Genomic DNA, 42,624 nt, shown 5'->3' with positions numbered 1-42,624 from the left:
CCCTTTGGGGGGGGGCCCCCGAGCACCCGCCGCCGGTCATCCACCGTTGGGCGCGGGGGTGGGGGGGCCCGGGGTCCCACTGGGGGCCCGGGGGGGGGGGGGCGCCCCGGCGCCGCCCCACCGCGGGATCACCGGAGCAGGAGCAACCCATGCGTAACCACCTCCGGCGCCCGGCCGCGGCGTCCCTGCTGCTGGCGGCGGTGCTGACCGTGGCCGGCTGTTCGTCGTCCGACGACGACACGGGCGCGAACGCCCCGTCCGCCCCGTCCGCCTCGGCCTCCACCTCGACGCTCTCGGCAGCCGATCGTCTCGCCGAGGAGCAGGACTCGGGGACGGACAGCAGTCCGGCGCCCTCGGAGTCCACCTCCTCCTCCGCGCCCGTGCGTCCCGACTCGGAGCTGAAGCCCGCCACCGGCTCGTTCACCAAGAAGGAGAAGGAGTACCTGAGCGGGCGGGTGCCCGAATCGGTCGAGCCCGCCGCCGTACTGGAGGTCGGCCACGAGTCGTGCCAGCGGATCGAGCGCACCGCCAAGCGCGACAAGGACGCGGCCGTGGGCGCCATCGTCTCCGGTGAGATCCGGGACGCCGCCGATGCCATCACCCACCTCTGCCCGAAGCAGCAGCCGGTACTGGACGCGGCCGAGGGCGGTTACCCGGACGGCACGCACGCCGACCCGGAGCCCGGCCGCTACCGAACCGTTTCGGCGGGCCCCGACTGCCTCTGGACGGTCACCGACGCCAAGGGCAGGGAGCTGGCTTCGGGGCCCGGGCCGGGCGGCGACGACGCCCCGCACGCCCTGGCTATCCCGTCCGGCGCGGCGGAGTTCGTCTCGTCCGGTTGCTACGCCTGGGTACGGGCCTGAGCCACGGCCCGGCCATAGACGGCCAGCAACTCCTCCACCACGGCGTCCATCGAGAAGGCGTCGGCGGCCAGCGCACGGGCGGCCGCCGACGCCTTCTTGGCAGCACCCGGCTCCAGCAGGTCGAGAACCGCGGGCGCGAGCCCTGCCGCGTCCTCCACGACCCGTCCCGCGCCCGCCTCCCGGACGGCGCCGGCGAGCCCGTTCGACATGGTCACCACGGCCGGTGTGCCGACGGACAGCGACTCCAGCACTGACATGGGGAAGGGCTCGTCCACCGACGGCAGGACATAGACGTGCGCGCGGCGCAGTTCGTCCAGCACCTCCGCCGGGCTCAGCGGCCCGACGCAGCTGAAGCGGTCCCGCAGCCCAAGGCTGTCGATCAGTTCCCGTACGGCGGGGAGTTCGCCCTCGTCGGGGCCCGCGACGACGAAGTGGGCGTCGGCGTGGTGCCGGAGGATCTCCGGGGCGGCCGCCACGAAGTCGCGGGGCCGCTTGCGCGCCTGCAGGCGGGCCGCGTACAGGATCCTCGGCGGTCCCGCGGGCACCGGGCGCTCCCCCTGCCGCGGCACACCGTTCACCAGCCGCACGGCGTTGTCCAGCGGAACCCCCAGCACGGCGTCGAGGCCGCGGCGTTCGTGCGCGGTCAGGTGCAGCACCGCCGAGGCGCCGCGCAGCAGCCGTCGCACGGCCAGCGCGTCGAGCACCTTGGCCAGGAGCCTGTCGCTGGGGTCGACCATGCCGTGGGTCTGCAGCACCAGCGGGACACCGGCCCGCAGCGCGGCCAGGGCGACGGGCAGGGTCACCAGGTCGCGGGCGAGGTGGACGTGGACCACGTCCGCGGTGCGCACCAGCCGGCCGGCCCCTGCCAGCAGCGCGGGTGACGTGATGCCGCTGAAGCCGAGCGGCAGCAGCCGCCGGGCGGGGAACAGCCGGGCGGGAATCCCTTCCACGTCCGTGGGCGGCGGAGAGCCGAACCCGTCGGCCAGGGCCAGCAGCCGGGGTGCGTGGCCGCGCTCCCGCAGCGCGTGCGAGAGGTTGAGTGCGACCCGGACCGGGCCGCCGAAGGCTCCGGTCGGGGAGTGCAGGGTGACGGCGTGCAGCACCCGCAGGCCTGGCGTGCTCACATCGGCTCCTTCACCGGGCGGCGCTCGCCGTCGGCGGTGTGCAGGGTCAGTTCGGACAGGTCGCGGTGGAGGACCGAACCGGCGCCGACGACGGCGTGACGCCCCACGCGGGTCCCGGCGAGCACCGTGGCACGGGCGGCGATCCACGCGCCGTCCTCCACCGTGATGGGGGCGTTGCGGTAGCGGAAGTCGGCCGCACGGTGGTCGTGGCTGCCGGCGCACAGCATCGCCTCCTGCGAGACGCACACATGGGCGCCGATGGTGATCGGCTCCAGGTTGAGCAGCCAGGCGCCCTCTCCTATCCAGGAGTTGTCGCCCACCGTCAGCTTCCACGGCCACAGCACCCGGACCCGGTGCCGGATCAGCACGTTCTCGCCGATGGTGGCACCGAACGCGCGCAGCAGCGCGACCCGCAGCCGGGCCGGACACCACCATGCGCCGAACACCAGGTTCTGCACGGCGAACCACAGCGCCTGGGTCAGCGTGCCGCGCCCCTTGTCGTACCCGGTCAGCGTGAATGCCGAGAGATCGCGCATGACGCCGGACTCCCCCCTGTGCCCGCGGCGTTTCCACCGGTCGAGACGCGCGATGCGGCCGCGCGACGGGGCCCAGGCTAACGCCTGTCACGCTGTCACCACATGCCCCCTCTCAGAGCCTGTGTCATATCCCCGGCCGGGCGCACGCCGCCTGGCACGCACGCTCGCCGCGTTGCCGAAACGCCCACGTGGCTCCGCCATGAGGGCGCTCCGGCGCCTTGCGATCGCACACACCAGACGACGTGCGCTGATCCGGGGATATGACACAGGCTCTCACGCTGCCGACACATACCACCCCCCTCCACGCTGTCGGCGCATGCCTCCGCACAGGACCCGCGCAGCGCCGGGCGCCGGGCTCGTTAGACTGCGCGGGACCGGGCGCCGACCGGAGACCGTCGGGCAACCGGGGCGAATGGGGGTACGGAGTGGGGGCCGACATCACGGCACCGAAAACGCACGGTTCCGCGGCGGGCACCACGCACAGCGCCGTTCCGCTGCCGCCCGTGTTCGCTCCCCGCACGCTGCTCTCCCGGGCACTGGCGGTGCCCCTGGTGCTGGGACTGGCGTGCTTCCTGCCGCTGGTAGTGGTGTCCCAGTCCGGTCAGGGCCCCCGGGACGCGGCTTTCTGGCTGCAGCTCGTCCTCACCGTGTACTGCGGCGTCCGGCTGTCGGCCATGGTCCTCGCCACCCGACGCAAGCTGCTTCAGGCGTCCTTCTGGATGTTCTGCTACATGGCGATGGGGGTGGCCCCCCTAGCCCAGGCGGTCCTCGGACGTGTGCCCACCCCGGTCGTCGGGCCCCGCGAGGATCTCGTCCAGGCCGTCGCCCTGGTGCTGCTCGGCTGCTTCGCCTTCGACGTGGGAGCGCTGCTCGCCCGGTACCGCCCGCCGTGGCGCCGCCGGGCGCGCGGGCAGGGCGGACAGGGCGGACAGGGCGGACAGGCAGGCAGGGATGCCACGGCGGCGGACGCCCGGCCCCTGCTGATCCACCGCAGGCGCCTGTTCCTGCTGACGCTGGCCGCGTTCGCCTGCGGCGCCCTCCTCATCGTCAAGCTCGGTGGCCTCGGCGTCTTCTTCAGCAGCCGCCAGGAGATCATCGCGAGCGTCGAGGAGTCGGGGCTCTCCGGCGACGGTTCCCAGGCGGGGCAGGCCCTGCTGCGGGGCTTCGGCACCGTGCCGCCGCTGATCGCCCTGCTCGTCTACGCCCGCTGGCTCGTCACGTCCCGGCGGGCCCGCAGGACCTGGTCGGTGGTCGCGACGTTCGGCGCGCTGGTCGTCCTCAACGTCATCGTCAACAACCCGATCTCCAACCCGCGCTACTGGTTCCTCACGGTGATGTTCGCGCTGCTGTTCACGGTGTTTCCGGTCAGCGCCGCGATGTACCGGATGTCACTGACCCTCGGCGTGGTGGTCGCGCTGCTGGTCTTCCCGTTCGCCGACCGGTTCCGGTACGACGACCAGAACACCCGGCGGGTCGAGACGACGTCGTTCCTGGAGCCACTCGCGCTCAAGGACTACGACCAGGTCGGGATGTTCGCCAACACGATCACCTATGCGGAGTCCGGACACGGACACTCCTACGGATACCAGCTGGCGGGCTCGCTGCTGTTCGCCGTCCCGCGCTCGGTCTGGGAGGACAAGCCGACCGACACGGGTGTGCTGGTGGGTGAGTGGATGGGCACGGTCAACACGAACCTGTCCTCGCCGGTCTGGGCGGAACTGTGGCTCGACTTCGGGCCGGTCGGCATGACCGGCGGACTGGCCGCCATCGGCTACGGCGCCGCCCGTGTCGACCGCCGGCTCGCCCGCCGTGCCGTCCGCCGCTCCCCTCCCGGCAGCCTCCTCCTGATCACCGCCCCACTCATCGCGGGCTACTCCTTCATCCTCATCCGCGGCCCACTCCTCCAGGCCACGGGCCGCGTCGCCATCGCCGCGATGTGCCTCGCCCTCATCGCCACGTACCGACGGGACTGGGGGGCGAGGCTCGGCTGAGGGCTCGGCACGGTCCATCACCGCGGCGCGGCCCATCAGGGCGGCAGGGAGCAGGCCAGGCGACCAGGCGACCAGGCGACCAGGCGACCAGGCGACCAGGCGACCAGGCGACCAGGCGACCAGGCGCGCGGAACGGCGCGGGGCGGGCACAGGACACGGCCGGACTGCGGCGTGGGAGGCCGAGGACGGCCACGCCGTCGCAGGCCGGCCCCGATCCCCCGGAACGGCTAAGGAGCCCCTGGAGGGAGCGGGGACGGCCCAGAAGAGACACAAACGGCGCGGGGCCGAGCCCAAGCGGCTCCAAACAGCGCAAGAGGCCGAGGACCACCGCCACTGTTTCTGGAACGCCGCCACACCACCGCAGGGCGGCCCCGGCAAGATCCGCAGACGGCCCCAGGCGACTCAGCACAGCCCCGCGAGGATCGGAGGCGGCCCAGACAGCCAGAAACCGCACGGAGCGGGCCCAGGCGGCGTGAGCCAGCACAGGAACCGAGGACGACCGCCGGTGAGCACCCCGGTGTCCAGCGCACGGTAGTGGTCCGAGAGGTCCCCGGGCGTGAAGCGGCTCGCCAGGTACTGCCTGGCGGTCCCGGAAGCCCCGGCTGGGCTGCGCGGGATTGGAGGCCTCGGCGGGACCAGGCGGCTCAGAACGCTCCCGCGCGGCTCAGCGGCTCGCCGGCTCGGCGGTCGGGCCGGGTGGCGGGGAGAAGGGGCCGCCGTCCGGGCCGGACGTCTCCCCCCGTCGGCGCACCCGCAGTACGCGCAACCACGCGGCCAGTGCCTTCACGGCGGAGCCGGAGGCCAGGCCCCAGGCCGCGCCCAACGCTCCGGCCCAGGCGAAGCCCGCGTACATCAGACCGACGGACAGCAGCGAGAAGACGACCTGGACGGGGAGGGTCTCGCGGGGGCTGAGCACCCGGAGGGTGAGCAGGGCGCTCACTCCGAAGCCCATCAGCGTGTACTGCGTGCCGGACGCCGACAGCAGTTCCGCGACCGCGGGCCAGGTGTCGCCGAGGACCTGGCGCCCCCAGTCGTCCGGGAGCAGCCACCACACCGCACCCCACGCCGCGCCGACGGCGGCCAGGGCACAGCCCAGCAGGGCGGTGGCCCGGACCACGGCTCGCCCCCCGCCGAGCCGGTTCAGCAGGGGCGGGCCGAACGCCTGGGCGGCGCCGAAGAACACGTTCAGCGGCCCGAAGAGCGCGGAGGCACCGCGTAGCGCCCCCACCGCCAGCGGGCTGCCCAGCGCCCCCAGCCCCAGCACCGCGAGCTGGCTGGAACCGTTGCCGACGGCGAACTCGACGGCGAAGCGCTGTCCCAGATGGCCGCGGACGACGTACTGACGCAGATCCGTGCCGGCCCCGGCCAGCGTGCGCCGCAGCAGCAGGGCGGCCACCGCGAGACTCGGGAGGGCGGCGAGCCCCCACACCAGCACGAGCCGGGCCGGGGATGCCCCGTCGGGCTGGAGGGCCAGCGTCGTCACGGTGGACGTGAGTCGCAGTCCGTCCGCCGCCAGCGCGTGATGGGGGCGGCCGAGCACCGAGAAGCAGTACCGGGCGGCGTCCTGGAGCAGCACGACCGGCAGGACCGCGCCGAGCGCGGCGAGCGCCCGCCCGGAAGGGGGAGCCGCCCCGCCGGCGGCGGCGAGTACCGCCGCGAGGGCGAACGCCGCCACCGCGGTGAACGCCAGCGCCGAGCGACAGGCCGCCGCGACCTGGTCGGCATCGCCCCTCACCAGGACGAGCGCCTGCCCCACATAGGCCATGAACAGGCCGAGGACCACGGTGAACACCAGGTACACCATGGAGAACTGCGCGAACCCGGTTGCCGTCGACAGCCGTGCGGCCAGGACGAGCACCAGGATGTTGGTCAGCCCGGCTGCGCCCTGGTCGAGCACCGACGCGATCACCGACGTACGCCCGCGCAGTGCGCCGGATCCTGCGCTCACGAGCGATCGGGCGGTACGACGGCCCGCAGCGCGATCGTGGTCGAGCCGTCGCCGAGATCGGCTTCCTCGGTGCCGGGGGCCCGGTCGTCGTGTCGGCGGTTCGCGGCGGGCCGGGACGGTTCCATGGCCTCGTTCGCGGCCACCGGCGGGCGGGCGGAGTCCTCGGCGGAGCCGCGCCGCTTCCCCCGCTTGTTCTTCTGCCCCTGCTCGGCCTTGCCCCGCTGCCCGCGGTGCATGACCGTGCCCAGCACGGTGCCTCCGGCGCCGGTGATGAGATCCCGCAGCCGGGCCAGCTGGGAGCGGTGCACCCCGCGCGGGTCGCACACCACCAGCACGCCGTCGACCCGGTCGACCAGCGCCAGCGCGTCGGCGTAGGCGAACACCGGCGGGGTCAGCACGATCACGGTCACCTGCGGGTCGTCCGCCTCCTCCACCAGCCGGGACATCTCCGGCGAGGTCAGCGCACGCGCCACATTGCGGACCCGGGCGCCCGGCACCAGGTCGAAGCTTCCCGACTCGCCCGCGTCCACGGTCAGCCTGCGCGGCCCCGGCCAGTCGTCGGACTCCGCGCTGTGTCCCCAGGACGGACGGCCGATCTCGCGGGCCTGCAACTGCCCCTCCAGGGACGGCCGGCGCAGCTCGGCCTCGACGATCAGCACGCGTTTGCCGGTCTCGGCGAACGACGCGGCCAGATTGACGGCCACGGCGGCCGCGGTACGGCTGGAGCCGCGCGGCGCGGCCACCAGGAGCCGTCGCCGGTCGGCGAAGCGCTGGTCGTAGGCGAGCCGGTAGGCGATCGACCGGTACTCCTCGGCCAGCGGGGAGTCCTGCCGGTCCTCGGTCAGCAGCGGATCGACGTCCCGGGTGCGCGGCAGCGAGCCGAGGACGGGGGCGCGCAGCGCGCGTGCCACGTCCCCCTCCGAACGCGCCGCCGGGTCGAACACCAGCCGTACCCACGCGATGAGCAGGCCGAGCGCGATACCGACGGCGCCGCCGAGCCCCAGCGACAGTGCCCACCCGGGGCCGTCGGAGGAGGCGGGAACCGTCGCGTCCTTGATCACCTTGCCGGGTGTCATGTCGAGCGACTTCAGCTTGTTGATCTGGTTGCCGAGTTCGGTGATGCGGTTGAGCAGGTTGGCCTTGACGGTGTAGTCGGCCTCGGTGCCGCCGCCGTTCTCCAGACTCGACGCGAGCTCGTCGTGCTGCTTGGAGACCGGGTTGAGCTGCTGCTGCAGCCCCTTGATCATGGTGTCCCGGGTGCGCTCGGTGTCCTGTTCGCGGTCGTCGAGATACGCCTGGACGAGGGCGTTGGCGCGTTGTGCCGACACCTGCGGGTCGGTGGAGGTGTAGCTGAAGCTCAGCACCTGCGACTGCGGCGGGTTGGTGACCTGGAGACCCTCCAGCAGTGTGTCCGCGTCTCCCGGGAAGCCGAGCGCGTCCACGGCGCCTTCGCCCACGCGTCTGCTGGTGGCGGCCTGCCGCTCCGTGTTCATGTCGAGGGTCTTGTCGGCCGCGACGGTCGGATTGAACGGGTCCTGGGTCGCGGCGCGCACCACCACGTCGCTGGTGGCCACGTACGTGTCGGACGTGCTGTAGCCGAGCCAGGCCCCGCCCAGGAGACCGAACAGCACACCGCCGGCTATCAGCCGGGGATACCGCAACAGTTGCCGGAACTGGTCCCGCAGCAGGTCCGGTTCGTCCTCCACCCCGGTCACCGGCGCCGTGTCCGTCATACCACCCTGTCCCTGTGTCATGTACCGACCCCCCTCATCGCCTCGCGCGTCCCTGACAGTACTTCGTCAAGGAGCGCGTCATAGCGGGCCAGTCCCGCTGCCCGGCTCAGATGGGCGGCCACATGGCGTGGCCCCGCGGCTCCCAGCCGCTCGGTCGTCTCCGGGTCGCCGGCCAGCGCCCGTACCGCTGTCAGCAGGGCGGCCGGGTCCTCCGGCGGCACCAGGACACCGGCCTCGGAGCGCCGTACCTCCAGGGCGGTGCCACCGCCGTCCGCCACGGACGCGACGACCGGCCGTCCGGCGGCGAAATACGAGGTCAGCTTGGACGGCACGCTCATGTCGAGCACCGAGGCCCGCTGGGTCACGGCCAGCACATCGGCGGCTGCCAGCACGTCGGGGAAGTCGTCCTCGGGGGCCGGTGGCAGGAACTCCAGGTTGGCGACGCCGTCCCCGAGCCGCTGCAGGGTCCGGCGCTGGTTGCCGTCCCCCATGAGCACCACGCGGACCCCGGGGTCGAGGCGCGCGGTCTCCACCAGCACCTCCAGGCCCTGCTTGAGCCCCATGTTCCCGGAGTGCAGGACGACGGTGTCCGTAGGAGCCCAGCCGAGTCGCCGCCGGGTCTCCTCCCGCGGCCGTGAGGGGGCGGCCACATGGGACCAGTTCGGCAGGGTGCGGATCTTCTCGGGGGGCACACCGAGGGCGGTGACCTTGGGAGTGAACGTGTCGTGTATCACGCCGACGAGGCTGGCCCGCCGCAGCACGTACGCCTCGACGCGTGCCGCCGCGGCCGACGCCCGGTCCCCGCCCTCGATGCCGCTCTGCGCGGCCGCCGCTCCCATCAGGTCCTGGACGACGGGTATGTACGGCACCCGCCAGCGGGCCGCGAGCCATGCCCCGGCCACGCCGCCCGCCAGGCTCGGCAGTTGGGCGACCACCGCGTCCGGCCGCGGCATCCGCGGCGGGGCGGCGAGCTTGTGCGCCAGCAACGAGCCCTCGAACAGCGCGCGTCGCACCGCGGTCTGCCGACGCGGGACGGTGTGCCGCCTGCGGTGCACGGTCACGCCCTCGCGGACCTCGGTGTGCCGCCACTTTCCCCGGTACGCCGGGTCCACCGACCACGAGGGGTAGTGCGGCATGCCGGCCAGCACATGGGTCTCATGGCCCCGCGCCGCCCAGTGCTCGGCGATCTGGGCGGCGTACGGCCCTATCCCGGTGTGCTCGGGCGCGTAGTTGGTCGACACGAGCAGCAGGCGTCTGTGCCGTCCGGTGCCGGTCTGCCCGGCCGGTCCTGATTCGCCCATCGTGTGCCCCCCTGGTGACGAAACGATTGCCCGTGCACCCTAATCGTTCACCTGTCCATCACTCACATGCACGGTCACGGTAGTGTCGACCGGGACACATGGGGAGGGACCGCATCAGGGGGGAATCCGTCGTGGCAGAACGCAAGACGTACCGGGTGGGATATGCCCCGGGCGCCTACGACCTCTTTCACATAGGGCACTTGAACATCCTGCGCCACGCCCGGGAGCGCTGCGACTACCTGGTGGCGGGCGTGGTGTCGGACGAGATGGCCGAACTCGCCAAGGGCCGCCGCCCGATGATCCCGCTCATCGAGCGCCTGGAGATCGTCCGCAACATCAAGTACGTGGACGCGGCCTTCGTCGAGACCGTTCCCGACAAACTGGACACCTGGCAGCAGGTCCGCTTCGACGTCCTGTTCAAGGGGGACGACTGGCGCGGCACCCCCAAGGGGGACAAGCTGGAGCGCGACTTCGCCGCGGTGGGCGTCGACATCGTCTACTTCCCGTACACCGTGCACACCTCCAGCACACAGCTGCGCCGGGCGCTCGACGCCCTGACGCAGCGGGCGGGGCACCCGGCGGATCACGCCGGTGCCCCGGAGACGGCTAGCCACCCGCACCGGCTGCAGCCGGGCGGCTGAGCTCCCGGAACCACTTGGCCAGGAACAGCGGCAGATAGAGCACCGCCGCGGCGCCCAGCAGCGCGTACCCCCACAGGAACAGCCGTCCCCCGCCCAGCAGCAGGAACACCAGGCAGAAGACCCCGTGGTCGACCGGGAGAAGCGCCACCGCGCGCACGGTCGACGGCGGTACGGGGGCACTGCCCGGGGCGGGCTTCGGCTTCAGCTGCTCGGTGAGCAGACCACCGAAGAACGTGACGATCGCGGCGAAGAGGAACACCAGGGGGAGCACCAGCCATGCGTCGGCGCCGGTGCCGAAGTGCCCCGGGTGACGGTAGAAGGTGATCAGTACGGCCGTGTGCAGGGCCGTGATCTTCGCGCAGTCCACCACGTGGTCCAGCCACTCCCCCGCCGGGCTTCCGCCGCCCCGCAGCCGCGCCAGCTGCCCGTCCGCGGAATCGAAGGCGAACCCGACGGCCAGCGCCAGCCACACCAGCACGCCCGTCCACCATGACGGCTCTGCGAACCCGAGCACCGCCACGCCGCCGAAGCTGAACGCGGCGCTGATCAGCGTCACCTGATTGGGAGTCAGCCCGACGACGTACGAGCCCGCGGCGAGGAACCGGCCCGTGGGCCGGTTGACGAACCTGGAGTACAGCGACACCCCGGCGGCCCGTTTCTGCGCCCCCTTCAGACGCCCCAGCGCCTGACCCAACGACATCCCCGCCCCGGCGGCTCTGTCGCTCACCTCCGTCATCAGCACCCCCTGTGGTTTCCATACGTACGTGTGTTCATGATGGCAGCACCCATATGCACCGCTCCGAGCGGTACGGCGAACCGGGCCGGGTCCGGGCACCGCGCGGACGCCGGTGGCCCTGGAGCGGCCGACCGGCTCCCAGTTCGATTCCTCGGCGCGGAAACCGTTCGTCAGGCAGGCCGGCGCTCTGATTGGCTCGCCCCATGAGTGATCTCCACATCCGCTGCGCCACCCTTTCGGACATCGACACCGTGCTGCGGTTCTGGCGCGACGCCGCGGAAGGAACGAGCATCAGCGACGACCACGACGGAGTGGCCCGCCTGATCACCAGAGACCCCGAAGCCCTGCTCCTCGCCGAGCGCGACGGCCTCCTTCTGGGGACCGTGATAGCCGGCTTCGACGGATGGCGATGCTCCGCCTACCGGCTGGCCGTACACCCCGGCCATCGCCGGCAAGGCATCGCCACCGCCCTGCTGGAAGCGGTGGAACAACGATTCATCGCCCTGGGCGGGCGACGGGTCGACGCCATGGTCCTGGAAGTCAACGAACGGGCACAGCACGCGTGGGCCGCGGCCGGTTACCACCGCGAGGACCATTGGCGGCGCTGGGTCAAGCCGCTGTAAGCACCGGCAGGACCCAGGCTACTTTGCCGACCCTTTAACATGGATGGACCATCCCCCTCTTTGAAAGGTGTGAGCGTCCGCCCATGGGCGAGCCTCCCAGTAGCCGGTCCCGCCGTCCCGACGGCCTCAGACATCGCGCGGTCCATCCGCCCCTGGCCGACCATGGGACGGAGGTGAACCGATGACCGAGGTGCTCCTCCTTCTGGTGGCGGTGCTGCTCTCGCTGGCCTGCGGTGCCTTCGTCGCGGCCGAGTTCTCGCTGACCACCGTCGAGCGCAGCGAGCTGGAACGGGCCGTGGAACGCGGCGAGCGGGGTGCCGCGGGCGCCCTCAAGGCCGTACGGAATCTGACGTTCCAGCTCTCCGGCGCACAGCTCGGCATCACCGTCACCAACCTGGTCGTCGGCATGCTCGCCGAGCCGGCCATCGGCAGCCTGATCTCGGGCCCGCTGGAGTCGGTGGGTGTGCCGCCCTCCGCGTCGGGTTCGATCGCGCTGGTCATCGGCACGGGTCTATCCACGGTCTTCCTGATGGTCGTCGGCGAGCTGGTGCCCAAGAACTGGGCGATCTCCATGCCGCTCGCCGTGGCGAAGAAGGTGGCGAATCCACAGCGCTGGTTCAGCGCCGCCTTCCGTCCCTTCATCGCCCACCTCAACAACACGGCCAACCGTCTCGTACGGCGCTTCGGCGTCGAGCCCGCCGAGGAGCTGGCCTCCGCGCGCGGGCCCCAGGAACTGGCCGCCCTGGCCCGCCACTCCGCCAAGACGGGCGCCCTGGAGGCCGACACCGCGGAGCTGTTCGTGCGCACGCTGAACCTGGCCGACCTGACCGCGGAGAACGTGATGACCCCGCGCGTCCAGGTCATCGCCCTCGACTCCCGGGCGACCTGCGAGGACGTGGCGAACGCGACCCGGGCGACCGGCCTGTCCCGCTTCCCCGTCTACCGCGGCAGCCTGGACTCGGTGATCGGCACCGCACACATCAAGGACATCCTCACCGTGCCCGCCGAGCGCCGCCCCCGCACCGCCGTCGCCGAGCTGCTGCGCGAACCACTGCTCGTCCCCGAGTCACTGACCGTCGACCGGGTCCTGGACCGGCTCTCGGGCAAGCGCACGATGGCCGTCGTCATCGACGAGTACGGCGGCACCGCGGGCGTCGTCACGCTGGAGGACATCGTCGAGGAGGTCGTCGGCGAGGTGCGCGACGAGCACGACCCGCTGGAGACCCCCGACCTGGCCCCCCTCGGCACGGACGAGGACGACCGCGCGCTGTACTCGGCCGACGGCTCGGCCCGCGCCGACCAGCTCGCACGCGTGGGTCTCAGGGTGCCGGACGGGCCGTACGAGACGCTCGCGGGGCTCGTGGCCGCCGAGTTGGGCCGGATTCCGGCCGTCGGTGACACCGTCGAGGTCGTCGGCTGGCGGCTCGACGTGATGGACGCCTCCGGGCGCCGGGCCGCGCGCGTGCTGATGCACGCGCCGCGCGCCGGGGACGGAGCGACCGAGAAGGAGAAGAGGGAGGAGGAGCGATGACCACCGTCCAACTGCTGATCGGTTTCGCGACACTGGTCCTCAACGCCTTCTTCGTGGGCGCCGAGTTCGCTCTGATCTCCGTACGCCGCAGCCAGATCGAGCCGCACGCCGACGAGGGGGACCGGCGGGCGAAGAGCGTGCTGTGGGGTCTGGAGCATGTGTCGGCGCTGATGGCGGCCGCGCAGCTCGGCATCACGCTGTGCACCCTGGTCCTCGGCGTGGTCGCCGAACCCGCGATCGAGCATCTGCTGGAGCCGGTGTTCCACGCGATCGGCATGCCGACGGGCGCGGGCCACGCGGTGTCGTTCGTGATCGCGCTGGCCCTGGCAACCTATCTGCACATGCTGCTCGGCGAGATGGTGCCGAAGAACATCGCGCTCGCCGAGCCGGTACGCAGCGCGCTGCTGCTCGGCCCGCCGCTGGTGGCGCTGTCCCGGGGACTGCGTCCGGTCATCTTCGCGATCAACGCCTTCGCGAACGGGCTGCTCAAGCTGATGCGGATCGCGACGAAGAACGAGGTCACCGCGACGTTCTCGGACACCGAACTCGCCCGCCTGGTCCAGGACTCCAGCGAGGCCGGCCTCATCGACGACCGTGCCCAGGAGCGACTGCACGACGCCCTGGAGCTGGGCCGCCGCCCCGTGCGCGACGTCGTGCTCCCGCTGGAACGCATCCTCTACGCGCGCGTGGGGGTCACTCCGGAGGAACTGGAACACTTGTCGGCCGAGTCCGGGTTCTCCCGCTTCCCCGTCGTGGACGAGGGGCGCCGGATCGTGGGCTATCTGCACGTGAAGGACGCCCTGGACGCGGCGCCGCGCGACGTTCCGTTCCCGGTACGGGACATGCGGCCGATCGCCCGCATCCGGGAGAGCACGCCGCTGGACGACGTACTCACCGCGATGCGGCGCAGTCGTACGCATCTGGCGGCGGTACTCGGCGCGGACGGGCGGCTCGCGGGGCTGGTGACCATGGAGGACGTCCTGCGGGAGCTGTTCGAACTGCCGACCGCTTAGCGGCTCCGAAGCGAGGAGGCGACCGACCGCCGGGTATGTGCACGGGTTAGCATCTCTGTCGCCATGGAGACGAACCCCACCTACACCAGCCTTGTCGCGGTCGGCGACTCCTTCACCGAGGGCATGTCGGATCTGCTGCCGGACGGTTCCTACCGGGGCTGGGCGGATCTCCTCGCGGGCCGGATGGCCACGCGGACGCCCGGCTTCCGGTACGCCAACCTCGCGGTGCGCGGCAAGCTCATCGGGCAGATCGTCGACGAGCAGGTCGACGTCGCCGCCGCCATGCGCGCGGACGTGATCACCCTGGTCGGCGGCCTGAATGACGCCCTGCGGCCCAAGTGCGACATGGGGCACGTACGCGGGCTCCTGGAGGAGGCCGTGGAACGCCTCGCCCCGTCGTGCAAGCAGCTGGTCCTGATGCGCAGTCCCGGACGTCAGGGCCCTGCCCTGAAGCGGTTCCGGCCCCGCATGGAGGAGCTGTTCGTCTGTGTCGAGGAGCTGGCGGCACGGCACGATGCGACCGTCGTCGACCTGTACGGTGCTCCTTCGCTGGCCGACCCGCGCATGTGGGACGTGGACCGACTGCACCTCACCCCTGAGGGGCACCGCCGGGTCGCGGAGGCGGTCTGGCAGACGCTCGGCTACCCGGCCGAGGACACCGAGTGGCGCACGCCGCTGCCCGCGACGGCGCCGCCCGCGTGGGCAGCGCGCCAGGTGGAGCATGTGCGCTTCGCCCGCCAGTACCTGATTCCATGGATCGGCCGCCGCCTCACCGGCCGCTCCTCCGGGGACGGCTTGCCCGCCAAGCGGCCCGAGTTGCTGCCGTACGAGGGACGACACATCACTCCGTAATGCATCTGGCACGCTCAGTACATCGTTGGGGGCGACAACCAAGTCCCCCAACAACCTGAGCGAGTCCCGTACTTGCTCCGGCGGCCGGAAGGGTCGTCGTCGGACAGGCATGACCTGTCAAACTTCCCGGAGCGATCCAGGGGAGAGTCTCCAGGATTCATCCGGGAGAGAACTTCAAAACCCGTTCCAGTACGACGACACCCCGACAAGAAGCGCGACGGGACGCGGGCCGAGGTGATGGCCAAGTGCCGCGACTACCTGATGACCCGCCCCGACGTGCCGGCCCTGGTCCCGGAGCTGCGCGGCAAGACCTTGTCCTGCTGGTGCGCGCCGGAACTGTGCCACGGGGACATCCTGGCGGAGCTGGCCGACAAGGATTGAGGGCGCCGTCGACTGTGACCGGGCTCTCGTACGTTCCTCCGAAGAGGCCCGCCGCGTTCACCTGCACGAATCGCCGGTAGAATCCCGACACGTGACTTCTGCGCCAGCCAAGCCCCGTATCCCGAACGTCCTCGCCGGACGCTACGCCTCCGCCGAGCTCGCCACGCTCTGGTCGCCCGAGCAGAAGGTGAGACTGGAGCGGCAGCTCTGGCTGGCCGTGCTGCGGGCCCAGAAGGACCTGGGGATCGAGGTGCCGGACGCGGCGATCGCCGATTACGAGCGCGTCCTCGGCACCGTGGACCTGGCCTCGATCGCCGAGCGCGAGAAGGTCACGCGGCACGACGTGAAGGCGCGGATCGAGGAGTTCAACGACCTCGCCGGGCATGAGCACGTGCACAAGGGCATGACCTCCCGCGACCTGACCGAGAACGTGGAGCAGTTGCAGGTCCGGCTCTCGCTGGAGCTGATGCGCGACCGTACGGTGGCCGTGCTGGCTCGGCTCGGCAAGCTGGCCGGTGAGTACGGCGAGCTGGTCATGGCCGGCCGTTCGCACAACGTGGCCGCGCAGGCCACCACCCTGGGCAAGCGCTTCGCGACCGCCGCCGACGAGCTGCTCGTGGCGTACGGGCGGGTCGAGGAGCTGCTCGGCCGCTACCCGCTGCGCGGCATCAAGGGCCCGGTGGGCACGGCGCAGGACATGCTCGACCTGCTGGGCGGGGATGCCGCGAAGCTCGCGGAGCTGGAGCAGCGGATCGCCCGGCACCTGGGCTTCTCGCAGGCGTTCACGTCGGTCGGCCAGGTCTATCCGCGGTCGCTGGACTACGAGGTCGTGACCGCGCTGGTGCAGCTGGCCGCCGCCCCGTCGTCGCTGGCGAAGACGATCCGGCTGATGGCCGGGCACGAGCTGGTGACCGAGGGCTTCAAGCCGGGCCAGGTCGGCTCGTCCGCCATGCCGCACAAGATGAACACGCGCTCCTGCGAGCGCGTCAACGGCCTGATGGTGATCCTGCGCGGCTACGCCTCGATGACCGGTGAACTCGCGGGCGACCAGTGGAACGAGGGCGACGTGTCCTGCTCGGTGGTGCGCCGGGTCGCACTGCCCGACGCGTTCTTCGCGCTGGACGGGCTGCTGGAGACGTTCCTGACCGTGCTCGACGAGTTCGGGGCATTCCCGGCGGTCGTCGCGCGCGAGCTGGACCGCTACCTGCCGTTCCTCGCCACGACCAAGGTCCTGATGGGCGCGGTGCGGGCCGGTGTCGGCCGTGAGGTCGCGCACGAGGCCATCAAGGAGAACGCCGTCGCCTCCGCGCTGGCCATGCGCGAGCAGGGCGCCGAGCGCAACGAGCTTCTCGGCAAGCTCGCCGCGGACGAGCGCATCCCGCTGGACCGCGCCCAGCTCGACGAGCTGATGGCCGACAAGCTGTCCTTCACGGGCGCGGCGGGTGACCAGGTCGCCATCGTCGTCGGCCGCGTCGAGGAGATCGTCAAGCAGCACCCGGAGGCGGCGGGCTACGCGCCGGGGGCGATCCTCTGACGCGGTTCACCCCCGCCGAGTTGGAGGCCGCCCGCGACCGGCTCGTGCCGGATGTCGTCGCGGACGGCCTCCGCGTTCTGTTCTGCGGCATCAACCCGGGCCTGATGACCGCCGCGACCGGCCACCACTTCGCCCGCCCCGGCAACCGCTTCTGGCCCGTACTCCACCTGTCCGGGTTCACACCTCGGCTGATGAAGCCGTCGGAGCAGGAGGAGTTGCTCTCCTACGGGCTCGGCATCACCAACGTGGTGGCCCGGGCGACGGCGCGTGCCGACGAACTGACCCCGGAGGAGTACCGCGAGGGTGGCCGGTTGCTGAGCCTGAAGGTCGCGCGTCTGCGTCCGCGGTGGCTGGCCGTGGTCGGGGTCACCGCCTACCGGGCGGCTTTCGACGACCGCAAGGCCCAGGTGGGGCCCCAGGCTCGGACGATCGAGGACGCGCGTGTGTGGGTGTTGCCCAATCCCAGTGGGCTGAACGCGCATTGGACGGCGGCGACGATGGCGGATGAGTTCGGGCGGTTGCGGGTGACTGCCGGAGAGTAGGCGGTCACCAGGGCCCTGGCGGCTGCGCCCCGTAAGGGGCGCGGGGAACTGCGCGACCAGCCACACACAACCCGCAGACATCCCACAACCCACACCACCCACCCCCAACCCCGAGCCGGGTTTGGGGCGCGGCACCAAGCGGGGTTGAAGGGGCGGCAGCCCCTGGGGATGGGACGGGTAGGGGCGGCGGGGGCGAGCAAGTCCCCACGCCGTCACGGCGGACCCGTCTCCGCCACCGCCGCGAGGAGCCGTATCTCATCCGCCTCGTCCCGGTCGGCGACACCGACGGCGACCCAGCGCCCAGTCCCGTCCACCTGCCAGACATGCAGCGCGTCCGTACGCAGGCTCAGCGTGGCCCAGGGCTCGGGTATCTTCTCCCCGCGTCCCATTCGGACTCTGAGGGTCAACTGACCCCAGAGCGGCTGCTCGGCCCAGCGGTCGTTGAGCCGCTGGGCGAGCCCCTCCCGGTACGCGTGGAAGTCCCGCGCCGTCTCCTCCCGCTGGGAGCCGTCGCCCGTCAGCAGGCCGTGGCTGGTCTCCAACTCCGCTATGAAGTACCCGGGTCCCGACGCGCCGATGTCCGTCCTGCCGTGCGCCGAGGGGAAGGCACGGGCGCACAGCAGGTCGATGGTGGCGAGGTACCGCGCGATGTCCATGAGACCCAGTAAACCCGGCCCCACTGACAGTTGGCGGCCCGTCAGGCGTCCCGTCGCCACACGCCCCACGCCCCCGCGAGCAGCGCGGCAGCCGTCCACACCACGGTGACCGCCAGCCCGCTCCAGGGCCCGAGGGCGGCGTCGGACGTCTGGTGGAGAACGACCTGTCAAGCCTTGTCGGGCAGGGAGTAGCCCGACGGCCAGAACACGTACGCCGAAGGCCACCGCCTTGGCCGCGAACCACCACCCCCGTTGGGGCACGGCGGCCAGCGAGACCCTCAGGGCGCCGCCGTGGACCTCGGACGGCATGGCTGTCGTACCGAGGCGACCGCCGCGATCTGCCCGAAGCTGACGCCGAAGAACGCCGAGAACAGCGGGTCGAAGTCCTCGCTGTCAGCGACTACGGAGTCGAGAGCGCTGCGTGCGCGAGCCGACGGGATTCTGCTGAAGCATGCGCGGCCCGCCGAGATCGTGCACGCCGTGCGGCTGGTCGCCGAGGGCGAGTCGCTGCTGTTCCCGGCCTCGGTGCGGCGGCTGGCGGCCGAGTACGGGGACGGCGGCGGGAACGCGGCGGCGCGGGCGGCCGTGGAGCGGGCCGCGCTGACCGGGCGCGAGGCGGAGGTGCTGCGGCTGATGGCCCGGGGGCTGTCGAACGCGGAGATCGCCGCCCGGTCGGTCGTGGGAACGGAGACGGTGAAGCCGCATGTCAGCGCCGTACTGGCGAAGTCGGGCGCGCGGGATCGTACGCAGGCGGTGATCGCCGCGTACGAGTCGGGGTTCGTGGCTCCGGGCTGATGCCAACCCGTTAGTAGCGCGTGGTCGCCGGGGTCCGCCGTGACGAGTACGATCCGGCCAACACGCGCACGAGCTGGGAGGACGGACGTTGGGGCGGCTGACCGGCGGGGATCCCTCTCTGCTTCGCAGGATCAACTCCGCGGTGGTGCTGCACGCGCTGCGCGCCACTGACGGCGCCACGCTCACCGAGATCACCCGGGTGACGGGGCTGTCCCGGCCCACCGTCGAGGGCGTGGTCGAGGGGCTGATCGAGGCCGGGCTCGTGGTGGAGAAGGCGGCCGACATCGGTGTCGTACGACGGCAGGGGCGGCCGGCGCGGCGGTTCCGGTTCCGGGCGGAGGCCGGTCATCTGCTGGGCCTGGACGTCGGCCCGCACCGGGTGACCGCGCTGCTCGCGGATCTGGACGGCCGGGTGCTGGGCACGTTGTCCAAGGATGTCGGCGAGACAGCGGCGGCGGACGAGCGGCTGGAGCGGCTGCGCACGGCGGTCGCCGAGCTGCTGCGCCGCGCGGGCGTGGCCCGCGGCTCCCTCCGCGCGGTCGGCGTGGGCACCCCGGGCATCGTCGAGGCCGACGGCACCGTACGCCTGTGCACGGCGCTCCCCGGCTGGACGGGACTGAGGCTGGGCGATCGGCTGAGCCGCTCCTTCAAGTGCCCGGTCCTGGTCGAGAACGACGCCAACGCGGCTGCGGTCGCCGAGCACTGGAAGGGCACCGCGACCGAGTCGGACGACGTGGTGTTCGTGCTGGCCGGGCTGAGCCCCGGCGCCGGTTCCCTGATCGGCGGGCGGCTGCACCGCGGGTACGGGGGCGCGGCCGGGGAGATCGGCGCGCTGCACCTGCTGGGCCGCGAGGTCACCCCGGAGAAGCTGCTGTCGACCACGGACGAGCCCCTGCACCCGCTGGACGAGCAGGCGGTCGCCGAGGTCTTCCGGCACGCGCGCGAGGGCGACGAGCGGGCCCGCGCGGCCGTCGACCGCTTCATCCAGCGCCTCGTCCACGACGTGGCCGCCCTCGTGCTGGCCCTCGACCCCGAACTCGTCGTGATCGGCGGCTGGGCGACCGGCCTCGACGACGTACTCGATCCGCTGCGGGACAAGTTGGCCCGCTACTGCCTGCGGCCGCCCAGGGTTACGCTCTCCCGCCTGGGCGAGGCGGCCGTGGCGACGGGGGCACTGCGGCTGGCGCTCGACCATGTGGAGGAGGAGCTGTTCGCGGTGGAGAGCACGGTGACGGCGCGGCGTTGACACGCACAGACACTCACACCGCGAGCCGTCTGAAAATCACGTCTGAGAAGTACGTCGCGCCCCGGAACCCCGGGGGGCGACGGGTGCGGCTTCGCCGGCGACTCGTACGGTTCAGGTCGTACGACTCGCCCGGTTCAGGAGGCCCGCTGCTCCGGGCCGTGGTGGATCTCGACGCCCCCGGAGTCGCCGAAGGTCAGCCGGCACGTGTCGGCGCGGTAGGTGGCCACGGAGACCGCCGCGGTGCGGCCCTCGGCGAAGAAGCGGGTCGTGACGACGAGGACGGGCGCGCCGGGCAGCCGGTCGAGTTCCTTGGCGTCCTCGGCGCTGGCGGAGCCCAGTTCCACGGCGCGGTCCTGCCCGTCCAGCTCCAGACGCTGGAGTTCGCGCAGCACGGCACGCGCGCGTGCCGTGCCCGACGGCGTGTCTATCGCGGACAGGGCCGGCACGGACGCGGCCGGGACGTAGAGCAGTTCGGCGGCGACGGGCTGGCCGTGGGAGACCCGGGAACGGCGCACCTTGTGCACCTGCTCGCCCCCGGCCGTCTCCAGGAGGCCGGCCACCGCGGTGGGCGGAACCGCCGCCGTGCAGTCGGCGGGCTGCCAGGCGTCGCCGGCCGCGCCCGGCCACACGTGCTGCTCGGTTCCGACGGCCACGCCCATGCGCGGCGGGGCGACGGTCGTGCCGACGCCACGGCGTCGCTGCAGCCTGCCCTCCAGTTCGAGCTGCTCCAGAGCCTGCCGGAGCGTCGCGCGGGCGACGCCGAAGCGGGCCGCCAGATCGCGCTCGTTGGGCAGGATCTCGCCCACCGAGAACTCGGAGTCCAATGCTTCAGTGAGCACGGTCTTGAGGTGCCAGTACTTCGGCTCCGGCACCGGTTCGAGCTGCGTGGTCCCCACCCTGATCCTCCGCTTTTCGCCGTGGCCCGGCGGCGTTTTAGCGCCTTGTTTATTAAAGGTTGTTGCACTTTCTCTGCGACCATAAGGCGGGCCTCACCCTTGGTCAAGACCAATCCTCATGACGACGAAGCCCCCGTGCACAACGACGGGGGCTTCGCGGTCGTACGGCGACTTCTGGCCGTCTTGGGGAAGGGGTTCTCCTCGTCGTGACCGTCGCCCTGGCCGGGCTCAGTCGACGGGCAGCGCGAGCAGCTTCTCCGGGTTGCGCAGGATGTAGACGCACTGGATACGGCCGTCCGCCACGTCGAGCTGGAACACGCTGTCGACCTTGTCGCCGGACAGGACGACCAGGGCGGCACCACCGTTGATCTCCATGATGCGGAACGACGCGTCCGGGACACCCTTCCGGGCGGCGCCGTGCAGGAAGCGCCCCACCTTGTCGGCGGACTCGATGACGCGCACCGGCGCCTGGGAGAGGCCGCCGCTGTCGCCGACCAGGCGGACATCGGGCGCCAGCAGCGCCATGAGCCCCTCCAGGTCGCCCTCGGCCGAGGCGGCGATGAACCGTTCGGTCAGATCGCGGCGTTCGGCCGGATCGACCTCGTAGCGCGGCCGCCGTTCCCCGACGTGCTTGCGGGCGCGCCCGGCGAGCCGGCGCACCGCGGGCTCCGTGCGGTCGAGGACGGCGGCGATCTCGGCGTACGGGTACCCGAAGGCCTCACGCAGGACGAACACCGCGCGTTCCAGGGGCGAGAGGGTCTCCAGGACGACGAGGACGGCGAGGGAGACGGAGTCGGCGAGCACGCCCCGGTCGGCGGTGTCCGGGATGGTGTACCCGAAGTCGGTGGCGTACGGCTCGGGCAGCCACGGGCCGACGTACGCCTCGTCGCGCGACTGGATGTGCCGGAGCCGGTCGACGGCGAGCCGGGTGGTGACGCGGACCAGGTAGGCGCGCGGTTCGCGGACGTCGGAGCGGTCGGCGCGGGACCAGCGCAGCCAGGCCTCCTGGACGACGTCCTCCGCGTCGGCGACGCGTCCGAGCATGCGGTAGGCGACGCCCATCAGGACGGGCCGGTGTTCTTCGAAGACGTCGGTCGCGGTGTCGGTCGTCACGGTTCCATCCCAGCCGACGGGTTCGGCCGTGTCCAGGCGAAATCGACGGCCCGGCCCAACGTCGGGATGCGCGGGGCGCGTTGGCGTCGCCCGCGGCCGGTGGAGAACGGGGGCTACCCACGGGTAGCCATTGCTGACAAGCTGTCTACGAAACGCGTACGTCAGCCAGTCCCCGACGAGGAGCTGCACATGTCCGACACGGTCTCCTTCAAGGTCCCCTCCGCGCACGGCCCGCAGACCGTGACCGTCGCCTACGCGCGCGTGGGCACCGGCGAACCGCTGCTCCTGCTGCACGGCATCGGCCACCACCGGCAGGCCTGGGACCCGGTGGTGGACATCCTGGCGACCGAGCGCGACGTCATCGCCCTGGACCTCCCCGGATTCGGCGAGTCCCCGGCCCTGCCCGAAGGCCTCCGGCACGATCTGCCGACCATGAACACCGCGCTCGGCGCGCTGTGCGAGGCCCTGGAGATCGAGCGGCCGCATGTCGCGGGCAACTCCCTGGGCGGGCTGCTCGCCCTGGAGCTGGGCCGCGAGAAGCTCGTACGGTCCGTCACCGCGCTCTCGCCCGCGGGCTTCTGGTCCGAGGCCGAGCGGCGGTACGCCTTCGGGGTGCTGCTGACGATGCGGTACCTCGCGCGGCGCATGCCGGTTCCGCTGGTCGAGCGGATGTCCCGTACGACGGCGGGGCGTACGGCGTTGACGAGCACCATCTACGCCCGGCCGGGACGCCGTTCACCCGAGGCCGTGGCCGCCGAGACGCTCGCCCTCGCGAACGCCACGGGGTTCGAGGAGACCCTCCGGGCCGGCGGCTCGGTCCAGTTCGTCGACGACGTGTCCGGGGTGCCGGTCACCGTGGCCTGGGGCGCCAGGGACCGGCTCCTGGTGCGCCGGCAGGGCGTCCGCGCCAAGCACGTCATACCCCGGGCCCGGCTGGTGCGACTGCCCGGTTGCGGGCACGTACCGATGAACGACGACCCGGCGCTGGTCGCGCGGGTGATCCTCGACGGGAGCCGCTGACCAGGTCGACGTGCCCGGCCCCGGGGCGACTCCGGCGCCGGTCGGGGCGCCGCCCACGGGCTCGTGGCACTCCGTACGCGTGGCGGGGCGCAGGCGACGACCACCGCCTGCCCCAGCGACGGGACCGCCTCGGTCGCGTTCCGGCACGCGCAGCCGCGCCGTGCCGCCCGCCGCGGCCCCGGTCACCGTCGGCCCGACGGCATCGATGCCGGAGGCGGTGGCCCTCCCACACCCGCGGTCCGAGCGCCCCGAGCGCGGGACGGCGAACACCGCGAAGCCGACGACGTCGAGCCGTACCGGACCTCCGGCGGAAACGTCTGTCGGAGACGCCCTACCACGCCGCCGCCGGCCTCATCCACCGGCGCGCCCGCGGAGAACCGGGTCCGCCTGCCAGCCCCTCGCCCCGGTATGCGACTCGGCCGGGCCGAGCAGGGAGACCGTCATGGACCTCGGCCCCCAAGTGCACGCCGTCAGTTGTTCACTTGTGGTTTCCGTGTGCGCTGCGGCGCACCAGTAATTGTGGCTGTGCACACTGGCCGGATCCGTTCCTGGAGGCGCACCCATGTCACACCGTCCGCCGAGTCGTCTGCCCGGCCGTCGCAGCGTGCTGCGCGGTTCTCTCGCCGCCTCGGCGGCCCTGGCCCTGCCCGCCTCGCTCGGTGCCGCGCCCGCGTTCGCGCTGTCGGGGCGGCCGAAGGCCGGGTGGGGTGTACAGACGGGGGATGTGACGGCCAGCTCCGGCCTGGTGTGGGTGCGTTCGGACCGCCCGGCGCGGATGATCGTGGAGACGTCGGCGACCGAGTCCTTCCGCAACCCCCGCAGATGGCACGGGCCGCTGCTCGGCGCCGAGACCGACTTCACCGGGACGACACGGCTGCGCGGGCTGCCGCCGGGTGAACAGATCCACTACCGTGTACTGCTCGCCGACCCGGACGACCCGCGCCGCACGGGCGAGCCGGTGCCCGGCACGTTCCGTACGACATCGGTCAGGCGGCGGGACGGCGTGCGCTTCGTGTGGTCCGGCGACCTGGCCGGGCAGGGCTGGGGCATCAACCCGGACTTCGGCGGCTACCGCATCTTCGACGCGATGGGGGCGCTGGACCCGGACTTCTTCCTGTTCAGCGGCGACACCGTGTACGCCGACGGGCCGATCGCGGCGACGGCGACGCTCCCCGACGGCAGCACCTGGCGGAACGTCACCACCGAGGAGAAGGCGAAGGTCGCCGAGACGCTGGCCGAGTTCCGCGGGAACTTCCGCTACAACCTGCTGGACGAGAACCTGAGGCGGTTCAACGCCCAGGTGCCGTCGGTCGTCCAGTGGGACGACCACGAGGTCACCAACAACTGGTATCCGGGTGAGGTCCTCACCGACACCCGGTACACCGAGCAGAGCGTCGACGTGCTGGCGGCACGGGCGCGGCGGGCGTTCAGCGAGTACTTCCCGATCTCCACCCTGCGGCCGGGCGCCCGGCAGGGCCGAGTGCACCGGGTGCTGCGCCACGGCCCGCTGCTCGACGTGTTCGTGCTCGACATGCGGACGTACCGCAACGCCAACTCCCCCGGCACCCAGACCACCGACCGTCAGGGCATCCTCGGCGCCGAGCAGCTGGAGTGGCTCAAGCGGGAGCTGTGCCGGTCGCGCGCAGTATGGAAGGTGCTGGCCTCCGACATGCCGCTCGGCCTGGTCGTGCCGGACACCACCGACGGCGAGCAGAACATCGAGGCCGTGGCACAGGGTGACCCGGGCGCGCCGCTCGGGCGGGAGCTGCAGATCGCCGAGCTGCTGCGGTTCATCAAGCACCGGAAGATCACCGGCACCGTGTGGCTGACCGCGGACGTGCACTACACCTCGGCGCAGCACTACCAGCCGTCGCGGGCCGCGTTCACCGACTTCGAGCCGTTCTGGGAGTTCGTGTCCGGTCCGCTCAACGCCGGCGCGTTCCCGGCCAACGCGCTGGACGACACCTTCGGTCCCGAGCGGGTCTTCGTGAAGGCGCCGACCACCGCGAACGTATCGCCCGCGGGCGGCTACCAGTTCTTCGGCGAGGTCGACATCGACGGCGACAGCGGTGAGCTGACGGTTCGACTGCGCGAGCAGGACGGGACGGTGCTGTTCACGCGGGTGCTCCAGCCAGGACGGGTCGGGCAGTAGTCCATATTCGGACAGTGATGCACAGAGGAAGCCATAAAAGGGATGAAGTGATACTTTACCGATCAGTCACAGTGCGTTCGTGATCACGCAACACCCTTCCTTCACAGTGGTTGCATGAGTCGAGGTATGTCTGATGTGACACGGGCGAAGCACGGCCGCCCAGTACACCACTGGCGGCGGGACGTGGTCGAACTCGCCGCGCTGTTCACGGCGGTGGCCGTGGCCGACGCCGTGGCGAACATGATCGGGCACGGACCCGACGGCCCGGCCCTGCTGGTGATCTCCGCTGCCGTCCTGGTCGCCACGGCCGGGTTCCACACATGGTGGGCACGCCGCCACGGTCACGCACCGCCGACGGACGATACCGATGCCCGGCCGCTCGCCGACGAGCAGCAGGCCGGGGCGGGCGCGACCGGAGCGGGCGCGACCGGAGCGGGCGCGACCGGAGCGGGCGTGCTGTGGCGGATGCGTACGACGGTGATGGATCGGCCCGGCTCACTCGCCGCGCTGTGCACGGCGCTGGCGGGGCTGCGGGTCGACGTCCTGAGCCTGCAGACGCATCCGCTGGCCGAGGGCACCGTGGACGAGTTCCTGCTGCGCTCCCCCGAGGAGTTGGCCGCGTCCGAGATCAACCGCGCGGTGTCGCAGGCGGGCGGGTCCGGGACCTGGATCGAACGGGCCGACGCCCACGACCTGGTGGACGCCCCGACCCGCGTCCTGGGCCTGGCCACACGTACGGCGCTGGACGCCGCCGAACTCCCGCTCGCCCTGCGCCAGTTGCTCGGCCGCTGCACCATCCGCTCGTTGCCCGCCGCCTCCCCCGGCTCCGGCCGGGCACAGGAAGCCGCCCCGGTGGAGGGGGCCTTGGAGGACACGGTGATGCGTCTGCGGGCGCCCGAGGGCGGGGTGATCATGGTGGAACGGCCGTACCTGCCGTTCACGCCGACGGAGTTCGCGCGGGCACGGGCTCTGGTGGAGCTGGACTCGCGGCTGGGTCCGCGGATCCCCCGCAGCCAGGACGTGCTGACGCTGCCGGAGGGCAACGACATCACCGTGCGGCGCGCCGACACGAGTGACCTCGCGGCGGCGAAGGCCATGCATGCGCGGTGCTCCGCGCGCACGCTCAGCAAGCGGTACCACGGGCCGGTCGGTGATGCCGACCGGTACCTCAACCATCTCCTCAGCCCCCGCTTCGGCCGGACCCTCGCCGTCGAGACCGCCTCGGGGCGCGTCGTCGGACTCGGGCATCTGCTCTGGGACGGGGACGAGACCGAGATCGCGCTCATCGTCGAGGACGAGTGGCAGCGGCGCGGGATCGGCAGCGAGCTGCTCGGGCGGCTGGTGGGTATGGCGGTTGAGGCCGGGTGCGAGAGTGTGTACGCGGTGACTCAGGCGTCCAATACGGGGATGGTTGCGGCGATGCGGGGGCTTGAGCTGCCGCTCGACTATCAGATCGAGGAGGGGACGTTGGTCATCACGGCTCGGCTGGACGCTACGCCGGTGGCGTCTCGGCTGCCGTATGACCAGGCTCGGGGGTAACGACAGAGTTCGGGGCCCAATGCCGTGGGGAGCTGCGGGCCCGATGTGGCTGGTCGCGCCCCGCGGCGGAGCCGCTGCTGTCACCGCCCCGCGCCCCTAGAGGGGCGCCTCCACCGCTGTCTCCTGAAGCAGCCCCCTCCCGCGCTCCGCCCCCAACGCCCCGTCCAAGTCCGCCCACAAATCCTCGACGTCCTCCAACCCCACCGACATCCGCAGCAATCGATCACTCACCCCCGCCCCGCGCCGGTCCGACTCCTCCACGATCCGGTGGCTGATGGACGCCGGGTGCTGGATGAGCGTGTCGACGCTGCCGAGGCTGACGGCGGGTGTGATGAGGCGGACGCCGGAGATGACGTCGTGCGGGTCGCCGTGGACCTCGAAAGCGATCATGGCGCCGCCGAGGCGCGGATAGTGGACGCGGGCCACGCGGGGGTCGGCGGCGAGGCGGCGGGCGAGTTCGGCGGCCGTCGCGGAGGCCGCCCGGACGCGTACCGGCAGGGTGGCCAGGCCACGCAGCAGCAGATACCCGGCGAGCGGATGCAGCACGCCGCCGGTGGCGAAGCGGATCTGGCGGAGGCGGCCCGCGAACTCCTCGTCGCAGGCGACCACGCCGCCCATGACGTCACCGTGGCCGCCCAGGTACTTGGTGGCGCTGTGCAGGACGAGACGCGCGCCCTGTTCCACCGGGCGTTGCAGGACCGGCGTGGCGAAGGTGTTGTCGGCGAGGAGCGGGACCGAGCCGCAGGCGTGGGCGAGGGAGCGCAGGTCGAGTTCGGCGAGTGTGGGGTTGGCCGGGGACTCGACGAGGACCAGGCCGGTGTCGGGGCGCAGGGCGTCCGTGATGCCGGCCGGGTCGACCCAGGTCACCTCGGAGCCAAGCAGTCCGGCGGTGAGCAGGTGGTCGCTGCACCCGTACAGAGGTCGTACGGCGACGACATGGCGCAGCCCCATCGAGGCGCGGGCCAGGAGGACGGCGCTCAGTGCTGCCATGCCGCTGGCGAACGCGACCGCGCTCCCGGTGCCTTCGAGGCGGGCGAGGGCGGTCTCGAAGCGCGCGACGGTCGGGTTGCCGAGCCGTCCGTAGACCGGCGTGCCCTCGGGCTCCGCGCCGTCGGTGGCGAAGGCGTCGATGCGGGCGGCCTCGCCTCGGCTGTCGTACGACGGGTAGGTCGTGGACAGGTCGATCGGCGGGGCGTGCAGCCCGAGGGCAGCGAGGTCGTCGCGCCCGGCGTGCACGGCTTCGGTGGCCAGGGCCCTGCGGGCCGGTCGGACACCGAGGGTGCCCTGGGCGTCGTACGCGTTCGCGTCAGTGATGCCGGAGTCCATGGAGAGCAGAATGAACATCGGTCGGGACTGTAGGGTCGTACGCCGTGTTACGTTCGGCTCATGGCCGAATCCGTCGTACTTGATCCGGTTGATCTCCATCTGCTGCGGCTGCTGCAGAACGACGCCCGGTCGACCTACCGTGATCTCGCGGCGCAGGTCGGGGTCGCGCCGTCGACCTGCCTGGACCGGGTCACACGGCTGCGGCGGGCGGGCGTGATCCTCGGCCATCAGCTGCGACTCGATCCGGCGAAGCTCGGCAGGGGCCTGGAGGCGCTGCTGTCCGTGCAGGTCAGGCCGCATCGGCGGGAGTTGGTGGGGCCGTTCGTGGAGCGGATCAGGGCCCTGCCGGAGTCGCGGACCGTGTTCCATCTGACCGGGCCCGACGACTATCTCGTCCATGTCGCCGTCGCGGACATGGCGGATCTGCAGCGGCTGGTCATCGACGAGTTCACCTCGCGGCGCGAGGTGGCGCGCGTGGAGACCCGGTTGATCTTCCAGCAGTGGGGCTGCGGACCGCTGCTCCCGCCGACGGCGACGCGCCCTGGGACAAGCGCTCCGGCCGACGGCGACACCCCCTGAACCGCCCCTCCCCTTCGCAATCCGGGTGACGCGGGCGACCTCCTCGTACGAGGATTGTCCGCATGTCAGACACGAAGATCCCGCTGCCCCGCGAGGTCGCCGACGCGTACGTCGACGAACTCATCGCCCTCGACCCGGTGACCGGTACATACCTCGGCGTGAAGGAGAGTTCGAACAAACTGCCGGACACCTCGCCCGCGGGCCAGGAGGCCCTCGCCGAGCTGATGCGGGCGACGCTCGCGCGACTCGACAAGGCGGAGCGGCAGCCGGGCGCGGACAGTGACATCGAGCGCCGGTGCGCGCGTCTGCTGCGCGAGCGGCTCACGGCGGAGCTGGCCGTGCACGACGCCGACGAGGGCCTGCGCGCCGTCGGCAACATGGCCACGCCCGCGCACTCGGTGCGCGAGATCTTCGCCGTGACCCCGGCCGACACCGAGGAGGACTGGGCGGCGATCGCCGAGCGGCTGCGCGCCGTGCCGACCGCGCTGGCGGGCTACCGCGAGTCCCTCGCCCTCGGCCTGGAGCGCAAGCTGTACGCGGCCCCGCGCCCGACGGCGACCTTCGTCGAGCAGCTCACCGAGTGGGCGGACACGGGGTCGGGCCGTGGCTGGTTCGAGGACTTCGCGGCGGCGGGCCCCGAGGCGCTGCGCGCCGGGCTGGACGAGGCGGCCCGCGCGGCGACCGTGGCCGTCGTCGAACTGCGGGACTGGATGCGCGATGTGTACGCGCCGACGATCGAGGGCGCCCCGAACACGGTGGGCCGCGAGCGGTACGCGCGCTGGTCGCGGTATTTCAACGGCACGGACCTGGATCTGGACGAGGCGTACGCGTACGGCTGGTCCGAGTACCACCGTCTCCTCGCGGAGATGAAGCAGGAGGCCGAGAAGATCCTGCCCGGTGCCGAGACCCCGTGGGTGGCGCTCGCGCACCTCGACGAGCACGGCAAGCACATCGAGGGCGTCGACGAGGTCCGTGACTGGCTCCAGGGCCTGATGGACCAGGCGATCGACACGCTCGACGGCACCCATTTCGACCTGGCCGAGCGGGTGCGGAAGGTGGAGTCGTGCATCGCCCCGCCCGGCGGCGCGGCGGCCCCGTACTACACGCCCCCGTCCGAGGACTTCTCCCGCCCGGGCCGCACCTGGCTGCCGACCATGGGGCTGACCCGCTTCCCGGTGTACGACCTGGTCTCCACCTGGTACCACGAGGGCGTCCCCGGTCACCACCTCCAGCTCGCGCAGTGGGCGCACGTGGCGGAGAACCTCTCCCGCTACCAGGCCACCGTCGGCGGCGTCAGCGCCAACTGCGAGGGCTGGGCCCTGTACGCGGAGCGGCTGATGGACGAGCTGGGCTTCCTCACGGACGCGGAGCAGCGGCTCGGCTACCTCGACGCCCAGATGATGCGCGCGGCCCGCGTCATCGTGGACATCGGCATGCACCTTGAGCTGGAAATCCCGGCCGACTCCCCATTCCGTCCGGGCGAGCGCTGGACCCCCGAACTCGCCCAGGAGTTCTTCGGCGCCCACAGCAGCCGCCCGGCGGACTACGTGGAGAGCGAGATGACCCGCTACCTGACCATCCCCGGCCAGGCCATCGGCTACAAGCTGGGCGAGCGCGCCTGGCTGCTGGGCCGGGAGAGGGCGCGCGAGCGGCACGGCGACGCCTTCGACCTCAAGGCCTGGCACATGGCGGCCCTTTCCCAGGGCTCGCTGGGCCTGGACGACCTGGTGGACGAGCTGGCGCAGCTGTGACACCCGCCTCGGGTCAACGGCGGAAACCGCCCTCCGAGTCGATCACCTGACCGGTGACCCAGCCCGCCTCGTCCGTCGCGAGCCACGCGATGAGGCGGGCCGGGTCGTCCGGCATCCCCCAGCGGCCGGCGGGGAACATCGCGGCAATGGTCGCGTAGGCCTCGCCGGTCAGGTAGTCCGTGTCGACGGGGCCGGGGTTGACGGTGTTCACGGTGACGGCGAGGTCGGCCAGGGTGGTCGCCAGGGACCGGGTGATCGAGGCGAGGGCACCCTTCTGGAGGGCGTACGCGATCTCGCCGGGCATACCGCCCGCGATGTCCTGCCCCGAGGTCATCATCACGACGCGCCCGCCCGGGGTGCGCGACGGGAGCGCCGCCCGCTGCCGGGCGTACGCCTGGACGAGCAGGAGCACCGAGCGGGTGTCGACGGCCCAGTGCGCGTCCAGCATCGTGGCGTCGATCGTGTCGAGGGTGCCGTCGGAGCCGGACAGCGCGTGGTTGGCCACGAGGACGTCGATACGGCCGCCGAGCGCGTCGGCGGCCCTGTCGATCAACTCGGCGGGGACGGAAGGGTCGGACAGATCACCCGGCCCGTGGGCCACCCGTGCCTCCGGGGCGCCGAGTGCCTCACGCACTCCGGCGGCCACCTCCTCGGGGCTGTCGGCGCCCCAGGGCATGGCGGCGTCGTGCGGGACGTGGTGGTGCAGGTACACGCTCGCGCCGTACGCGGCGAGGCGGCGGGCGACCGCGTACCCGATGCCGCCGCGTCGGCTCGCTCCGGTGACGAGAGCGGTGCGGTCGCGAAGGGGCAGCGGGTCGCGGCGCAGGTCTTCGGGTGCGGGGTGTGGGAGTTGGGGCACGGTCGACCATGATGAGGGCTCGGCGCCGGGCGGCGCACGCGTATTTCCCCGTCCGGAGCCCGTCATCCCCCCGCCCGGAGCTCGTCATCCCCCCGCCCGGAGCCCGTCAGTCCGCGAGTCGCCGCAGTCGTACGAGCCCGAGCCACGTCTCCGGCCCGGACGACACATACGCCGTGCTCACCCCGTACCGCCCGGGCTCCAGCGTGACCCGCAGGTGGTCCGTGCGCTCCGCGGCCTCTCCGGGCCAGGCGGCGTCGAACAGGAGCACCGGGCCCGGGACTCGCCACTCCGACTCCGGTTCCCACACCGCCGCATCGAGGGCCGCGGGGACGCCTGCGAGCAGTTCCGTCTCGGAGTCGGCGGCGTACCACCGTACGAAGGTGTCGTGCTCGGGGAGGAAGGTGGTGGCGGCGGGGTCGTCGCCGAGGACGAGCGCTCTGGTGTCGCCGACCGGGACGAACCCCGCGTGGCCGTCGACGTCGCACGCCCGGTCGTAGTCGGACGAGATCTCGTCGCCGTCGGCGCCCGTCCAGAACGGGAGCACCGCCTCCGGTAGCACTATGAGCGGGCCGCCGCCCGACTCGACCCACCGCACCACACCTGGATCCGCGTATCTGACCATGGGCCAGAAGCTACACGTGCTGTGTGGCACGGGAGTTCGATGTCTCATGCATCCAAGTCCGTTGCCGACGGCCTTGGTTCCCCGCGGCCACACATGTCGTCAGCAGCCGCAGTCCTCGGCGTCGACCGGCACCGTCAGCGGGTCGGCGGGGCGCCGCTCGCTGCCCTTCCGGGTCTCGTGGGCGAAGCCCTCGCGGACCCAGTACTCGAAGCCGCCGAGCATCTCCTTGACCTGGAAGCCGAGTTCGGCGAGGGCGAGGGCGGCGCGGGTGGCTCCGTTGCAGGCGGGGCTCCAGCAGTAGGTGACGACGGGGACGGACCTGTCGAGGAGTTGCTCGGCCCGCTCGGGGATGAGCGCGGTGGGCAGGTGGACCGCGCCGGGCACGCGGCCCTGGTCCCAGGACTCGGTGGAGCGGGTGTCGACGAGGACGAACCCGGGGTCGCCGTCGGCGGCGAGGGCGGCGGCCACGTCGGACACGTCGGTGTGGAAGGCGAGGCCGGCGCGGAAGTGGGCGGCGGCCTCGGCGGGGGACGCCGGGGCGACGCGCAGGACGGGGTTCACGGTGGTGTTCTTGGACTCCATGGCCAGAAATCTACGGCCGGTGATCCCCTTCCCTGAAGGGGACATCCACGGCATCCGACTTGAACAGCCGGGGATTCGCCTGCTATTTCTGCGGCATGACCGTGAATTCCCCGTACTCCCCGGACGCCACCGACTGGCGCATCCTCGACGTCCTCCAGCGCGAGGGCCGGGCCAGCTTCGCCGAGCTGGCGCGTGCCGTCTCCATGTCCGCGAGTGCGGTCACCGAACGGGTGCGGCGCCTGGAGGAGGCGGGCGTCATCCAGGGGTACGCGGCCGTCGTGGACCCCGAGCGGCTCGGCCTGCCGATCCTGGCGTTCGTACGGCTGCGCTACCCGAACCCCAACTACAAGCCGTTCCACGATCTCGTGGCCGTGATGCCCGAGATCCTGGAGGCGCACCACGTCACGGGCGACGACTGTTTCGTCATCAAGGTCGCGGCCCGCTCGATGCGGCACCTGGAGGAGGTGACCGGGAAGATCGCCACGCTGGGCTCGGTGACCACGAGCGTCGTGTACTCCTCACCGCTGCCCCGACGCCCGCTGGGCCACTGACCTCAGCCCGTCGCGCGCTGCCGTACGGCCGACCCCGATCTGCCCTTCACGACCTCCAGCTGCGCGTGGATGCGCCGCCGCAGGTCCGCGACATGGCTGACGATGCCCACGCTGCGGTCCCGTTCCCGCAGGGAGTCCAAGACGTCGAGGACCTCGTCGAGGGTCTGGTCGTCGAGGCTGCCGAAGCCCTCGTCGATGAACAGGGTGTCCAGGCGGACGCCGCCCGCCTCGTCGGTGACGACGTCCGCGAGGCCGAGGGCGAGGGCGAGGGAGGCGAAGAAGGTCTCGCCGCCGGAGAGCGTGGCCGTGTCCCGCTCGCGGCCGGTCCAGGCGTCGACGACGTGCAGCCCGAGCCCGCTGCGGCCGCGTCCGGCGCGGTCGTCGGAGTGGACGAGGGTGTAGCGGCCGGAGGACATTCGCCTCAGCCGTACGGTCGCGGCGGCGGCGACCTGTTCCAGGCGGGCGGCGAGGACGTACGCCTCCAGGCGCATCTTGCGTTCGTTGTCCGCCGAGGTGCCGGCCGCGAGTCCTGCCATACGGGCCACGCGGTCGTACTCCTCGCGCAGCGGCGCCAGCCGTCGTACGGCGGTGGCCGCGCGCGCGGACAGCCGGTCGAGGTCGGTGCAGCGGCGGGCGGCCGCGTCGTGCGCGGAGGCCGCGTGCTGGAGTCGCCGGGCGGCGGACTCGGCGGCCTGCTCGGCCGCGCGCGGGTCGGCGGGCGGCTGCTGGGCGGCGGCTGCCGTGTCGGCCTCGGCGAGCACGGCGCGTACCGCCGCCTCCTCCGTCTGCCAGGCGTCCAGCCGCCGTTGGAGGTCCCGGTGCGCCGCGTCGTCGAGGAGCGCTTCGGCGGCGGCCTGCGGGGTGTCGAATCCGGCGCGGAAGGCCGCGTCGGCGAGCCGGGCGTCGGCGTCCTTGAGCCGCTGCGCGGACTCCTCCGCCACGCGCGCGGTGTCGGCGGCCTCGGTGAGCAGCGTGGCCTGCCGCTCCAGCTGGGCGGCGCGCGCGGACACGCTGTCGGCGGTGCCGCGCGCGGTGGCCAGCTCCCCTTCCAGGATGGCCTGTTCGCGGTCGAGCCGGTCCCGGTGGGCGACCCTGGAGGCGGCGCGCACAGCGGCCTCCTGCCGGGCGGCGGCCCGCCGCTCGCGCTCCTGCTCGGCCCGCTCCAGTTCCGTACGTGCGGCATGCAGCGCGGAGGCGCCCCCGCGGGCCTCCTCGTACAGCCGCTCCACTTCCTCGGCCTGCTCGGCGAGTCGGTCGGTCGGGGTGTCGCCCGCCTCGGCGGTGGCGGCGGCCAGCCCCTCGCGGACGACGCCGAGGCGGCGCTCGGCCTCGGCGCGCTCCTCGTCGGCGCGCTGGTACGCGGCCAGGGCCCGCTCCTCCGCCTCCCGGTCGACGTGCCCGGCCACCTTGCGGGCGGGCGCCGGGTGGTCGGTGGCGCCGCAGACGGCGCACGGTTCGCCGTCCAGCAGGCCGGTGGCGAGCTCGGCGGCGATGCCCCGGAGCCGCTGTTCCTTGAGGTCGAGCCAGTGCGCGCGTGCGTCGGCCGCCCGCTCGCGGGCGGCCAGGGCGAGCGCCTGGGCCGCGTCGGTGTCCCTCGCGAACTGGTCGCGCAGCCGGGCCGCCTCCAGCCGGGCGCGGGCGGGCTCGCGCCGGACGGCGAGCTGCTCGGCGCGGGTGGCGGCCTCCTGGGCGGCGTCGATACGGGTCTGGAGTTCCGCGCGGGTGGCGTCCCACGCGTCGAGCCAGCTCCCGGCCTCCTGGAGGACGTCCTCGTCGGCGCGCTCCTGCCGGTCCAAGTCGGTGCGTTCCGTAAGGAGTTCGGTCAGCCGGCGTTCGGCGCGCCGGGCCGACTCCAGGCCGCCCAGCTCCTCGGCCGCCTTGCGGGCGGCGGTCGCGAGCCCGGCCGCGCCGGCGTCCGCGTATGTCGGCGGGAGCAGGTCACGCGCGCGTGCCCCGGCCGCGGCCGCCTGCCGGTGCTCGGCGTCGGCCGCCTCCCGCAGCTCCAGCGCCGGTGCCACCGCCTCGGCCTTGCGGGCACGCTCCATCCGCGCCCGATCCTCCCGATGAGTGTCGGCCCGCTCCTCCAGCCGGGCGGCCCGCTCCCGCGCCTGTGCGAACCGCTGTTGCAGCCGCGCCAGTTCGCGTACGTCGTCGAGTACGTGCTCGGCGGCGGCCCGCGCGGACTCGGCCGCCGTACGCGCGCAGTGCGCGACGGTGAGCCGCTCGCGGGCGGTGGTCCGGGCGACGGCGGCCCAGGTCAGCACGGCTTCGGCGAGCCCCGGGTCGCCCGGCGCGAGGTCCGGCAGGGGCATCCCGTCACCCGCGGCCTGCTGCATGCGGTGCGCGTCGGCGAGCAGTTCCTCGTCCCCGGCGCGCACCTGGGCCTCGGTCGTGCGCCGCCGCTCGGCGAGGCGCTTCTCGACCTCGGCGAAGCGGTGCGTGTCGAAGAGGCGGCCGAGGAGCCTGCCGCGGGCCTCGGCGTCGGCGCGCAGGAAGCGTGCGAACTCGCCCTGCGGCAACAGCACGACCTGGCAGAACTGCTCGCGGCTCATGCCGAGGAGCTGGGTGATCTCCTCGCCGATCTCCTGGTGGGAGCGGCTGAGGTCCTTCCAGGAGCCCGCCGTCGCGTCGTACTCGCGCAGCCGGCTCTGTGCCTTGTCGACGGTGGTGCCGGGGCGTCCGCGCTTCTTGGGGCGCTCCCAGGGCGGCTGCCGGGTGATCTCCAACCGGCGCCCGGCGACGGTCAGTTCGAGGCGGACCTCGGTGCGGGTCGCGGGTGCCGCGTGGTCGCTGCGCAGCGTCAGGCCCTGGCCGCTCTGACGGGCGCCGGGCACGGAGCCGTACAGCGCGTAGCAGACGGCGTCCAGGACGGAGGTCTTGCCGGCGCCGGTCGGCCCGTGCAGCAGGAAGAGCCCGGCGGCCGACAGTTCGTCGAAGTCGACCTTCTGGGCGGCGCCGAAGGGCCCGAACGCGGTGATGTCCAGCCGGTGCAGCCTCACCGGGCGACCTCCCGGACGGCCCGGTCGGCGCGGACCGCGTCGAACGCGTCCTGGAGCACGGTCTGTTCGTGCTCGTCGGGTCCGGCGCCGCGCACATGGGCCACGAAGTCCTCCGCGATCTGCTGGTCGCTGCGCCCGGCGAGACGTCTGGCGTACGACACGTCCGGGTCGTCCAAAGAGCGCTGCGGGTCGAAGACCAGGCTGAGCGTGTGCGGGAACCGCCCGGTCAGGCGGGCCATGGGGTCGGCGGGGCGCACCGGGTCGGTGAGCGTGGCCTCGACCCACGCGTCCTCGTGCCGCGCCAGCTCAGGGTCGGCGAGCAGGTCCTCCAGCTCGCCCCGGATGCGGGCCAGCGCGCGCGGTACCGGGCAGTCGATCCGCTCGGCGGCGACCGCGCCGTCGGCGTCCAGGTCGACGAGCCACATGCTCTTGCGGTGGTCGGCCTCCGAGAAGGAGTACGGCAGCGGGGAGCCCGAGTAGCGCACGCGCTCGGTGATGGTCTGGCTGCCGTGCAGATGCCCCAGGGCCACATAGTCGACCCCGTCGAAGATCCCGGCGGGCACGGAGGCGACCCCGCCCACCGCGATGTCCCGCTCACTGTCGCTGGCTTCGCCGCCGGTGACGAAGGCGTGGGCGAGGACGACGGAACGCGTGCCACGCGCGCGCGTGGCGAGGTCGGCGCGCACCCGGTCCATGGCGGCGGCGAGCACGGCCTCGTGGCCCGCCTTCTCGACCCCGAACTCGTCCTTCACCAGGGCGGGTTCGAGATACGGCAGCCCGTAGAAGGCCACATCGCCGAAGGAGTCCTCCAGCACCACCGGCGTGCCGCAGGCGGAGGCGTCGGTCCGCAGGTGGATGCCCGCGCGGCCGATGAGCCCGGCACCCACGCCGAGCCTGCGCGCCGAGTCGTGGTTCCCGGAGATCATCACCGTGGGCACACCGAAGTCAGCCAGGCGGTGCAGGGCGTCGTCGAAGAGCTCGACCGCGGCCAGCGGTGGCACCGCGCGGTCGTACACGTCCCCCGACACGACCACCGCGTCCACCTCGCGCTCGCGCACGGTCGCGACGAGGTGGCCGATGAACTCGGCCTGGGCGCCGAGCATGTTCACCCGGTGGAACGCCCGGCCGAGATGCCAGTCGGAAGTGTGCAGAATTCTCATGAAATTGCCCTGACCTGCACCTTTACCCCTACTGCGCCTCTAAAACCAGCACGAACCAGCACGGGGCTCGCCGTCAACGCCCGCCACGCTAACGCATGTGGCCCCCTGATCCACCACTCACCTCAGATCACCCCTGGGAATTGAAAGTCCTTTCCCGATGCCGCTCCCTCCCACCGCCAGGCTCGCGATACCGGACCGTCCACCCATAACTGCACGGCGCGTCCGGAGTGGATACGCCCGATGCCGCCAATCCGTCTTGCATCGCTGAAAGACGCCAGCCGCAGCAGCACGCCCCGCTCGTATCGGGACCGAGGTCAGCAATGCCATCCCGCTCCCGCAGCCTCAAGAGCCGACCGACCTTCTGCGCCTTCCGCCACCTCGACCACAGTCAGCAGACTGTGATCCTCCTAAGTGGTCGGCTCCGGAAGTCCTTCGGGGGTTGACCGGAGCACTGGCCTTGTGGCATTCGCCGGCTAGTCCCGTACTTCGCGGGTCGTTGATTCGTATGGTGTGACCGGCCCGGGGGTGTCCCGGGCCGGGGGTGTGGCGTTGGGTGGGGTGTGTCGATGACTTCCCGGTCCCCGCGGCCACGTTCTCAGCGTCAGCGCCTTGAAGTGGCGGTGACGTCCGTGGTGGAGAAGCGTCTGGGCGCTCTGCCTGTCGCTGCCGGGTTTCTGCGCCGGCTGGACGTGGCCGGGATCGTCGACGAGCTGTGCCCGGGCGGCGCGAGCGCCCACCTGACCCACGGGCAGGTCATCGAGGCGCTGGTGGCCAACCGGCTGACCTCGCCCGCACCGCTGCTGCGGGTCGGGGACTGGGCGCGGACCTGGGCGGTGGAGGAGGTCTTCGGCATCGAGCCGGGCCTGCCAGGCGACGACCGCCTGGCCCGGGCCCTGGACGCGATCGCCCCGCACCTGGAGCAGATCGCGGGCACCGTCGGCGCGCGGGCGATCACCGAGTTCGGTATCGACGTGTCCCGGCTGCACTGGGACATGACCAGCATGTCCGTCCACGGCGCCTTCCCGGACGGGGACCAGGACGAGCAGTACCCGGTCATCGGCTACGGGCATCCCAAGGACCGGCGGGTGGATCTGAAGCAGGTCCAGGCCGGGCTGGCGGTGTCCGCCGACGGCGGCATCCCCGTCCACGCCCGCGTCTTCGGCGGCGGCGCGGCCGAGGTCAGCCAGGTCGTCGGGGCGATGAAGGACCTGCAGGGCATGGCCGGTGAGCAGGATTTCCTGATGGTCGCCGACTCCAAGCTGGTGTCCTACGCGAACGTCACCGCACTGCTGGCAGCCGGGGTGGATTTCATCGCGCCCGTCCCGGCCGCGCAGGTCAAGGACGAGGTCTACGCCGCTCTCGATCTGGACCGGGCGCCGGTGGTGGACTGGGTGCCCGAGCGGGACACCGGCAAGGAACCGGACCAGCGGGAGGTATACCGGGTACTGGAGGACGTCCACACCCTCGCCGGGCCCCGCAAGCGCGACCCGGTCCTCACCGTGCGGCGGATCCTGGTCCACTCCACCGGCAACGCGGCCGGTCAGCAGGCCGCCCGCGCCAAACGCCTCGCCAAGGCGGCCGAGGACCTGGACAAGCTCGCCCGCGCGGCGGGCGGACGGCACTACAAGACCCGCGAGAAGGTCGCCGCCCGCGCCGGGGTGATCGCCGCGAAGCGCCGCGTCGCCTCCTGCCTGCGCTGGGACACAACCGAGGACGAGACCGGTGCCCCCTCGCTCCGCTGGCACTTCGACCAGGAGGTCCTCGACGCCGAGGCCCAGGTCGACGGCTGGTACGCGCTGATCACACCACTGACCGTCGAACAGGCCGCCCCGCAGGACGTCCTCATCCAGTACAAGGGTCAGGGCGCGGTCGAGCGCCGGTACCACGATTTCAAGGGGCCCCTCGCGGTCGCCCCGGTCTTCGTGCAGCACAACCACCGCGTCGCCGCCCTGATCCAGGTGATCTGCCTGGCCCTGCTGGTGTTCTGCCTGATCGAGCGCCAGGTGAGGCGTGCACTGGGCCCCGAGCAGACGATGATCGGCCTCTACCCGGACAACCGCCGGGTCCGGCCAACCGGCCGGATGATCCTCTACCACCTCGGCGAGTTGACGCTGCGGATCGGTAACATGACCGACCCGCCCACCGTCCAGATCACCCGCGGCGTTCAACTCCACCTCCTCGAACTCCTCGGCATCGAAGTCACACGAACCCGCTGGCCACAGACCTGAATCAGTGACCCGCGAAGTACGGGGCTAGTTGTTGCAGAACGTGAGGTTGTTTACGCCTGAGCACGTCATCGGGGCGACTGGTGCTGGAAGATCGTTGTGCTCCCGGACGTTGCCCCAGATATGAAGATCAGCGAAGCCTCCCGAGTGAGCGGTGTGAGTGCGAGATCCTTGCGGCACTACGAGGATGAGGGCTTGATCGTCTCTGGTCGCTGCAGTAACGGGTTCCGCGACTACTGCCAGTCCACGATCAACCAGGTGCTCGTCATCCGCTCGCTGCGGGAGTCCGGACTGCCCGTGCGGTTGATCAGAGAAGTCCTGCCTCATCTGGCTGATGAACCCGATGTCGACACGGACGTGGTGTGCGCGGAATTCCTGCACGAGGTACAGAGCTACCGCGATCGGCTGACGGCACGTATCGCCGTTCTCAGTGACCAGCAGGAGGCACTCGACACCTACCTTCGCAAGGCCCGCCGCACTGACCCGTGACAGCTGCTTGACCTTGACGTATGTGTCAACCTCCTACGTTCACCCCATGGAGATCAACGATCAGCAGACCGTACGAGCATTGGTCCAGCCCTCGCACCGGGGACCGAAGGACCTGACCCTCACGACCGATCAGCGCCGCCCCGCTCCAGGGGCTGGTGAGTACCTGATCCGAGTCGGCGCCGCCGGAGTCAACTTCGCGGACGTCATGCAGACACACGGAACATACGCAGGCGGCCCGCAGGCCCCCTACGTGGCAGGTTTCGAAGCCGCCGGCGAGATCGTGGGTGTCGGCCCGGACGTCGAGAGCCCGCTTCCGCTCGGCACCCACGTCGTCGGAGCCGGCCCGGGCGCCTTCGCGCAGTACATGACGATGCCAGCCGCAGGTGTCCTTCTCGTGCCGTCCGGCTGGAGCGACGCCGAAGCTCTCGGCCTGGTGCTGAACTGGGCCACCGCGCTGGCGGCACTGAAGCCGTTGGGCGAGATCAAGACCGGTGACGTGGTGCTCGTTCATGCCGCGGCCGGCGGCGTGGGGCAGGCCGCAGTCCGTCTCGCCCGCCACTACGGTGCCCGCGTCATTGCCACCGCGTCCCCGGCCAAGCACGCCACCGTCAAGGCACTTGGCGCCGACGAGATCCTAGACAGCCGACGCCCCGATCTGGCCTCGGAAATCACCCGCCTGACCAGCGGAGTCGACCTGGTCCTGGAATCGGTGGGCAAGGCCACGTTCGAAACCAGCCTGGCTGTCACCAAACCCTTCACCGGACGCGTCGTCGTGTTCGGCGCCGCCTCGGGCCACGCCACACTGACCACGCACGACCTGGTCTTCACCCACCACGTCCAGATCAAGGGCCTGCACATCGGTGCGCTGGCGACCGCAGCCCCGTCGCTCTATCAGTCGCTGCTCGTCGAGATCGAGGCGCTCATCGCCCAAGGCGTGTACCCGCCCGGCACTCCCCAGGTTCACCCCCTGGCCGAAGGGCCGGAGGTGCTGCGGCAACTCGAAGCCGGCCAGACCAGTGGCAAGCACGCCCTCGATCCCTGGCGCTAAGCGGTCGGCTCCAGGGTGGGCAGCGGCCCTGGCCGCTGCCCACCCTGATGTGCCCCACACAGCCCCCGGAAGATGGGCCGCCCTCCGTCCATGCTCGCGTGTTCCGCCGTGCCCGTGGAACTGACCGCCTCCGAGCGCCACCGGCTCAAGAAGATGGCTTACGGCCACAAGACCCCGCACCAGACCCGCCAGCGGGCGACGATCGTGCTCCTGGCCGCACAAGGCCGCTCCAACGCCCGGATCGCCACCGAAACCCGCCTGCATGTGGACACCGTGCGCTGCTGGCGCGGCCGGTTCGCGGCCGGCCGGATGCCCGCCCTGGCCGACCGCAAGCAGTCGGGTCGGCCATCGACGTTCACCCCGCTGCAGATCGCCGAAGTCAAGGCGCTGGCCTGCGAGTTGCCCACTGAGTCCGGAACCCCGCTCTCGCACTGGTCATGCCCCGAGCTCGCGCGCGAGGCTGTCACCCGGGCCATCACCGAGACGATCTCCGCCTCCACGGTGCGCCGCTGGCTCAAGGACGACGCACTCAAGCCCTGGCAACACCGCTCCTGGATCTTCATCCGCGACCCGAACTTCCGCACCACGGCCCAACGGGTCCTGGACCTGTACGCCCGCATCTTCGACGGCGTCCCGCTCGGCGAAGACGAGTACGTCATCTCCGCCGATGAGAAGACCTCCATCCAAGCCCGCTGTCGCTGCCATCCCACCCTTGCGCCAGGCCAGGCCCGCGCCATGCGGGTCAATCACACATACGGGCGTGGCGGAGCCCTGGCCTACCTGGCCGCCTACGACATCCACCAGGCCGAAGTCTTCGGCCGCTGTGAACAGACCACCGGCATCGTGCCGTTCATGAAGCTGGTCGAGCAGGTGATGACCAGAGAGCCCTACCTGAGCGCGAAACGCGTGTTCTGGATCGTCGACAACGGCTCCTCGCATCGCGGCAAGCGGGCCATCGACCGCCTGGCCGCCAGGTTCCCGAACGCCGTCCTGGTCCACACCCCCGTCCACGCATCCTGGCTGAACCAAATAGAGATCTTCTTCTCCATCGTGCAGCGCAAGGTCGTCTCATCCAACGACTTCACGAACCTCGACGAGGTCCGAAATCGACTCCGAGCATTCGAAGACCGCTACAACGCCACGGCACAGCCGTTCCAGTGGAAGTTCACCACCACCGACCTGGACGATCTGCTGGCCAGACTCGACCGGCACACACTCACCGACCGACAGGAAAAATCCTCCACCGCACTCGCAGCATGATCAACCCCCGAAGGACTTCTGGAGCCGACCACTAAGGCACAGGCTCGGCTCCTCCTTGGCCCCGCTCACGCGGGTCGGTGCTGACGACGCTGCAGGCTTCACTTGATGTTGCGGACCGGCCAGTTGCGCACCCCCAAGGGGTGATCGTCGCTCCACTTCGACACCGGCCTCTCGACCGATGCCGGGAACCCCGCTACCGAGGACTCTGGCGTCTCCTCGGACCGGACTTGCACCGGCTGGCTGCCCTGAACTTGTCGCCCGAATTACATCGAACCTCCTTCTCGTCCGACGTTTCGGACTGCTGGACGTACGCCTCGATCCACCGCGTGAATTCTGATCACGGGTGTCGGGCGGGTTCGGGGTGTTTCTTCGGGGTGCGGGCAGCGGTGATCGCCGGGTGGCCGTCC

Annotated in this window: 35 protein-coding genes and 2 pseudogenes; 22 read left to right on the top strand and 15 right to left on the bottom strand. The window is 71.9% G+C overall.

The features are described 5' to 3' along the window. Positions 1 to 149 precede the first annotated feature (149 nt). The gene (locus ACWD3C_RS04810; RefSeq protein WP_451140092.1) at positions 150 to 863 is read left to right on the top strand and encodes a hypothetical protein; all 714 of its coding nucleotides are present in this window, start codon (positions 150 to 152) and stop codon (positions 861 to 863) included. On the opposite strand, the gene ACWD3C_RS04805 is transcribed toward ACWD3C_RS04810, so the two are convergent. Further along, entirely contained in the window at positions 842 to 1,972 is a 1,131-nt protein-coding gene (locus ACWD3C_RS04805; protein WP_451140407.1) for a glycosyltransferase, read from the bottom strand. The genes ACWD3C_RS04810 and ACWD3C_RS04805 overlap by 22 nt on opposite strands. An 11-nt stretch (positions 1,973 to 1,983) precedes the next feature. Then, a complete protein-coding gene (locus tag ACWD3C_RS04800) occupies positions 1,984 to 2,523 on the bottom strand; it encodes a WcaF family extracellular polysaccharide biosynthesis acetyltransferase (RefSeq protein WP_451140090.1) in 540 nt (179 codons plus the stop codon). 494 nt (positions 2,524 to 3,017) lie between these two features. On the opposite strand from ACWD3C_RS04800, the gene ACWD3C_RS04795 reads away from it, so the two are divergent. Beyond that, on the top strand, positions 3,018 to 4,514 hold the full coding sequence (locus ACWD3C_RS04795) for a hypothetical protein (protein ID WP_451140405.1): 1,497 nt from the start codon (positions 3,018 to 3,020) through the stop codon (positions 4,512 to 4,514). A gap of 664 nt (positions 4,515 to 5,178) precedes the next feature. Here the strand turns inward: ACWD3C_RS04795 and ACWD3C_RS04790 are convergent. Genes ACWD3C_RS04790 through ACWD3C_RS04780 form a run of 3 tightly spaced genes read right to left on the bottom strand, consistent with a single transcriptional unit; the run spans position 5,179 to position 9,496 of the window. Next, complete coding sequence (locus ACWD3C_RS04790) at positions 5,179 to 6,441, bottom strand: hypothetical protein (RefSeq protein WP_451140403.1); 1,263 nt, start codon at positions 6,439 to 6,441, stop codon at positions 5,179 to 5,181. A 17-nt stretch (positions 6,442 to 6,458) separates the two neighbouring features. After that, positions 6,459 to 8,195, bottom strand: a complete 1,737-nt coding sequence (locus ACWD3C_RS04785; RefSeq protein WP_451140088.1) for a lipopolysaccharide biosynthesis protein — start codon at positions 8,193 to 8,195, stop codon at positions 6,459 to 6,461. Between the two features lie 17 nt (positions 8,196 to 8,212). Next, entirely contained in the window at positions 8,213 to 9,496 is a 1,284-nt protein-coding gene (locus ACWD3C_RS04780) for a glycosyltransferase family 4 protein (protein WP_451140086.1), read from the bottom strand. A 131-nt stretch (positions 9,497 to 9,627) separates the two neighbouring features. Between ACWD3C_RS04780 and ACWD3C_RS04775 the strand changes: the two genes are divergently transcribed. Further along, positions 9,628 to 10,137 carry an adenylyltransferase/cytidyltransferase family protein gene (locus ACWD3C_RS04775; protein ID WP_451140084.1) on the top strand — a complete coding sequence of 170 codons (510 nt, stop codon included), beginning with the start codon at positions 9,628 to 9,630 and terminating at the stop codon, positions 10,135 to 10,137. Here ACWD3C_RS04775 and ACWD3C_RS04770 read toward each other — a convergent pair. After that, positions 10,103 to 10,873, bottom strand: coding sequence for a CDP-alcohol phosphatidyltransferase family protein (locus tag ACWD3C_RS04770; RefSeq protein WP_451140082.1), 771 nt, complete (start codon positions 10,871 to 10,873; stop codon positions 10,103 to 10,105). The two genes, ACWD3C_RS04775 and ACWD3C_RS04770, sit on opposite strands and share 35 nt — an antisense overlap. A gap of 203 nt (positions 10,874 to 11,076) precedes the next feature. On the opposite strand from ACWD3C_RS04770, the gene ACWD3C_RS04765 reads away from it, so the two are divergent. The 7 genes and pseudogenes from ACWD3C_RS04765 (at position 11,077) to mug (ending at position 17,349) form a co-directional block, all read left to right on the top strand. Continuing rightward, complete coding sequence (locus ACWD3C_RS04765; protein ID WP_451140080.1) at positions 11,077 to 11,496, top strand: GNAT family N-acetyltransferase; 420 nt, start codon at positions 11,077 to 11,079, stop codon at positions 11,494 to 11,496. Positions 11,497 to 11,677: 181 nt separating this feature from the next. Further along, complete coding sequence (locus ACWD3C_RS04760; RefSeq protein WP_451140078.1) at positions 11,678 to 13,027, top strand: hemolysin family protein; 1,350 nt, start codon at positions 11,678 to 11,680, stop codon at positions 13,025 to 13,027. Further along, entirely contained in the window at positions 13,024 to 14,040 is a 1,017-nt protein-coding gene (locus tag ACWD3C_RS04755) for a hemolysin family protein (RefSeq protein WP_451140076.1), read from the top strand. The genes ACWD3C_RS04760 and ACWD3C_RS04755 overlap by 4 nt, the downstream gene beginning before the upstream one ends. Before the next feature lie 63 nt (positions 14,041 to 14,103). Continuing rightward, the gene (locus ACWD3C_RS04750) at positions 14,104 to 14,892 is read left to right on the top strand and encodes an SGNH/GDSL hydrolase family protein (protein WP_451140074.1); all 789 of its coding nucleotides are present in this window, start codon (positions 14,104 to 14,106) and stop codon (positions 14,890 to 14,892) included. 172 nt (positions 14,893 to 15,064) lie between these two features. Continuing rightward, positions 15,065 to 15,273: pseudogene (locus tag ACWD3C_RS04745) on the top strand (DUF4326 domain-containing protein); the annotation flags it as partial. A gap of 91 nt (positions 15,274 to 15,364) precedes the next feature. After that, positions 15,365 to 16,807 (top strand): adenylosuccinate lyase, encoded by a 1,443-nt coding sequence (purB, locus tag ACWD3C_RS04740; protein ID WP_451140072.1) that lies wholly within the window; start codon positions 15,365 to 15,367, stop codon positions 16,805 to 16,807. Continuing rightward, on the top strand, positions 16,804 to 17,349 hold the full coding sequence (mug, locus tag ACWD3C_RS04735; RefSeq protein ID WP_451140401.1) for a G/U mismatch-specific DNA glycosylase: 546 nt from the start codon (positions 16,804 to 16,806) through the stop codon (positions 17,347 to 17,349). Before purB ends, mug begins: the two co-directional genes overlap by 4 nt. 212 nt (positions 17,350 to 17,561) lie before the next feature. On the opposite strand, the gene ACWD3C_RS04730 is transcribed toward mug, so the two are convergent. Then, positions 17,562 to 18,005: a hypothetical protein gene (locus ACWD3C_RS04730; protein ID WP_451140070.1), complete on the bottom strand. Its 444-nt coding sequence runs from the start codon at positions 18,003 to 18,005 to the stop codon at positions 17,562 to 17,564. A gap of 414 nt (positions 18,006 to 18,419) precedes the next feature. Between ACWD3C_RS04730 and ACWD3C_RS04725 the strand changes: the two are divergent. Continuing rightward, positions 18,420 to 18,800: pseudogene (locus ACWD3C_RS04725) on the top strand (LuxR C-terminal-related transcriptional regulator); the annotation flags it as partial. A gap of 88 nt (positions 18,801 to 18,888) precedes the next feature. Continuing rightward, positions 18,889 to 20,046, top strand: a complete 1,158-nt coding sequence (locus tag ACWD3C_RS04720; RefSeq protein WP_451140068.1) for an ROK family transcriptional regulator — start codon at positions 18,889 to 18,891, stop codon at positions 20,044 to 20,046. Positions 20,047 to 20,180: 134 nt separating this feature from the next. Here the strand turns inward: ACWD3C_RS04720 and ACWD3C_RS04715 are convergent, their stop codons facing one another. Together ACWD3C_RS04715 and sigJ are read right to left on the bottom strand one after the other, a co-directional pair. Then, a complete protein-coding gene (locus ACWD3C_RS04715) occupies positions 20,181 to 20,942 on the bottom strand; it encodes a GntR family transcriptional regulator (RefSeq protein WP_451140066.1) in 762 nt (253 codons plus the stop codon). A gap of 228 nt (positions 20,943 to 21,170) precedes the next feature. Further along, entirely contained in the window at positions 21,171 to 22,055 is an 885-nt protein-coding gene (gene sigJ / locus ACWD3C_RS04710; RefSeq protein ID WP_451140064.1) for an RNA polymerase sigma factor SigJ, read from the bottom strand. Between the two features lie 189 nt (positions 22,056 to 22,244). Here sigJ and ACWD3C_RS04705 point away from each other — a divergent pair, with 189 nt between their 5' ends. The 3 genes from ACWD3C_RS04705 to ACWD3C_RS04695 all read left to right on the top strand — a co-directional run bounded on the left by ACWD3C_RS04705 (position 22,245) and on the right by ACWD3C_RS04695 (position 26,766). Beyond that, positions 22,245 to 23,075, top strand: a complete 831-nt coding sequence (locus ACWD3C_RS04705; protein WP_451140062.1) for an alpha/beta fold hydrolase — start codon at positions 22,245 to 22,247, stop codon at positions 23,073 to 23,075. A gap of 562 nt (positions 23,076 to 23,637) precedes the next feature. Next, entirely contained in the window at positions 23,638 to 25,227 is a 1,590-nt protein-coding gene (locus ACWD3C_RS04700; RefSeq protein WP_451140060.1) for an alkaline phosphatase D family protein, read from the top strand. Between the two features lie 126 nt (positions 25,228 to 25,353). Then, positions 25,354 to 26,766 carry a GNAT family N-acetyltransferase gene (locus ACWD3C_RS04695; protein WP_451140058.1) on the top strand — a complete coding sequence of 471 codons (1,413 nt, stop codon included), beginning with the start codon at positions 25,354 to 25,356 and terminating at the stop codon, positions 26,764 to 26,766. Between the two features lie 96 nt (positions 26,767 to 26,862). Here ACWD3C_RS04695 and ACWD3C_RS04690 read toward each other — a convergent pair whose 3' ends face one another. After that, positions 26,863 to 28,092: a trans-sulfuration enzyme family protein gene (locus tag ACWD3C_RS04690; protein WP_451140399.1), complete on the bottom strand. Its 1,230-nt coding sequence runs from the start codon at positions 28,090 to 28,092 to the stop codon at positions 26,863 to 26,865. Positions 28,093 to 28,152: 60 nt separating this feature from the next. On the opposite strand from ACWD3C_RS04690, the gene ACWD3C_RS04685 reads away from it, so the two are divergent. Together ACWD3C_RS04685 and ACWD3C_RS04680 are read left to right on the top strand one after the other, a co-directional pair. After that, positions 28,153 to 28,671, top strand: a complete 519-nt coding sequence (locus ACWD3C_RS04685; RefSeq protein WP_451140056.1) for an Lrp/AsnC family transcriptional regulator — start codon at positions 28,153 to 28,155, stop codon at positions 28,669 to 28,671. A 62-nt stretch (positions 28,672 to 28,733) separates the two neighbouring features. Next, positions 28,734 to 30,422 carry a DUF885 domain-containing protein gene (locus ACWD3C_RS04680; protein ID WP_451140054.1) on the top strand — a complete coding sequence of 563 codons (1,689 nt, stop codon included), beginning with the start codon at positions 28,734 to 28,736 and terminating at the stop codon, positions 30,420 to 30,422. Between the two features lie 13 nt (positions 30,423 to 30,435). On the opposite strand, the gene ACWD3C_RS04675 is transcribed toward ACWD3C_RS04680, so the two are convergent. The 3 genes from ACWD3C_RS04675 to ACWD3C_RS04665 form a co-directional block, all read right to left on the bottom strand. Then, a complete protein-coding gene (locus tag ACWD3C_RS04675; protein ID WP_451140052.1) occupies positions 30,436 to 31,281 on the bottom strand; it encodes an SDR family oxidoreductase in 846 nt (281 codons plus the stop codon). A gap of 106 nt (positions 31,282 to 31,387) precedes the next feature. After that, a complete protein-coding gene (locus ACWD3C_RS04670) occupies positions 31,388 to 31,903 on the bottom strand; it encodes an immunity 21 family protein (protein ID WP_451140050.1) in 516 nt (171 codons plus the stop codon). A 99-nt stretch (positions 31,904 to 32,002) separates the two neighbouring features. Next, positions 32,003 to 32,485 (bottom strand): rhodanese-like domain-containing protein, encoded by a 483-nt coding sequence (locus ACWD3C_RS04665; RefSeq protein WP_451140049.1) that lies wholly within the window; start codon positions 32,483 to 32,485, stop codon positions 32,003 to 32,005. A gap of 95 nt (positions 32,486 to 32,580) precedes the next feature. Here ACWD3C_RS04665 and ACWD3C_RS04660 point away from each other — a divergent pair, with 95 nt between their 5' ends. Continuing rightward, the gene (locus tag ACWD3C_RS04660) at positions 32,581 to 33,036 is read left to right on the top strand and encodes an Lrp/AsnC family transcriptional regulator (RefSeq protein WP_451140048.1); all 456 of its coding nucleotides are present in this window, start codon (positions 32,581 to 32,583) and stop codon (positions 33,034 to 33,036) included. A gap of 2 nt (positions 33,037 to 33,038) precedes the next feature. Here ACWD3C_RS04660 and ACWD3C_RS04655 read toward each other — a convergent pair whose 3' ends face one another. Next, entirely contained in the window at positions 33,039 to 36,035 is a 2,997-nt protein-coding gene (locus ACWD3C_RS04655; protein ID WP_451140046.1) for an AAA family ATPase, read from the bottom strand. Beyond that, positions 36,032 to 37,195 (bottom strand): exonuclease SbcCD subunit D, encoded by a 1,164-nt coding sequence (locus ACWD3C_RS04650; protein ID WP_451140044.1) that lies wholly within the window; start codon positions 37,193 to 37,195, stop codon positions 36,032 to 36,034. The genes ACWD3C_RS04655 and ACWD3C_RS04650 overlap by 4 nt, the downstream gene beginning before the upstream one ends. A 629-nt stretch (positions 37,196 to 37,824) precedes the next feature. Between ACWD3C_RS04650 and ACWD3C_RS04645 the strand changes: the two genes are divergently transcribed. From ACWD3C_RS04645 to ACWD3C_RS04630, 4 genes are all read left to right on the top strand, one after another. Beyond that, a complete protein-coding gene (locus tag ACWD3C_RS04645) occupies positions 37,825 to 39,423 on the top strand; it encodes an IS1634 family transposase (RefSeq protein ID WP_451140042.1) in 1,599 nt (532 codons plus the stop codon). 120 nt (positions 39,424 to 39,543) lie between these two features. Next, positions 39,544 to 39,909, top strand: a complete 366-nt coding sequence (locus ACWD3C_RS04640; RefSeq protein WP_451140040.1) for a MerR family transcriptional regulator — start codon at positions 39,544 to 39,546, stop codon at positions 39,907 to 39,909. Positions 39,910 to 39,955: 46 nt separating this feature from the next. Then, positions 39,956 to 40,957: a zinc-binding dehydrogenase gene (locus ACWD3C_RS04635; RefSeq protein WP_451140038.1), complete on the top strand. Its 1,002-nt coding sequence runs from the start codon at positions 39,956 to 39,958 to the stop codon at positions 40,955 to 40,957. Between the two features lie 90 nt (positions 40,958 to 41,047). Further along, a complete protein-coding gene (locus tag ACWD3C_RS04630) occupies positions 41,048 to 42,217 on the top strand; it encodes an IS630 family transposase (RefSeq protein WP_451140036.1) in 1,170 nt (389 codons plus the stop codon). Positions 42,218 to 42,624 lie beyond the last annotated feature (407 nt).

The organism is Streptomyces sp. NPDC002845 (assembly GCF_053591955.1).
This window is presented reverse-complemented; position numbering and strand designations above follow the sequence as displayed.

Bases quoted from the DNA above. Each gene is read 5' to 3' on its own strand.
- ACWD3C_RS04670 (WP_451140050.1), bottom strand. From the start codon at position 31,903: ATGGTCAGATACGCGGATCCAGGTGTGGTGCGGTGGGTCGAGTCGGGC.
- ACWD3C_RS04750 (WP_451140074.1), top strand. From the start codon at position 14,104: ATGGAGACGAACCCCACCTACACCAGCCTTGTCGCGGTCGGCGACTCC.
- ACWD3C_RS04680 (WP_451140054.1), top strand. From the start codon at position 28,734: ATGTCAGACACGAAGATCCCGCTGCCCCGCGAGGTCGCCGACGCGTAC.
- ACWD3C_RS04705 (WP_451140062.1), top strand. From the start codon at position 22,245: ATGTCCGACACGGTCTCCTTCAAGGTCCCCTCCGCGCACGGCCCGCAG.
- ACWD3C_RS04635 (WP_451140038.1), top strand. From the start codon at position 39,956: ATGGAGATCAACGATCAGCAGACCGTACGAGCATTGGTCCAGCCCTCG.
- ACWD3C_RS04755 (WP_451140076.1), top strand. From the start codon at position 13,024: ATGACCACCGTCCAACTGCTGATCGGTTTCGCGACACTGGTCCTCAAC.
- ACWD3C_RS04665 (WP_451140049.1), bottom strand. From the start codon at position 32,485: ATGGAGTCCAAGAACACCACCGTGAACCCCGTCCTGCGCGTCGCCCCG.
- ACWD3C_RS04810 (WP_451140092.1), top strand. From the start codon at position 150: ATGCGTAACCACCTCCGGCGCCCGGCCGCGGCGTCCCTGCTGCTGGCG.
- ACWD3C_RS04785 (WP_451140088.1), bottom strand. From the start codon at position 8,195: ATGACGGACACGGCGCCGGTGACCGGGGTGGAGGACGAACCGGACCTG.
- ACWD3C_RS04690 (WP_451140399.1), bottom strand. From the start codon at position 28,092: ATGGACTCCGGCATCACTGACGCGAACGCGTACGACGCCCAGGGCACC.
- ACWD3C_RS04770 (WP_451140082.1), bottom strand. From the start codon at position 10,873: ATGACGGAGGTGAGCGACAGAGCCGCCGGGGCGGGGATGTCGTTGGGT.
- ACWD3C_RS04695 (WP_451140058.1), top strand. From the start codon at position 25,354: ATGTCTGATGTGACACGGGCGAAGCACGGCCGCCCAGTACACCACTGG.
- ACWD3C_RS04685 (WP_451140056.1), top strand. From the start codon at position 28,153: ATGGCCGAATCCGTCGTACTTGATCCGGTTGATCTCCATCTGCTGCGG.
- ACWD3C_RS04640 (WP_451140040.1), top strand. From the start codon at position 39,544: ATGAAGATCAGCGAAGCCTCCCGAGTGAGCGGTGTGAGTGCGAGATCC.
- ACWD3C_RS04800 (WP_451140090.1), bottom strand. From the start codon at position 2,523: ATGCGCGATCTCTCGGCATTCACGCTGACCGGGTACGACAAGGGGCGC.
- ACWD3C_RS04760 (WP_451140078.1), top strand. From the start codon at position 11,678: ATGACCGAGGTGCTCCTCCTTCTGGTGGCGGTGCTGCTCTCGCTGGCC.
- ACWD3C_RS04660 (WP_451140048.1), top strand. From the start codon at position 32,581: ATGACCGTGAATTCCCCGTACTCCCCGGACGCCACCGACTGGCGCATC.
- ACWD3C_RS04765 (WP_451140080.1), top strand. From the start codon at position 11,077: ATGAGTGATCTCCACATCCGCTGCGCCACCCTTTCGGACATCGACACC.
- ACWD3C_RS04730 (WP_451140070.1), bottom strand. From the start codon at position 18,005: ATGGACATCGCGCGGTACCTCGCCACCATCGACCTGCTGTGCGCCCGT.
- ACWD3C_RS04780 (WP_451140086.1), bottom strand. From the start codon at position 9,496: ATGGGCGAATCAGGACCGGCCGGGCAGACCGGCACCGGACGGCACAGA.
- ACWD3C_RS04650 (WP_451140044.1), bottom strand. From the start codon at position 37,195: ATGAGAATTCTGCACACTTCCGACTGGCATCTCGGCCGGGCGTTCCAC.
- ACWD3C_RS04630 (WP_451140036.1), top strand. From the start codon at position 41,048: ATGCTCGCGTGTTCCGCCGTGCCCGTGGAACTGACCGCCTCCGAGCGC.
- ACWD3C_RS04700 (WP_451140060.1), top strand. From the start codon at position 23,638: ATGTCACACCGTCCGCCGAGTCGTCTGCCCGGCCGTCGCAGCGTGCTG.